Consider the following 57,671-nt stretch of genomic DNA (forward strand, 5'->3'; position numbering starts at 1 on the left):
AACAAGTTAAAAGGCTCAACCAATACCTACACGGAAAAAGGCACTGTGTACGGTTTGTTCCTTCAAGATGATTGGAACGTAACCGAATCACTGCTGCTATCTGCTGGTGCGAGATACGACTGGTATGAACTCGATGACAACCTAGATCAAAACTTTGAATCGAGCGATTTCAGCCCTAACGTTTCTGCAAATTACCGCTTCGACAATGGTCTCAGCCTCTTTGCTGGTTATGCAGAAGCCTTCAGAGGACAGCAAGTCAAAGAAAACTTCGTATTGGGCTCTAACGAAAACTCTCCAACACGTGGCCCAGAGCGAGCAAAAAACATTGAATATGGTGTCAAGTTTGCGAACGATATGTTCAGAGCGGGTGTGACCGTCTTCGACACTACTATCGATGATGTTGTCGCGTTCGATTACAACGTGCGTAAATATGTTAATGCAGGCAAACTCGAAACCTCGGGGGTAACCGCAAACGTCGGACTAACACTAGATAGCTTTTTTGCCACGTTAAGCTACAACCAATCAAAGCCAGAGCTTAATGGAAAACCTTTGAGTGACGATAATATGACTTTGGGTACGTCTGTTGGCGATACTTGGCTGTTAGATCTTAACTACCTTTGGAATGAAAACCTTGAATTTGGCTGGCATGTCACCTTGGTAGAAAAGCTCACCGATGTCGCCGATCCTAAGGTAAACCCAGAGAAGCCGGGGTACGATGTCCACGACCTATACGCTCAATGGCGTCCACTCAGCGACGAGGAACTCATTCTCACCGTATCGGTTAAAAACGTGTTTGATAAATACTACCTCGATCATGGTTCTTACCACGAATACATCGGAAGCCCTGTAGCGAAAGGTTACGCCAATGCAGGTCGTGACTTCCGCTTTAATGTTAGCTACGCATTTTAGGAGCTTGGAATGGATTCGATAAAACAATTACTCGCGATCGTCGGCATCGCTATCTTTAGCCCTTTAGTGGGTGCTGAAACTATCACAGTTGAGCACCCTATGGGCCAAACAACGCTTGAGTCTAACCCTCAAAGGGTTATCGTTTTGGGCATGGATACCTTAGACGTACTTGATAGTTTAAACATAGAGCCCGTTGGCGTGGTAAAAGCGCCAATGCCGCAGTATCTACATAAGTATCAAAGCAATAAGTACCCTGCTGTCGGTTCTTTGTTCGAACCGGACTTTGAGACTATCTATACCCTTAAACCTGACTTAATCATTGCTAGTAACCGCAGCTCAGAGTCTTACTCAGAACTGACAAAAATTGCACCAACCGTGGTGTTTATGGCTGACCCTGCAAACTACTGGGCAACCACACAAGAAGCATGGCGCATGCTGGGTAAAATTTTTGATAAGAGCGAGCAAGTAGAAAAACTTATCGCGGAAAAACAACAGCAGATTGATGCTATTAAATCGAAGACAACCCCGGCACATCAAATCATGTTAGTCATGACCAATGGGGGCAAGTTGACCGTGTTCGGCGCACAATCTCGTTACAGTGCTCTGTATAAACTTTTTGGTTTTTCAGAAGTTAGCGTTAATGAGGGAAATAAAACTCACGGTGATTTGATTAGCTACGAGTTTATTGCAAACGCCAATCCACCCTACTTGCTAATCCTCGATAGAGATCAAGCCATTGGACGTGATTCTGGTGAGGCCTTTAAAAAGCTCAATAACCCTTTGGTAGCGCAAACGGGAGCCGCTAAGAATGGCCACATTCACTATCTTAACCCACATGCTTGGTACATCTCAGCCAGCGGTATTCAAGCGACACAATTTATGATTGATGACGTCAACGCCGTGCTGAATTAAACCATCACTAAAAAGCCAGCCAGTATCCACTGCTGGCTCTTTACTCAGAAAACTCAGAGAAGAACATCACTTGATTTCGCCCTTTTGACTTAGCTTTAAATAGCGCTCGATCCGCTTCGTCAAACAATGCGGTGTGAGGCAAGTTGATTCTTCCATCCCACAAAGCGCCACCAATACTCACAGTAACAAAATCACAATCGGCATGAGCATGAGGTATTTCAAGTTTCTCAACCTCATAACGCAACGCTTCAGCAACCTTCTTAGCCTCTTCAATCGTGGTGTTACGCAGAATAAAAGCAAACTCTTCACCCCCTATTCGCGCGAACACATCTCTTTTACGGCTGGTAATTCGGCTCAATGCCTGACAAATATTTTGTAAGCAGTAGTCACCGAGTTGATGCCCATAGTGGTCGTTATACTGTTTGAAATAATCAATATCCAAAATCAGCAAGGCAAAGTCTTCATCACTCTCGTGACTCTGGCGCATGGTATTTTCCATCGCCTGCTCATAAACTCTGCGGTTAGCAATCCCAGTCAGGGGGTCTAGGCTCGCCATACGCAACAGTTCTTGTTCTTTCTTGCGAAAATGCTTGTTGGTGCTATCCAGCAAATAGTTATAGGTCATAGAGAGATTGGAGTAGCTTGAACCGTGGTCGACTTCGAGATGCTTTTCTTCATCATGACTTTTGACTACGCGATCAAACTGTTCCATCAAGTCAATGAGCTCATCCTTCATACCATGCTCTCCAAAATTAAGCCCGATGGTTTCGGTTTGAGCCGACACGCGGAGAGGATGAAAATGGTTAATGAGTTTGAGTAGTGGATAGCTCACCCCGACCACCCATACAGCGGTTGAGGCGATACCCGTCAACTGTATAAATAACTGATCAATTCGGCTAGCAGCATGGAGCTGATCTATTGGCGCAAATAATGCGACCGCGAGGGTCCCCCACACTCCACCGCCTAAGTGAACAGGGACGGCTGATACCACATCATCTAATCGGAGTTTTTCTAAGAGGCTAACCAGTATCACACTAATGCATCCGCCAACTGCACCAATGGCAACCGCTCCTGCCAAGTTAGCAATATTGGCACTTGCTGAGATAGACACTAAGCCAGCCAAAAGTCCATTCAATATGTAACGCGTACCACGCATGGAGTGGATGTTCCAAGACAACAATAAGGCACTAAAACCGCCGGTACAGGCTGATATCGCCGTATTTGAAAATATCTTTGCTAGGTTTTCATCAGGATGGATTACGCTACCACCATTAAAGCCGAACCAACCAATGAAAAGTAGAAACGTGCCAAGCGCAGAAAGAGGTAAGTTTTGGCTGTACATTTCTCTTGGTTTACCATCTTCGGTATAGCGACCTAGACGCGCACCGACAACAACAATGGCAACCAGAGCGATCCACCCACCGACAGAGTGAACCACTGTAGAGCCTGCAAAATCAATGAAGCCGCGTTCAGCGAGCCAACCCATTCCCGTTGACTTAATATGGGTGCCATTCCAAATCCAATGGCCCACAACTGGGAACAACAAGGTTGCAGTAATCAATGAGCTAATTAAGTAGCCTGAGAACCGCATCCGTTCGGCCACCGCGCCAGATAGAATGGTCGCTGCGGTGCCACAAAACATCATTTGGAATAGAAAGAATGCGAGAATCAACGGCACTGTTTGTTCTGACAAAACAAACAAGTCCGTCCCTATCCACCCGTTCCAGCTTTCCCCATACATAAAGCCAAAACCGATTAACCAATAAAACAGGCCACTGACACAGAAATCGGCGACATTTTTGAGCGAGACATTAATGTTGTTTTTGTTACGAACCAACCCACTTTCAAAGCAAGTAAAGCCCGGCTGCATCAGAAGAACTAATGCAGTACACAACAGAATCCAGGTAATGCTAATCGTGTCGCTTTCGATCATGGCTAGGCCCAAAAGGTCGCTCTATTTTACCTTTGTTATTAACCGAGCATAGTTAAGTGACGGAGTATTCTCCACTTTTCTCTAAGGTATTACCTTCTAGGCCATTCAAAATGAACTTTGGAACAAACTAAGACAAAAAATAAAAATTGATAATGCGAATTTTAAAGAACACGCCTTAACCTTCTATTAGGTACACCTTCTCCCCACTTTGTTTTAAGTGGGCGATAACTCCCTTACGCGTAAGATTGTTTTCATGGAGAAATACGGCAAGTTCTTCGGTTATTCTTCCTATTGTTCGCACTTCAAAACACTGCTCGCCTTTGCGAATCAGATAAGCATCTGTTTTCTTCTCGTTCTGTTCAATTTTATCAAACAGATACTCCTTACTGATGCCTGCATCTTTCAGCAGTTTATAGGCGACTTCGAGCACAGCTTCACTATTTTCCTTAATGAGTTCGTCGCAGGCGGCATTGAACTCATTCCTCACACTTTCGATCGTTTCGTTGTCAGCATGTTCAAGTAGTATTTTTAAATGCTTACTTTTATATGAAACCATATTTGGAAGTTCAGGAATAAGACTACTTCCTTTGACCGTTTCATTCGCTGAAACTTTAGTATCATTATCAACAATCACGATTTATAAACCCATACAACTAAAACTGTTTTACATTAAACATTTTAAAATATTTTCAGTCAACCCAATTGTATTTTGATTTCATTTATCTTTATTTGAATGCACTTCGCTATCTAAGCGATACACAATTAATTGCGACTTTCGACAATCAAGCCCCAGTTATTTTCTTTGTTATTTTTATCAGTTAAGCAAAGTATTGTTTGCCATTATTGAAACCATCTGCTGCAATTAGTCCATCGAATAGTCAGTACAAGTATCCAGATGAATTTACGTACTTTTTTAATGATGGCAGTCGTATTAACTTTCGCCGGTTGTGCCACCTATGCTGGGCTAAATTACGACCAGTTATTTGGCGAGCCTAGCGTGCAAGAGCGCCGAACTGATTTGAATAGCTCGGAGAGTGATTTCTTCCTTGCCGAGGTTAAACCTATTCTCGATAAACGCTGTGTAGTCTGCCACGCTTGTTACGATGCTCCTTGCCAACTAAAAATGTCATCGGTTGAAGGCATTGACCGTGGCGCGAGCAAAGAGCTGATTTATCAAGGCACTCGTCTTACAGCAGCCACACCTCATCGACTATTTGAAGATGCTCAAACCACCCAAGAGTGGCGCGAGCTCGGCTTTAACCCAATACTTAACGAACGCGTACAAAACCCAACAGCTAATTTAGAGGCAGGGCTTGTCGCTCGTATGCTAATGCAAAAAGAGGCCCACCCTCTTCCAGATCAAGCTCAACTCGAAGGCTTTGACTTTTCGGTTGATCGCTCTCAAGTTTGCCCGACAATTGAAGAGTATGACCAATACTTACAAGACTACCCGACTTGGGGTATGCCTTATGGAATGCCAAACCTCGCTTCCAACGAATACTCCACGTTAATAAGTTGGCTTCAAGATGGCGCGACAATGAATCAGCCGCTACCTTTGACTTCAGCTCAAGCACAGTTAGTCAGCGAATATGAAACACTACTCAACAAAAGCCCTCGTAAGGTTCAACTTACTGCTCGCTACATATACGAGCATTTGTTCTTGTCGCATTTATACTTTTCCGACTTAAACGAACAGCATCCACGCTTTTTCACTCTAGTGCGTTCAAGTACACCGCCCGGTCAACCTGTAAAACGTATTGCGACCCGAAGACCATACGATGATCCAGGCATTTCTCGCGTTTACTACCGATTGATACCCGAGCAAGGCACCATTGTTGACAAGACCCATATGCCATTCGCTTTGAACGAAGACCGAATCAACGATTGGAAAGAGTGGTTTATCGACGCCGATTACGATGTCGCGAAGCTTCCAGGTTATACCCCTGATGTTGCTGCAAACCCGATGACAGCATTTATTGACCTACCGGTTAAAGCTCGCTTCAAGTTCATGCTCGACAATTCGCAGAATACGATCAATGCCTTTATTAAAGGACCAGTTTGTCGTGGACAGTTAGCGCTAAATGTCATCAATGACCGCTTCTGGGTGTTCTTTTTAGACCCAGACAAAGCGGATATCCCTGAAGTAAACGAGTTTTATCATACCCAAGCTGACAACTTAAAGCTGCCAGGAGAGCTTGAAAGCAATACCTTACCTATCACCAACTGGGTCTCTTACTCAAGGCAGCAAGCACGTTATTTACAGGCAAAATCTGACTTTATCAACCAGTGGTTTAAAGATGGCAAACATTTAACCACGGATGTCATTTGGACAGGAGAAGGAACGAATCAGAACGCAGCCCTTACAGTATTCAGGCACTTTGATAGTGCATCTGTTGTTCAAGGCTTAGTCGGCACACCGCCCAAAACAGCTTGGGTGTTGGATTATGCTCTCATCGAGCGCATCCACTATTTACTTGTCGCTGGATTCGATGTGTACGGCAACTTCGGACATCAGTTAATGACGAGGATGTTTATGGATTTCTTACGCCTTGAAGGTGAAAGTAATTTCGTTGCCCTACTGCCTAGAGATATGCGCCATAAAGAACACTCAAGCTGGTACAAAGACCAAAGTGCTCAGCTTAGTGACTTCTTACAACGCAACGTTAAGCCGTTTGATCAACCTACACAAGTGCCGTATCAAACAGACGATCCAAAAGCTGAGCTATACGATATTTTACAGACTCAACTTGCTCCTGTGCTGACTAATCGCTTCAAAATCGAACAAACAGGAATGACGCTTGAAAATGAGCAACTGCTGCGCAGTATAGATAAGATCAAAGGCAAAGGGCTTATCTATCTGCCTCAGATAATGATGTTAATGATTGAGTCTGATAACGGTAAAGATCAGCTCTACACCTTGTTGCACAATAATGCTCATACCAACATCTCTAGTCTATTTGATGAGGAAAGTAACCGCGATCCGACCAATGATGATCTTACTTTGGTTCGTGGAGTGATCGGTAGCTACCCAGCTGCGTATCTATCCCTTAAAGAACAGCAAGTGCCAAAACTGGTCGAAATGTTGAAAAATATTTCGAGCGAGGAAGATTACGTTAAGCTGTTGGATACCTTTGCAATTCGTCGTAGTTCAGACCAATTTTGGCCATTTAGCGATAAAATTCACGCATGGTATCAAGAGGATCAACCTATCGAATTTGGCCTGCTTGACTACAATAGATTTGAGAATAGGTAGAACCGTTCAACTGCGCATGACACGCTCAGGGAGGTGACTATGGGTATCAATGACAGCATTAGAGCTTTGGAACAACAAATTTATGTTGCCTGCTCAGAAGGTGATTACGACACCGTACAGATGCTTGAACATCAGCTTGATAGCCTTAGGAACAAGGCTGAACATCCTTTCGATGATGATCCTTATGCTCCTGAAGGGAAAATAATCCCTGATGATGACTGGTACTAACGAAAACGCCCCATCGTAATTTACATGGGGCTTTCTTTTGCCCATCGCCCATTACACACGTATAATTCACTCCTCTATAAACAGCGCTTTACAAAGCAATTTTAATCGCTATCATTTGCACGCAAACGATTGCCTCACTTTTTATGTGCCTATTTTGAGGGTTTTATGCTGTCTGATATTGAGATCTGTCGCGATACTACACTAATGCCAATTTCCCAAGTTGCTGAGCGTGCTGGTCTGCATGCAAATGAATTCCATAGCCAGGGAAAACACAAGGCTAAAGTAACTTTAGAAAGCTTAGCGCGCTTGCAAAACAACGTCACCGGAAAACTCGTATTGGTGACTGCAATAACCCCTACTCCACTTGGCGAAGGAAAAACGGTTACTACAATTGGCTTATCTCAAGGCATCGCCAAACTTAATCGCTCCGTTATGGCCTGTATACGCCAGCCTTCAATGGGCCCTGTTTTTGGTGTCAAAGGAGGTGCGGCTGGCGGTGGTTACTCTCAGGTCGCTCCAATGGAAGAATTAAACCTTCACCTGACGGGTGATATTCATGCCGTTACTGCAGCACATAACTTAGCTGCAGCTGCGATTGATGCACGTATCTATCATGAGCAACGCCAAGGCTTTAAAGACTTTGAACAGCGCAGTGGATTAACTGCCCTCAAAATTGACCCTCAACGCGTTGTCTGGAAACGTGTCATGGACCACAACGACCGAGCACTGCGTATGGTGACGGTCGGCATGAACGAAGCGAACAAGACCATTAATGGCTTCGAACGCCAAGATGGATTTGACATCTCTGCCGCTTCCGAGCTGATGGCAATTCTTGCGCTCGCTTCTGACTTAAAAGACCTTCGTGCTCGTATTGGCCGAATTGTTGTCGCATACGATATCGATGGCAAACCTATCACCACGGAAGATTTGCAGGTCGCAGGTGCCATGGCCGTCAGCATGAAAGAAGCGATTGAGCCAACCTTGATGCAGACGTTAGAAGGCGTTCCAACGCTTATCCATGCGGGCCCGTTTGCAAATATTGCTCACGGTAACTCGTCTATTATCGCAGACAACATCGCGACAAAACTGTGTGAATTCACCGTAACGGAAGGTGGATTTGGTTCTGATATGGGTTTTGAGAAAGCCTGTAACATCAAAGCTCAGATGTCAGATAAATCACCAGATTGTGCCGTCATTGTTGCCACTTTACGCGGTTTAAAAGCTAACTCAGGGCTGTACGATTTAAAGCCCGGCCAAGCAATACCAGAAATGCTGTTTGAGAACGACGAAAAGGCCCTCATCGCCGGATTCGATAACTTAAAATGGCATATCGACAACGTAAACAAATACGGCGTGCCTGCGGTTGTTGCAATAAACCGTTTCCCTCAAGATAGTGACCAAGAGCTTCAAGCTCTAAAAGCCATGATTGAAGCTTTACCAAATGATGTTGAAGTCGCTATCAGCGAAGGGTTCGCTAGAGGTGGCGTAGGGACACTAGAACTAGCAGAGAAAGTCGTTGCTCAATGTGACAAAACAGCCCACTTCAAGCCACTGTATCAATTTAGCCAAACGACTGAAGAGAAGCTAATGGCTGTGGCTGAAGCAGGTTATGGCGCATGTGGTATTACTCTTAGTTACCAAGCAAGAAAACAGCTTGATGAGTTAAAACAGCATGGCTTCGACAACTTAGCGGTTTGCCTTGCAAAAACACCACTGTCTATTTCCACCAATGGCAGCATTAAAGGTGCGCCTTCTGGCTTCGATGTGCCAATCCGTGAGTTACGACTGTGTGCGGGTGCGGGCTTTGTTTATGCGCTTTGTGGCAATGTAATGACGATGCCGGGCTTGCCAGAGAAGCCTGCGTTTATGAATCTCGATCTCGATGATAAAGGAAACATTGTAGGCTTGAGCTAAAGTCAGTGAGACTAGCATGGCCCTTACAAAACACCGGCAAGATCTACTGTAGCATTCCAATATATCTTTCAGGCTTCGTGAATCGCCGACCAATTCAGCACTATATCCTGTTTAGTGCTGAAGTTAACCTCCAAATCACGCAAATTTGTTCTACATAAAGTGAGCAAGATCTATACAAATCTTGAATAATTCACACCAATAGTGACTGCTATTCAACATATTGCCCATGAAAATAGAGTGATAATCTCAACTATGAGAACATACGTAATCTGTTGAATAAGGTGACATTCCTCTGTGTCTGACGTTCCTTGCATCTGCATGATAACAAGCTGAGCGCGTACTAGCCCCGACTGAGTAGCCATATTACAAAGTGCAGCGTGTTCAACAGTGTATGTTTAACTTTTTGAATGAGAGATCTATGAATAGAACAACGTTAATTGCACTCGCTGTGAGCTCTGGTCTTGCTTTCAGTTCAGTTGCGCAAGCTGCCACCCCTAAAACCGCTTTTGTACACCTATTTGAATGGGGATGGGAAGATATTGCTACGGAATGCGAGACATTCCTTGGTCCAAAAGGCTTTGCCGCAGTGCAAATCTCACCACCAAACAAAACCATATCGGGCAACCAATGGTGGACTCGTTATCAACCTGTCAGTTACGCATTTGAGAGCAGAAGTGGTGATAGAGCCCAATTCCAAAGCATGGTTCAGCGCTGTAAAGCAGCAGGTGTCGACATATACCTTGATGCCGTAATCAACCATATGGCGGCATGGAACCGTTCGTTTCCAGAAGTCCCGTACGGAAGCAACGATTTCCATACCTGTACCAGTTCCGACATCGATTACGGCAACCGTTGGCAAGTACAAAACTGTGACCTAGTTGGACTCAATGATCTTAAAACTGAGTCTGAGTATGTTCGCCAGAAAATCGCTGATTACATGAATGATGCGACCAGCATGGGTGTTGCAGGCTTTAGAATTGATGCAGCTAAACACATTCCTGCTGGCGATATTGAAGCGATTAAGAGCAAGCTCACGGGCAACCCATATATATTCCAAGAAGTGATTGGCGCTTATTCAGAGCCCGTCAAACCTTCAGAATACAAACACATCGGCAATGTTACTGAGTTTGACTACGCACGACGTGTCGGCCCGGCGTTTAGAAATAGCGACATTGCTAGCCTGCGTAATATAGGCTATGAACTCGAGCTATCCAGTAGCGATGCCGTGACATTCGTAACTAACCATGATGAAGAGAGACACAATCCAAATGGTCCTATTTGGCACGGCGTCTCTGGCAATGGCTACTATCTTGCAAACATCTTTACCCTCGCCTACCCATATGGTTATCCAAAAATCATGTCGGGTTACTTCTTTGGTGGTGACTTTGATGCAGGCCCACCGAGCAATGGCGTGCACACTGGTGATGCATGTAGTTTTGATGGCGGTAGCTGGGTGTGTGAACACAAATGGCGCGGCATTGCCAACATGGTGGCGTTTAGAAATCATACCGCAGCAGAGTGGAAAATCACGGATTGGTGGCAAAATGGTAACGACCAAATTGCCTTCGGCCGAGGTGGCCTAGGCTATGTGGTGATCAATAAACGCTATGGTAGTGAACTCTCTCAACGTTTGCACACAGGTATGCCAGACAATGTCTACTGCAACATCATTGAAGCAAACTACGATGAGCAAACTGGCGACTGTGTGGTGGCTGCGGGAGCTCAAGGCCCAACAACGATTACCGTCAGCGGTGGTTATGCCGATTTCTCGGTGGCGGGCGACCACGCCGCCGCAATTCATATCGGTGCGGTAGTGGGTGAAGCCTGTACAGATTGCAACCCAGATCCTGAACCAGCAGTCGAGCAAGAGATCTGTTTTGATAACCAGCAGAACTTCAATGCTCCAACGCTTTACTACTGGAATGTAGCAGCCGAGTCGACCATCGATAATGCCACTTGGCCTGGTGTTCAAATGCAGCTCAAGAATGGGGTTTATTGCCACAACTTTGGCACTAAGATCAGCAGCGCTCAAGTTATCTTTAGCGATCATGGTGCCAACCAGACAGACGATCTTAACGCTTCTCAAGGTGCGCTCTGTTACCTATCGGGGGTATGGGCTCCGCTTAGCCAGTGCAGCAATGAAGGTAAAGAAGTATGGTATTTCCGAGGTACGCCGAACCAATGGGGCTTAACTCAGCTAAGCTACGATGCTTCAGCTAAGAAGTACTACACCGTTCAGTCGTTTGCAGGAGAAGAGAACCCAGCGCGCTTTAAGATTGACAATGGCAGCTGGACTGAAGCCTATCCTAGTTCCGACTATGTGGTCAGTGACTATGCGACCTATCGAATTACGTTCGACAGTGAAACCAAAGCAATCTCTGTAACACAACAAAACTAACCAAATAAAGGCTTTCATCTCACACGAGGTGAAAGCCTTATCCTCCGAATTGCCCCAACAATCAACGATGTAACTCCTTGCTGAAGTAGCACCACCAGTGAAGTTAATCCCAAGATCATGTACCATTGAAACATTACTCGAACAGACCGGATGTTTTCATGGAAGCAGAGTTACTGGAAATCAAAAATTTCCTATCCCAACACCCACCTTTTGACGAACTCGAAGACAATGTACTCAACTATGTCACCAAGCACGTTGAGATTTCTTACTACCGTGAAGATACGCCTATCATCCACTTTGGCGATGAAATTCACGATCTCTATATGGTACGAAGCGGTGTTGTTGAAGTTTATCGACGCAAAGGCGAGCTCTATAACCGTCTTGATGAGGGTTCCTTGTTTGGTCAAATGGGTCTACTCACAAACAACAAAGTGCGTTTCCCTGCCAAAGCGATAAAAGATACTCTGCTCTACTGTATTCCTGAGGCAGTCTTCCAAGAACTCTATGACGAGCATGAGACTTTCGCTGACTTCGTTGAAGTGGAAGATACCGCTCGTTTGCGCCAAACCGTCTCTAATAGTAGTGAACAAAACGACCTGACAACGTCCAAAGTAAGAACTCTGCTCACCAGCGAAGCGCCAACGATTCCGAAATCTGAATCCATTCAGAATGCAGCGATTAAGATGGCGGAAGAAAATGTCTCTTCACTGTTGATCATCGACCCAGACGTGGCTCAAGACGATGAAGATGATAACAACCCACTGGTTGGTATCATCACTGACCGTGACCTATGTACCCGGGTCCTCGCCCAAGGCTTAGACCCAAGCGATGATGTATCTACCGTTATGACCACAGAAGTCATTTCGCTCGACCATAACGCTTATGTATACGAAGCCATGCTGACGATGCTGCGTTACAACGTCCATCATCTTCCTGTCCTCAAAGACAAACAGCCGATTGGCATCATCGAGGCTACGGATATTGTCCGTTACGAATCTCAGAACTCTCTACTGCTAGTCAGTACCATTTTCCAGCAACAGTCCGTCGAAGAGCTTTCTACCCTTTCAGAGCAAGTAAAAGACAGTTTTGTACGTTTAGTAAATGAAGACGCCAACTCACATATGGTGGGTAGTGCGATGTCGGTGATAGGTCGAAGCTTCAAACAACGCATCATAGAACTTGCAGAAGAAGAACTTGGTGAGCCTCCCGTACCCTACTGTTTTGTTGCTCTAGGCTCGATGGGGCGAGACGAACAACTGCTGGTCACCGACCAAGACAATGCCATCATTCTTGATAACACCTTTGTAAAAGAACAACACGATAGTTACTTTGCTCAGCTCGCTAAAATTGTCTGTGATGGTTTAGATAAATGCGGTTACACCTACTGTACCGGCGACATTATGGCAACCAATCCGGATTGGCGTATGACTCGTACCGAATGGGAAGAGTGTTTTGCTGATTGGATTGATGACCCAAACCCTAAAGCCCTACTTAACGCCTCGATATTTTTTGACCTCGACGGTGTTTATGGTCGATTAAAATGGGCCGAGCACCTCAATGGGTTTATTGTGCGCCGTGCACGTAAGAACAATCGCTTCCTCGCCTGCTTAGCCCGCAATGCTATGAACCGCACTCCACCTCTCGGCTTCTTCAAAGACTTCGTGATGGAGAAAGATGGTCAGCATAAGAACTCCATCAATCTTAAACGTCGCGGAACTGCGCCACTCGCAGATTTGATTCGTGTGCATGCGCTCGCCGTTGGCTCTCGCTCTAAGAACTCTTTTGAGCGATTAGATGATATTCACGAGGCAGGCATTCTACCTAAAGGTAAAGCTCGAGACTTAAGTGATGCACTCGAATTTATTTCTATGGTTCGAATTCGCCACCAAGCTCTAGACGTTGAAAACAAGATTGATCCTGATAACAACATTGAGCCGGAAAACCTGTCAGATTTTGAGAGACGCAATTTAAAAGACGCATTCCAGATCCTAAGTAACGCGCAAAACTTCTTGAAGTTCCGTTACCAAGCCAGCAACAACTTTAAGTGAGGTGGCTATGCTGAATAAGATTATGTCTCCTCCCTCTATTGACTGGCAAACTAAGTTCAGCCGTAAGTTAGAGGTCGCGCAGAACCAGGCTTTAAAGCAATACTATCAAGCAGGAGTGCCCGCCCCTTCGACCCCACTCGAAGAAGTCACGTTTCTTGCTATGGACTTCGAAACAACGGGGCTTGATTCCGATCAAGATGACATCATTACCATAGGTACGGTGCCTTTTAACCTCAATCGCATTTTTATCAATCAGGCACAGCACTGGACTGTCAAACCTCGCAAGCAGTTAGCCGAAGAGTCGGTGGTCATTCACGGCATTACCCACAGCGATGTGCTGGACGCCCCAGATCTGATTGGCGTTTATGAAGAGATACTCGCTCAGATGGCAGGAAAGGTAATGGTGGTTCATTACCAGCGAATCGAGAGAGAGTTCTTCGACAAGGCGCTCAATGCACGAATTCGAGAGGGAATCGAGTTTCCTGTTGTCGACACGATGCACATTGAAACCCAACTACAGCAAAAAGCCAGCGGTGGGATTTTAAACAAGATAAGAGGTAAAAAGCCTGAATCAGTAAGACTAGGAGCAAGTCGCTCTCGGTATGGGTTACCGCTCTACACGCCACACCATGCATTGACTGATGCGGTGGCGACAGCTGAACTTCTGCAAGCACAAATTGCCCATCACTACGATAGGAATATGCCTATCAGTCAACTATGGATTTAGGACGGCACACACATTAAAAAAGGGACGATATTCGTCCCTTTTTCGTTTTAATATGATAAATGCGCTTATCGCTTCTCGGTACGCATACCCATTAGCAAGCTGATACACATCAATAGCAATACAAAGGTAAATGGCAACGCTGTTGAAATAGCACCTGCTTGAAGCGCTTGAACCGCCTCTGAGCCACCAATCCATAGCAGAGCTACTGCAATCGCACCTTCCATGAATGCCCAGAAAACACGTTGAATCACAGGCGCATCCACCTTACCACCAGCGGTAATACTATCGATTACCAAGGATCCAGAATCCGATGAGGTAATAAAGAACACCAGAACAAGAATCACAGCAATGATAGATAGGATCGAACCAAACGGAAGTACATCGAACATTTGGAACATAGCCAGTGATACATCGGTAAGGCCTTCTGAACCTAGTTCACCAACACCGTTAATCACTTGGTCAATTGCCATACCGCCGAATGTCGACATCCAAAGTAATGTCACTGCTGTTGGTACTAGCAATACTGCCGTGATGAATTCACGGACTGTACGCCCTTTAGAAACACGTGCGATAAACATACCAACAAATGGCGACCAAGAAATCCACCAAGCCCAGTAGAATACAGTCCAGCCTTGGAACCAAGCTTCATCTTCACGGCCGTGAGGGTTACTTAATGGTACTAAGTTTTCCAAGTAAGCCATTAGTGTCGTACCAATATTACCGACAACCATTGCGTAGCCAATCAGTGCAACCAAAATCAGCAGTAGGAAAGCAACAATCATGTTGATGTTACTGATAACCTTTACGCCACCATCAATACCACGAAGTACCGAAACGACAGCAAGCATGGTCACTACTGTGATAACGACAATTTGTAGCCCTAGACCAGACTCAATACCGAACACATGATGAATACCACTTGCCGCCTGTTGAGCGCCTAAACCCAGCGATGTCGCCAAACCAAACAAAGTTGCCAGTACAGCAAGAATATCAACAATATGACCTGCCCAACCCCAAGCGCGATCGCCCAGAATTGGATAAAAGATTGAGCGAATAGAAAGTGGTAACCCTTTGTTGTAAGCAAAGAAAGCGAGCGATAATGCCACTACACCGTAAATTGCCCATGGGTGCAGCCCCCAGTGGTACATTGTCGCACCTAGCGCTAATTTAGCCGCTTCAGGCGTATTTGCTTCGACACCAAGTGGCGTTTCATACCAACCAGTAAAATAGGCTACTGGCTCTGCGACACTCCAGAACATTAGGCCAATGCCCATACCTGCAGCAAACAGCATTGAAAGCCAAGAAAGGTAAGAGTAGTCAGCTGTAGCGTCAGTACCACCTAGGCGAATCTTACCTAGAGGTGAAACTATCAAAGCTAAGCAGAAGATAACGAAGATGTTCCCCGACCAGATAAACAACCAGTCAAAGCTACCTATAATCTGCCACTTAATTCCATCCAGAGTCGCTTTAGCAGACTCTGCATCCATAACCAGAACTGCAATCAAAAATACTGCAATCAAACCTGCACTCCAGCCAAATACTGGATTGTGCACATCGAATCCCCATTTCTGTACATTATCTTGACCGATTGTATAGTCGGTACTGTCGATACTGTACTTATCTATGCCTTTAGTCATCATTCCTCTCTAGCATCTGATCCTTAATGTGTATCAGCAAATCACTCTTAAATCATTAGAGTTAAAATTGATTTTTGTAACAATGCAATCTGATACAGCTCCCAATATTGTACGCTTCTTGTCGTTTTGTGCCAGTAATAAGCTGTTTTTTCGCCACAATTTAGGAAAATGGTGACCTGAACGATTGGATATTAATCAATTTGAGTTACACTCAAAATTCAATACTGTTTGAGTACTAAATAAGTACACTAAACCATAAACAAGAGAGGGCAAAAACAGTGTGAAAAATTGTGATAATTGAGACTTTTTTTCGTCGATTTTTTCAGGTATTTTTCGCCTACTTTTTTCCATCAACTCTCGACCAACCAAGGAAACGCATTGGAAAAGCACGAAGAAGTTCTGATCTCGATCCGCCAAATCATTCGAGCGATCGATTTACACTCAAAAAAACTCAGTAAAGAGTCTGGTCTTACTGGCCCTCAACTTATCCTAATGCGTTCGATTAAAGAGCTAGGTGAAGTAACCATTCGCCAACTTTCGGACCACACCAACATGAGTCAAGCGACGGCGACAACCATTCTCGATCGCTTAGAACGCAATGGGCTTGTACAGCGAGTGCGTAGTGTCAAAGATAAGCGTAAAGTTCATGCGTACTTAACTGAAAAAGGGCAAGCTCTATTGCTAGAAGCCCCAACCCCACTACAGCAAAGCTTTATTACCAAATTCCAGCGTTTAGAAGAATGGGAGCAATCGCTTCTGCTCTCTTCGGTTCAACGTATCTCTTCAATGATGAATGCGGAAGATATTGACGTGGCTCCTGTCCTCGAATTGGGTAGCATTACTAAACCTGAATAACCACCCAGAAATTTGCTTTCATCCTGCTTTGAGCATACGTTTATTGAACAACAATAATAAACTCTAACTAGCAGTCAAAGAGGATGTAATGGGTAAGAGTGATACATTACATAAGCAACATGACGAGGCGATACTCGACTTAACGCAACAAAAACAGTTGCTAAAGGTTATCGCCACTATAACGCTACTCGTGTTCGTACCACTCGGCATTAAGAACATTATGATTGGCGAGTTGATGCTAGGTATTGTACTGCTCGCCTTTGAAATTTCTCTGTTACTCGAAGTCACTGCCATTGTTTACAATAAGCAGACGTTTTTTAGTTATTACCTACCGCTTTCTCTACTCATCATATCCGCGATCTTAACCGTTGCTATTTTCGGTACACTGGGGACGTATTGGCTTTACCCAGTCGTTATCGGTATCATTTTTCTTCTGCCAAAACGTGAAGCCATCATTTCCAACGCAATTATCATTATTGCTTCAGGCTACGCAGCGACACTCCATGTTGACCATGGGATTACCGCTCGTTACGTCATCTCTTTGATTGTCACGGCGATCTTGGTTCACGTGGTTGTTGGAGCCGTACGTAAACTACAGGCTGACATGCATAACTTACTCGTCCGTGACCCTATGACTGGCGCATTTAATCGTCATGAACTAAACAGCTCCCTTCAAGACGCGGTTGAGCACTACTCCACTTCCACCATAGCCATCGTGGACGTCGATCGATTTAAGTACATCAATGACCGCTATGGCCATGACGTAGGAGACCGAGTGCTAATGGTGATTGTTAAAACCTTCAATCGCTATATGGGGCCGTCGGATAAGCTGTTTCGTTTAGGCGGGGATGAATTTCTTCTTATTTTTCATGGAAAAGATCGGCTTCTTACCGAAGAGATCATGAACTATATCGCCAAAGAAATCAGGCATACTGTTCATGCTAACTCTACAGGGATAACCATCAGCGTAGGCGTCGCTGAATCCGAACCTTTTACAGAAATTCGTGAATGGATGAAACGTGCAGACTTAGCGTTATACGAGTCAAAACGTCTAGGGCGCGACAAGGTGTCATACTATACGCCCTCCATGTCGGCGCAATTTGAACAACGTGAAATTGAAATATCTGGGCGCGCTAACCTCCGCTAAAAATTGGCAGCTCACTCCCCCCTTTGACTTGGCGAATGGCCAAATGGGTGTGTATGTCTTTGACGTTTTCTAAACGCTGCAACTTACGAGTGAAAGACTCATATCCTGCTAAATCATGACTTACCACTTCTAAAAGGTAGTCATAAGCTCCAGAAACGACATGGCAGCTAATCACCTCGTCCATTTCTTGAACTGCTTGCTCAAAGTCATCAATACTCGACGCTTGGTGATTGTTTAAGCTGACCTCTACAAACACTGTCATGCCCACACCAATAAGGTCTTTATTCAGGCTTGCACGATAATTAGCGATGATTCCAGACTCTTCAAGACGCTTAATTCTTCGCGCGCAAGGTGAAGCGGACAAACCGACCTTATCTGCGATATCTGCCGTAGACTGACGAGCATCTTGTTGAAGCAAACGTAAAATGTGCTTATCAATTCGATCCATAACTTATGCGCCTTTTTCTAGCATACTAACCACTTATATTGACTGATTCAGCCAATCTAACTTCATATTGTAATGAATATTGCCAGATTTCACCTCAAGATACGTCTCATAATGTTCACAAGTTAAATTTTGGTCACGTATGGATATGCTTTCTGGACATTTGGCAATGATTGCCACGCTATTACTTTGGTCTGGTTTCTTTCTTTCACTGAGAAGTGGAGCGCACTCAGAACTGCTCACAGCAGATATCGCGCTCACGCGCTTTATCATTCCCTGTGTCGTGTTGACCCCCCTCGTTTACAAAGCCAGAGAGGCGATCCTAGCGGTACCTAAACGCTATCTTCTCGGTATGTTTATAGGTAGCGGCTTACCTTACCTCCTGATCGCTGGTACGGGAATGAAATTCGCTCCAGTTTCTGATGGCAGTGCCCTTATCCCCGGCACACTCCCGCTTTTTGTGTCTGGAATAGCAGTATTGCTTTTTAAGCAGCCACTCAGTACTCACCGACTTTTTGGATTAGCGCTTGTGATTGGTGGTATCGTCACCTTTCTGATGCAAAGTGTTGGCAATTCTCATTCAGATTTACTGCAAGGTCAGATGCTGTTTCTTATCGGCAGCGCAATGTGGGCCACCTTCACTATTTGTGCCCGTGTCTCGAACCTAAATCCGTTAGCGGCCTCTGGACTAATCTCTCTGATGTCCATGTTAGCCCTCTGCGGTCTTGTTTTTGCAGGTGTACTCGACAGCTATCTCTATCAGCACAGTCCTATGGCGTGGCCATGGAGAGAGCTAGGTGGGCACATCATGCTGCAAGGCGTTGGGGCAGGTTTAATCGCTGCTTTTACTTACCTTCATGCTATATCAGTCTTAGGGGCTGAGCGCACCGCCGCATTTGGCGCAGCAACCCCAGCGGTTGCAACTCTGCTTGCGATTCCTGTTTTCAATGAGCACCCTTCGCCATTAAGCTGGCTAGCGCTGAGTCTTATTTGTGTAGGGAGTTTAATTGCGAGCAACATACTGATGAAAAAAGACACATCGCTGCAGTATCAACCGCCATCATTTAAGTCGGGTGTTAAGTAATCCAACTAAGTGGTTATTTTTGATGTTGTGGTCTTAACTCGGTATAGTTCTGCACTTACCTAGCTATAGTGGAATCAGACATTGAAAACACCTTGTATCGCTGCCTGTAAAAATAACGAAGGGATCTGTAGTGGATGTCATCGCACGGTGGATGAGATTGTTAACTGGCGCCATCTTTCTGATCAAGAGCGCGATCAAGTGATGGCAAACCTGAGCGGTAAAACTTCCACGCATAACTGCCCCTCATGCCATCAGCCTGCTCAATGTGATATCAGCCAAGGTAAGTCAACTTGCTGGTGTTTTGATATTGAAAAACGCGACACGTCAGATCTGCCAAAAACCGATACTTGCTTATGCCGCAAGTGTTTATCTAAGCTGCCGACTGCATAAAAGGCAGCTTTGATAGCATATGAATTTGGATAAGTTTTTCTAATCCATAATCAAAATTTTTATCTTGCTTAAGATCACACTTTTCAATTGCCAGACTCGCCAAGTCATTCTAATATCTCGCGCCTGAAAGTTCCCTTTGTTTAATTAAATGATTAGCTTTGTTTGCTCAAAGTTAGTGTTTTTTGCGCTTTGAATTTAGGTGTTGTAGAAATGTCTGCGTCTTCTCAAGTGATTAAGTTAACCTTCCTGATCGCAATTTTGACTGCTGTTGGTCAAATGACTCAAACCATGTATGTGCCTTCCATTGGCCATATGGCGAGTGAGTTTTTGGTGACGCCTGCCGCGCTGCAAGCAGTGATGGCGTGCTACTTGATCCCTTACGGATTCTCGCAGTTTATCTATGGGCCTCTCTCAGACAGACTTGGACGTAAGCCGATCATTGTTGTTGGCTTGCTGATTTATATTGTCGGCACCATCGTTGCTTTGTTCGCTCATAGCTATGACTGGTTTCTAGCCGGTAGCTTTATCCAAGGTCTTGGCATTGGGTGTGGTGGTGCTATGTCACGTACATTGACTCGCGATCTATTTGAAGGCGCAGAGCTGCACAAAGTAAACAGCCTAATCAGCATGTGTGTGATTTTCTCACCATTGATTGCACCAGTACTTGGCGGCTACCTAACCGAAGCGTTTGGCTGGCGCTCTAGCTACTTGTTTTTGGCTCTGTTTGGTATTGCCGTTGTCATTACTATGATGACCAGCTTTGTGGAAACATTGCCGCGTGAAAAACGTCGCTACGAAAAAGTCACTAGCAGTTATCGTTATGTTTTGTCAGATCGTCGCTTCCAAGGCTATTTGATCTGCTTGGTAGCAACCTTCTCTGGTATTGCGATTTTTGAAGCAGCTGCGGGTGTTCTACTTGGCGGGGTTTTACAACTCCCGGCAACCACTGTGAGCCTACTATTTGTACTGCCAATTCCTGGGTATTTAGTAGGTGCTGCGCTATCAAGCTATATTGCCAGTAAACGAAACGAGAAAAGCGCTCTTACGGTAGGACTAGTGGCGATCATGTTAGGGTCATTGGTGATCTTGCTGCCTGGTTTGCTTGGACATACTAATGCGCTAAGCTTAATTGGCGGTGCGACCGTTTACTTCTTAGGTGCTGGTATTTTGTTTCCTGCGGCAACGACAGGCGCACTGTCTCCACTGCCTTACCACGCTGGCACAGGTGGCGCGGTATTAGGAGGAATGCAAAACCTAGGCGCAGGTTTAGCGACGCTAGGAGCATCATTAATTCCAGCGCCTGATCAAATGCCACTTGGGGTACTGATGTTAGTGATGTCGGTATTAGCATTAATTGGCTTAATTCGCGTTTATCGAAAAAAAGATCCTTCCAACGAGATGCCATTGGCGATTTAAGCTAAGTACAAAAAAGGAGCTCAACGAGCTCCTTTTTTGTATCTCACATTTACCATTTCTTCATTAGTCGCCCAACTAAGTTGGGATGATATGCCCAGCTATGGTCAAACATGGCCATCAACTCTGGGTTACCATACTTAGACAAGCTAATGGCATGAAAACGGTTCTTACGCGCTTTTAGCTCATCTACTTTGGCGATCATCTCATCTGACTGCTTAGGTGCAATAAAGTCAGAAATCACCACTAAATCGGCATTCTTGTATTTATCACCGCACATCAAGTCAATTGACTTCATAATAACCGGCGCAATGTCCGTACCACCGTGGAAGTTATAGCTTAAGAAGTCACTCGCTTCGCGCAATCCGTCTTGCTTAGTCAGTTCATAAGTAATCTGTTCAGTGGAGAATAGCATCACGTAACAGTCACGGTCTTCGGCCAAAGCAATCTGCATTAGCGCGTAAGCCATCGCCTTGGCACACTGCTCTGGAAACCCCGTCATAGAGCCAGAGGCATCGACACAAATAATGAAAGGTCCCTTTTCAACCTCAGCGTCTTTGTTATCTGGCTGCTGAGCACGAACCTTACGTAAAGTTCTCGACTTACCCTGCATGCGATAGTTCATTAACCGCTTATCGACGAGGTGTTTATAGAACACTACCTCAAGTTCAGGGTATGCCAAAAACATGGTTTCGTTTGGAAGTAGCTTGTTCAGATCATCGCTTTCATGAATACCGACAATATCGTCGGTCGCTTCATCGGCCTTCTCTTCCACCATTTGCGGCTCTTCAACAGGGGCACGATTAAGATCAGGATCGTTCACTTGACTCGCCATGCGACCAAGTTTTTCACTGATCTCTTGTAGCCCTTTGTTTTTCTTTAAGAACTCAGCATGGCGCTTCATAACCGTAAGATCAGATTGACTCAACTTGGCTGATGCCATATCCCAAAGGCGGCCAACACTGCCTTCGTCACCTTCTTCCGTGACTCTATCCATGCTTTTCATCGTTTCCATGCGTTGATAGAGATCTTTAAGAAGCTTTTCTTTGTTAGCTTCAAGCTCTGATACCTGCGCTTGTCGAATCGCATCAGAAAGGCTTTGATACCATTGATCGCAGAAGTAATGTGGGAACATTGGGTTACTCAGCCCTTTGTTCTTTTCAAGCAATCGACGAGCTTGTAAGTAAAAAGCAGAATGCCACTCTAGTTTTTTCAGGACTTCAGGAATTTCTTCAAAAAATCGCGCTTCATCCCAGTGAATCACTTCTTGATAGAGGGCGAGCTCTTGCTGAAAACGTTCCGTTTCACACACCTTGGTGATGCGCTTTTTCACACTGCCCCGCCATTTAAGCAGATGGTTCTTCACCGAGGTTTTCACACCGCGATTTTCTGCCATAGCCATTACTTGCGAGCGAGCCATTAGGTCATTCACCGCTGTGTCAATGATTCCTGATTCAGCAATGGCTAGCGCTAAGTTTAAACCGTCTGCTCCTAACATACTGGCTCCTTAAGAGAAGAACTCGTCTAAGTGCTTAAAGCGGAAAACCGTACGTTCGCATTCAGTTTTCGTCGATTCCAACACATGCTGAAGGTTCTGTAAGCTTGCTTCCATCGCCCTTGGCAGTTCTTGTTCAATGAAGCCGTGCGGCAATGCACCATGGAAATCAGAACGAACCTTGCGCAAGTGATGCTCTGCAAGCTCTAACTGAGCCATAGCCTGCTCTGATTTGGTAAACCACTCTTGGAATAATGATGCATCTAGCCCTTTGTCAGTCACAATCGAAACCAACACACCCCGATTGGCAATATCTTTGATCACTAAGTTGTTGGCAGCATCTACATCGAACCTAAAGCGGCACATGTTTGTGTTTTGGTTTACATAACCATAGACGTCACCATGACCCTCTTTGATTACACGCTCCAGTTCATTCTTAGGAACGTACACCCATCGGCTATCGCCCTTCTCAGATTCAGTGACAGACATATTGCTTTGCAGCAGGACAAGTTTCACAAGGTCAAAGGTGCTGCCTACCTTGTAGCTTTTTGCATCAGAGATGTCGTAACTATTGATCTGCTGCTTTTTCAACAGTCCAGTGGTGGACTCCATCGACAGCATGACGCTCAGTTCAGACTCTAGTTCATCCTGAATGTCACTTAACTCTTCACGGCAGAGAGTGATTTGCTGTTCAACATCTTGCTGGTCAAACGCATGGTTGAGAGCAAACTGCTTAATTACACTACGAACTACGTCGCGTGATTCAGGGCTGTTCCACAAGCAATCTTGCAGTAATAAAAGGTCTAGCGGGTTGATTGCATCACGACCATTAAAATAGGCGCTCGCTTTAAGCAGTTTAACCGCCTTCTTCCAACGACGATCAGAGACATACATATCAGTATCTTCTGCTTCAACACCACTGGCTGCCGTGGCAGCGCTCTCTAGCAGACTCTTCAGCTCATACAACTTTTCAAAGACTGCATCAGACAGTTCAAGCTGTTCGATTTCAGATTGCCACTGATGGTACTCTTCATCTGTAATCGCCAAGCCTTCTGGTATCTTGGCTTCTTGCGCAGTACCCACCGTCAGCATAGATTTGAAGTTCTGCTTGTTCTGAATTCGATTGACAAATACACGTACCAACATGCGGTCGTACAAGGCTTCTAAACCGCTATCTTCATCTGGAAGCTCATTCGATGCAGAGACCAACAGCCTCATTGGTACACGCTCAATATCGCTACCGTTTTTAAACGTTTTTTCGTTAACAACCGTTAACAGCGTATTAAGAATTGCTGGACCTGCTTTCCAGATCTCATCAAGAAAAACCACTTGTGCGGTTGGCAAGTAGCCCTCGGTTAAACGTACGTAGCGACCATTATCTTTGAGTTCTTGAATGCTAAGCGGACCAAATACTTCTTCTGGTGTAGAGAAGCGGGTCATTAAGTATTCAAAGTAAGAGGAGTTATCAAAAGCTTGGATAAGGCGCTTTGCAATAAGACTTTTTGCGATCCCCGGAGGACCTAATAAGAAAACACTTTCACCCGCCAAAGCAGCGAGTAAACAAAGTTTGATGGTCTCTTCACGCTCATAGACACCGTCTGATAAGGCTTGCGCTAGTTTATTGATTCGTTCTGAGAGCAACGCTTTTTGTGAGTAAGACACTCGATTTGGGCTAATCATTTCGCGCTCTCCTAAGGTTAACCTGATTGTGTGTATGTATAATTTTATACATTTGTTATCACTCTGTTACAAGTGTAATTTGTAGTTTGGACAAATCTTTATAACAGATGAAGTTTTTGCGTAACTCGTTGAAAACAATGTTTGCACTTTTGAGAGATCTATCACCTATAGCGTATGGGGTTTCGTGAACTATTCACGAGAATACGCTTTATCTACAAAGCATGAGACTGTAAGGTAACTTCTGTCTGGAGCTAGGACTAAAATAAGAATCAAATGGAAAACACAACTAAGACGATCCACTCGTGGAAACGTATCTCTTTAATAGAAGAAGCGATCCCCCTTCCTAATGGTAAAAAAGTCACCCATACCACTATCTCTCATCCTGGTGCTGCAGTGATTTTGCCCATTGACGACAATGGTCACATCATTGTTATCAATCAATATCGACCTTCTCTTAAAAAATGGTTATTGGAGCTACCTGCTGGCACATTAGAGCCAAACGAACCCATTGAGTCCTGTGCACATCGAGAGCTTGAAGAAGAGACTGGTTACAGCGCTAAAAGCATGGTATCTCTAGGGCAAGTAACGCCTCTGGCGGGATTTTGTGATGAGATTCAATATCTGTTCGTTGCAAAGCAGTTAACCCAAACTAAGCGTTACCAATGCGATGAAGATGAAGTCATCGATGTACTTTCGCTATCAATAGAACAACTCGAACAAAAAATCATTGATGGTGAAATCACCGATGCGAAAACTATCGCGTGTTTGAGTAAAGCAAAGCTGTGTGGATATATTTAGGAGACAAGATTATGGATTTTCGTTCAGATACGGTAACTAAGCCAACAGAAGCTATGCGCAAAGCAATGGCCGAAGCCCTTGTCGGCGATGATGTATATGGTGACGACCCTACCGTAAACGAACTAGAGCAATGGGCAGCTGAGAGACACGGATTTGAAGCGGCACTCTTTACTACCTCTGGCACTCAGGCCAACTTACTCGGTCTTATGGCCCACTGTGAACGCGGCGATGAATATCTATGTGGTCAACAGGCTCACAGCTATAAATACGAGGCAGGAGGCGCTGCAGTATTAGGCTCTATTCAGCCTCAACCAATAGAAAATAACCCAGATGGTACGTTAGATTTTGCTAAACTGAAAGCGGTCATTAAGCCTGACGATTCACACTTTGCCCGCACTAAGCTACTGAGTTTAGAAAACACCATTAATGGCAAGGTGCTGCCACTCTCCTACTTGGCAGAAGCAAGAGAATTCGTCAATCAACATGGCTTGTCACTTCACCTAGATGGTGCTCGCGTATATAACGCTGCCGTCGCGCTCGATGTTGACGTCAAAGAGATCGCTCAACACTTCGATTCCATGACCATTTGTCTATCAAAAGGATTGTGTGCGCCTATCGGCTCTCTCCTTCTTGGTAGCAAAGCCTTTATCGCTAAAGCTCGCAGGCTACGTAAAATGGTAGGTGGCGGTATGCGCCAAGCTGGCATTTTGGCAGCAGCAGGTAAACTGGCATTGACTGAACAAGTCACGCAACTGAATGTTGACCATCAAAATGCGAAGAAGTTAGCACTAGGACTAAGCGAATTAGACGAATTCCATGTCAACCCTGATTTCGTTCAAACTAATATCGTCTTCGCTAAATTGGATGACAGTATCCAAATCGACAAGGTTGTGGAACAGTTAGCTGAGGATGGAATCACTGTGTCACCGGGCAACCCGATTCGTTTCGTGACTCACAAAGACGTTTCAAGCGCTGATATAGACCTATTACTGAGTAAACTTGCGCAATACATCAAATAATCTCACTTGAGCTTCCCCCTAGGGGAAGCTTTATTCTTTCGCGTAGTCATATTGTTCGAGATGTATCTATGAAACGCACCCTTCTGCTGCTATTAGCTCTCCCTTCTGTCGCATTAGCAAACAACGATTTCGGCAATCCTGAACTTGGAAAAGTCAAAGCACCAAGTTGCGTGTTTTGCCATGGTTCTGATGGCATTGCACCAAACCCTGCTTATCCGCATCTAAAAGGCCAAAATGCCCAATATCTGTATCAATCCATGAAAGATTATCAAGATGGTAATCGCAAAGGCGCGTTAGCAGATATGATGAAAGCGCAACTTTCTCGGCTCAACAACCAAGATCTTAAAGATATTGCCGCCTATTTTGCTAGTCAGTAGTACAAGCTATAAAGTCGAATAATGATGAACATCACGATTATTGATACGTTATAACATTACCAAACGATATCATTCGCATTATTGCATGCAAGATAAGATGAATTTCATATAAATCCTATAATCGTAAGCCGAAGATCAACTTTTCTTCTCATGCACTCATTTATAGGGACGAACAATGAAATATAGCCCATTGGCACTAGCCTTCCTGTCAGCAGTGGTTGCTTCAGGGTGTACAACACAAACTTCGAATGAAACGCCATTCGACCTAACGATTTTACATATCAACGATCATCACTCTCATTTAGAACCTTCCACACAGAAACTCAAACTTGCGGGTCAATCGACTTACACTCAAGTGGGTGGATTTCCGGCACTGATCACCGCGCTAAATCAGCGTACAGAAGCAAACGAGAATGTATTAAAGCTTCATGCTGGTGACGCTATCTCTGGCACGCTTTACTACGCGCTATTTAAAGGTGAAGCGGATGCGGCGATGATGAATCACGCTTGCTTTGATGCTTTTGCACTTGGTAACCATGAATTTGATGATGGTGATGCAGGGTTAGCACAGTTCTTAGATTGGATGAATGAAGGTGAGTGCTCAAAAGAGACAGAAGTGCTTGCTGCTAACGTGATTCCTAAGCAAGGCGTCTCTCCTCTCGCAATGAACTCTGCCAACGACTACTTTAAGCCATACACGGTAAAACAATATGGTGAGCATCAAATTGGTATCGTCGGTATTGATATTGCTGACAAGACCATGAACTCATCGAACCCAGACGAAACTACACAGTTCTTGAACGAAGTTGAAACGGCGCAAAAATACATCGATGAGTTGGTTGCTAAGGGGGTGTCGAATATTGTTTTATTGACCCACTACCAATACTCTCGAATGACCTCCAACTTGCAGAGGCTCTTACTGATGTAGACGTCATCATCGGCGGTGACTCACATACCCTACTGGGCGATTTCGCTGCTCTCAGCTTAAAGAGTGAAGGGGCTTACCCAACACTAATGAAGAACAAAGATGGCGATCAAGTATGTGTCGCTCAAGCTTGGCAATATTCGCAAATTCTTGGCGAGCTATCGGTTTCTTTTGATAGTAAAGGCAAGGTAGCAGCTTGTGACGGCACGCCACATCTATTGATAGGTTCCGAGTTCAAACGCAAAGACGAAAATGGTAAAAAGCAGACACTTGAAGGTGCTGAATTGGCCGCAGTGTTGGCTGATGTACAAGCACAACCTAACCTTATTCAAGTTAAACCAGACGCGGCAACACTACAGACCTTATCCGCGTTTACGCAAAAGCTTGATGTGATGAAGGATCAAGAGATTGCACAATCTTCTGAGCTACTATGTTACGAGCGTGTTCCTGGTCAGCAAAAACACAATGGCGCAGACGGTTGTGATACACACACTAACCTTCACGGCTCTCAAGTGGCCGACCTTGTCGCGCAAGCGTTCTTAGCCCAAACCAAACGCGCCGATGTTGCGATTCAAAACGGCGGTGGCGCACGTGCAAACATTCCTCAAGGTAAGTTCACCGTAGCGGGAGCCACCAAAGTGCTGCCATTTAGCAACACCATGGTAAACCTACAAATGACAGGAGCGGAAGTTAAGAAGGTACTTAACCAAGCCGTAGACAAAGCTTACGCAGAGTATGTTGATAACAGCGCTAAAGGCTCAGATGGTGCCTACCCTTACGCAGCGGGTATTCGATATGACGTCGACTTTAACCGACCAGAAGGGCAGCGCGTTCACAATGTAGAGGTCAAAGCTAAAGGTGATGGCAGTTGGTCTAAATTAAGCGACAACAGAGAGCTGATTGTCGTGACCAACGATTACATCGCGAGTGGTAAAGATGGCTACATTACCTTTGGTGAAGTCTCTGCTGATAAGTCGAAATACGAAAATACGCTAAAGCTCTATACAGAGACCTTTATCGATTATGTTCGTGACCTAGCAGCAAACGGTAAGAAAATTGAAGCTGTTGCAGAGCAAGACCGCAGCACCCAAACATTCACTCCAAAAGCAAACTAAACGCGAACAAAATGGCCAAGGTCATTACCTTGGCCATTTTTAAAATCTCTATAAATCAGCACGCACTGACTAGGTACGATAAAGCACTTTTACGACATGCCAACCGAACTTGGTTTTCACTAGATGAGGAACCAATGTTTCGCCAGAGAAGCATACTTTGTCGAACTGTGGAACCATCTGACCTTTACGAAATTCTCCTAAGTCACCACCCTTTTTACCCGATGGGCATGTTGAGTATTTCTTCGCGAGAGTCTGGAATTTTGCGCCTTTCTTAAGCTGCTTGATAATGTCTTCTGCTTGCTCTTTGTGCTTCACTAAAATATGAAGTGCATGCGCCGTATTCGCCATGATGGTGCCTCTAATAATGACTGAGTTTGCGCGGATTGTACCCGATTAAAATGAGATCTTCACCCCAGTGATTTCACCACCTAATTATCAATGCTCACCTTATCGACAATTAAAGGCAAAATTGACGTACATCCATTGATCATCCGAGTAAATCCGTTACCATTTATAAAAATAGTCGCACATACGAGAAACCCATGGCAAAACCAGTAAGTAAAGCAAATCAGTCTCAAGGTATGCTGATGTTTACTTTAACCAACAGTAAACAGTTGTTCGCTATTGGTACTCTAAAAGTTAGAGAAATTGTGCCATTTCAGCCGACAACGCAAATCCCCTACTCACACCATCATGTAATTGGAACAGTCACCATACGTGATAAAACAATTCCTGTTATTAACATGCCTGCCGCAATCGGCTTTCGTCCTATTCAGCCAGAGGAATATGACTCCTGCTATTTGATAGTAACCGACTGCTTGCGTACTGTGGTTGCTTTTATGGTGCGTTCGATTGAAAAGATCATCGAGTGTGACTGGAAATCTATAGAGTCCGCGCCCAAAAGTGCGGGTTCTAATGTGTTCGTTACAGGTATTACGCGATTTCAAGATCAAATCGTTCAGATGTTGGATGTAGAGCTGTTGCTATCAAAAATTTATCCGCAGTATGAATCGACCAATATCCCAATGCTGACAGATATAGAGCGGGAGAGACTGAAAGCGCTTAATATTTTGCTTGTGGACGACTCTTCTATTGCACGCAAACAGCTGTCTGATGCACTAGATAGCATTAACATCTCGTATCAGATATGTAATAACGGCTTGGACGCTCTTGATCTAATGCGCAGTGAAGCTTCTGCCAACAGACCGATTGATCTACTCGTCAGTGATATCGAAATGCCAGGCTTAGATGGCTATGAGCTCGCTTTCGAGACTCAAAACGATCCTGAGCTCAAAAATAGCTATGTGATTCTTCATACTTCTCTTTCAAGTGAGATCTGTGTTGACCGGGCACAACAAGTAGGTGCCCATGAAGCACTAGAAAAATTTAATGCAGGTGATTTGATCCAAGCTATGCTGCGTGGAGCCGGCAAGCTAGAATCAGGAAATGTTCGAGAAGAAATGCCTGAAGGTGTCTGATTAGCATCAACTTTTAGGTTGTCGTACCTGCTTAAAGCTGATTGAATGTTTCACTCACAAATGTCAGCATATACTTATGCTAAAGTTCATATTAATAATGAATAACTCACTCTAAAGTGATACTGAACAAACATCTAGATTAGAAATCCGCTACTCTTAATGTACAGGGTGTCGAGAAAAGAATATTCCTAAGAAATGACAGACGACGACTTCAAGAAATCGACGGCTAACCTTAAAAAAGCTGTCCCGCTAATGATGAAAAACCACGTAGCCGCTACACCGGCTAACTACGCTTTGTGGTACACCTACGTGGATAACGCGATTCCTCAGCTCAACCGTGAGTTAGATAGTGTCGTGGAAAATTATGGTATCTGCCCACCTGCTGCCGGCGAACAACTCTACAACAACTATGTCGCGAGCCGTTCTGAGACCGATATGATGGAGCTGCGTTCCAATATAGAAATATTGGTCAATGAAGTCGCTAGCTCAATGACAGACACTCTGACAGACACATCTCAGTTTTCTAAGCTTATCGACAAGAGCTTTGACAATCTAGAACGTGTCGAGGGTGAGGCTGTTTCGATGGACGAAGTGATGACTGTCGTACGTCAACTTGTCGCTGAATCCCGAGAGATCAGGCATTCAACTCGCTTTCTCAATAATCAGCTAGAAACGGCAACCAAAGAGATCAACCTACTTAAGACTCAACTCGCTGAAGTTCAGCAAGACGCACTATTTGATGCACTCACGAGCTTGTACAATCGCCGAGCATTCGATAATGATATCAGTACATTAACTCGTTCTGAGCAGAAAATGTGTTTGATTCTAGCAGACATCGATCACTTTAAATCATTCAATGATACCTATGGTCACTTGTTCGGAGATACGGTTATCAAAGGCATTGCAAGAAGATTGCAATTAAGCTGCCGCGACGGAATTCAAGCCTACCGATTTGGTGGTGAAGAGTTTGCCTTAATTGTACCGAACAAAACGTTACGAATTGCACGTCAATTTGGAGAGAGCCTGCGTAGAGCGGTAGAAAAACTTTCGATCAAAGATCGTCGAACCTCTGAACAAGTCGGTAACATCACCATTTCTATGGGTGTGGCTGAATTTCAGCCAGGAGAATCTGCAGAATCGCTAATCGAACGAGCCGATAAACTGCTTTATGAAGCAAAAGAGCTTGGACGAAATCGTGTGATGCCTATATAGGCTAAAGAGATGACTAAAAAGGCCCTTAGCACAGCGCTAGGGCCTTTTCGTTTTAACCATCGCTAGTGATTGCACTGATCAGTTCTTGTTGAACCACTTCTGCTTTATCGTTGTCAATCTGACAAGTGCCAGCCGCCTTGTGCCCACCACCACCATACTTGAGCATTAACTCACCTACATTGGTCTTAGAGCTGCGATCAAAAATCGACTTACCGGTAGCAAACACCGTGTTTTGTTTTTGGAAGCCCCACATTTTGTGAATTGAGATGTTACATTGGGGGTATAGCGCATAGATGATAAAACGGTTTCCAGCGTATATGACCTCTTCGTCGGTTAAATCGAGAAAGATGAGGTTGTCATACACCGTCGCACAACGCTGGATCTGCTCCTTGAACAAATTTTCATGCTCTCGATACAAATCAATACGTTCTTTGACATCAGGAAGATCGAGCAACTCATCAATTGAATGATTTTTGCAATACTCAATCAAATCCATCATCAACGCATAATTGGAAATGCGAAACTCTCGAAAGCGGCCAAGGCCAGTTCGCGCATCCATCAGGAAATTCAATAGATTCCAACCCGTCGAGTCTAGAACCTCATCTCGATTAAACTGAGCCGAGTCACCCTTATCTACCGCCTCCATCATATCTTCCCATTCGGCTGGAAAAACTTCTCTCCCCCCATAGTGCTCCCAAACAACCCGAGCCGCAGAAGGCGCATCAGGGTCGATAATATGATTTTCATACCTTTCTGGATTGCGCAATAATTCCGATAGGTGATGATCAAATACAAGATGCGCCTGCTTCACATAAGGCAAGTTAGTTACTATATCATTGGAGGTTATCTCAATGACCCCATCTTGCATGTCTTTTGGGTGAACGAACTTAATGTCGTCGATGAGATCCAATTGCTTTAACAGTACTGCACACACTAGACCATCAAAGTCGCTTCGCGTAACAAGTCGATATTTTTGCTCCGACATCTGGCACTTCCTATGCTTCGTCTTTTTATTAAAGGATACGTAATACGAACGTACTAGGCTGCTACCTATAGCTTTGTTGTATAACTCCTTTTAATTTTAGACATCACTAACCTTTTAACAAACTCTAGACAGAGTTTTTCGCTCCTTGCTCTATACTCGATATGCTACTAATTGATTCAATATAGGTTTAATTATGAAGAAAACGTGTTTTGCTCTAGTTGCTGCCAGTGTTGCCGTTCTAGCGGGTTGCGCCAATGAACCTGATGAGTATGAAGTAAAAGATTACACTTCGATGGCAAACCCAGCTGCCGTGTATTGTGTGCAGCAAGGTGGAGAGCTTGAGACAGTGACCGAGAATGAAGAACGTGTCACATACTGCCTGCTTCCGAATGGCGAACGCGTCGAAGAGTGGGATTATTACCGCCAAAACCATAAAGAGCAGTAATCCTAGTTCGATCGGGAAAGAGAACCACCTTGCTCTCTTTCCCTGAATCAATGGCTCATCAAATTTTCGACAAGCCTTGTCGTTCTGGATCAAATTGCCGATTGAGACTTGTAAGGCACTGATCCAATATTCGTAACTGGTCTATCACTTCCACTCGAGTTGCGGACGAACTTGTCCTCTCGACCGCTATTTCAATCAGTTTTAAGCTTTTCATCTCATTGTGATCTGAGAGCAGTTGTTTGAGCTCTTGAATTGCAGCAATTGCGATATGGTAAGGCTGCTGTCTTACTTGCTCTAATGGTCTGGTAAAAGTTCCGCTCTTCACACCCTCTAAATAGACCCTATAAGTCGTGAGCTCATCCAGCCGCAAGAATATTTGACCCAATGGGGTGGTGTGGGGATAAGGCACACAAACATGTGTTTCTAAAGACATAGGAATATTGAGTTTCAAGCCACTCTCTGCACAGCGAGTTTTCAACTTACGAAGCAGACCCTGTTCATCCATCAAGGTTTGTATTTCGAATATCCTTTTCAGGTGATAATCATGAGAGACAAACTGGACGCTCACTTCCTGCCCACTCTCACATAACTGGCTTGCTATCAGTTTATCTGCTGCATTTTGAATATTCTCGATAGTGTTAGTGGATCTATCTTCGAGAATAATATGAGGAGGTAATTCTCCTTTAGAGAAAAACTTAAAATAGTCAAACATAGCCTGAGCTTCGGTTTGCATTTGCCCGTCCGTCGTCCCACCACAGAATATGATCGCGCTCTGATCGATCGGGAGGTTCTTTGCGGCCGTATGTAATGCTTCGATCCTTGTTCTTCCCTCAAGGGTCAGCTCATTGTTGAATAGCCGCTTACCGAGAACAAGCACCACATTAATAATGTTCATTATTTATCCATGTCTCAATTATTCCTACTGAGTTACACATAAACTGTACAAGCATTCACTTTGTCGTTAGCTTATCAGAGGTTAATATTTTGTTAACATCCCGCATGCAAGACGTTATCTCCACTTGCGTGCCATACTTGTAAATAAAAGAGCCTGAAAGACAGGCCACTACAACAGGAAGTAAAGTTTATGCTGTCGATATTTGATATTTTCAAAGTGGGGGTTGGGCCTTCAAGCTCTCATACCAACGGGCCTATGCTCGCAGGTTATCATTTTACTCGCCTTCTCGCTTCATCCATAACCAAAGTTAACCGTGTACAAGTGGATCTTTATGGTTCTTTATCGCTCACAGGTAAAGGGCACCATACTGACAGAGCCGTGATCTTAGGATTACTAGGCAATAAGCCAGACACGATTAAAATGGCCAGTGCGAAACAAGCGCTTGCAACGACAATACAGGAAGGTTATCTGATCCTTGCGGGTGCTCACACCATCGATTTTAGCTATGAGAGCGACATCTTGTTCCATAGTGATAATCTACCTCTGCATGAAAATGGAATGACGATTACGGCTTATGACTCGCTCGGCAACCAGTTAGCTATAGAAACTTACTATTCTATCGGTGGTGGGTTTATCGCCACAGCAAAAGAGCTCGAAGAGGGCGGTAGCGCGAACAGCGTTGATGTTCCGTTCCCATTCACGAGTGCGGACGAAATGCTAGAAATGGCCGAGACAAATGGCCTTAGCCTTGGCGGTATGATTTTGCAGAATGAGGTCAACTTCTTTAACGAAGAAGAAATCACGCGCAAGGCAGAGCAAATCTGGAAAGTAATGTCTTTGTGTATGCAACGCGGTTTCGAGACCGAGGGAATCTTAGAAGGTGGTCTCAACGTCACAAGACGCGCACCTAACTTACTGAAAAAGTTAGAAGCGAATGCATCAATTGAGAACGATCCTATGGAAATCATGGATTGGATCAACTTGTTTGCTTTCGCTGTCAGCGAAGAGAATGCAGCCGGAGGCCAAGTGGTGACCTCCCCTACCAACGGTGCGGCTGGCGTGATTCCTGCGGTACTCATGTATTACCACCGCTTTATCAAAGAACTTGATACAAAACAGCTCAAAGATTTCCTTGCTGTTGCGGGTGCTATTGGCATCTTGTACAAGACTAATGCTTCAATCTCTGGCGCAGAGGTCGGCTGTCAGGGTGAAGTGGGAGTGTCGTCCTCAATGGCAGCGGCTGGCTTAACAGCGCTTCGTGGTGGTAGCAACGAACAAATCTGTATTGCGGCAGAAATTGCCATGGAGCATTCACTCGGTATGACGTGTGATCCAATCGGTGGGCTAGTTCAAGTTCCCTGTATTGAGCGTAACGCAATGGGTGCGATGAAAGCCATCAATGCTTCACGTATGGCGCTTAAGCGTACCAGTAAGTGTCTTATCTCTCTCGATAAAGTCATCGCGACCATGTATCAAACCGGTAAAGACATGAATAAGAAGTATCGCGAGACCTCTTTAGGCGGCCTAGCCGTTATCCATATGGCTCCGCCTTGTGAGTAAACGGCTTAAGCTACATTAACCTAAGCTAATTAAAACTGTGCCTTAACCAGTCGAAAAACTGAATAGCAATCGAGTTCGATGGGTTATGGCACAGAACATAATGGTTTGTTTCACAAGGAACCGTCCACTCTCCAACCGTCATCAACTCGCCCTGCTTTAGTTGGTCTTCAACCAGTACATCTTTGGCTAATAAAATACCCAACCCGCATACCGCCGCTTCCACCGCGAGAAGTGAGTGGTCAAAATGGAGCTTTGGTTTCACCCAGTCATCGCAATAGCCGACTTGATTGAACCAGTAACTCCAATTTTCTCTATATCCTGAGGTTGAGATCTTTTCTGCGTCAGCAATATGCGCTAGCTCCATCACGCTGTGCTGCTTTAAGTAACTCGGAGAAGCCACTAGCACCCAATGCTCTTCAGTAAGCTGTTCTGTAAGTTGGCTTTCTTTCGGTAACATACCATTGATGATTTCAATATCAGCAGTTTGACTTGTATTAGGATACGGATTGGATGTGGTGGCAATCTTAAATTCTAAATCCGGGTTAAGTCGCTTAAATTCCGTAAGCCTCGGAATAAGCCACTGATGGCAAAAGCTTTGAGCGACATTAAGTGTGAGTAAGTTCCGCCTCTTGCGCTCAAAAAGTTGCTCTGTTCCAACCGACAATGCGTCAAACATTTGTGTTAACAAAGGCAGGTAGTATTGCGCGTCATCCGTGAGTTTCAGCCTAGAGCCACTGCGTTCGAACAAGGTTGCCTCTAAATAGTGTTCCAGCTGTTTGACCTGTTGGCTCACCGCAGCACGCGTTACATTCAATTCTTCAGAGGCTTTGGTCAGGCTTTGTAACCTCGCGGCAGACTCAAACGCCTTCAGCGCATTGAGTGGCGGTAAAAATCGTTGCGAGTGTTGTGTAGGAGCGTTGTGAGACATGGATGGGTGCTTTAATAAAACAAGTCCCCATCTTGCCAACAAAATATGACAATGGCGTTAAGTCACCTTGTCTGCTTTACCTGCTGCACCTGCAAACTTAGCTAGCCATTTATCTAACAACTTAGGTTTCTCTTCCCTGTCTTCGGCGTCTTCTTTCCTGCGCACCGCATTTCTCACCATCATCGCTCCTAGCCAACGAATCGGCTCTGGTGGAAAATGACCTAATGGACCTTGAGCTAAACCACATTGTGACCAAACATCTTTTCGTTCTAACACCAGAGAGGTAAGAATCTTGGCACCAATTCGGGTCTGAGCAACCCCATTACCGGAGTAGCCGAAACCATAGAATATGTTCTTCTGCCCATCTAAATTGCCAAAGAACGGAAAGCCTGTCACAGAGCGATCAGAGCCTCCAGTCCAGCTATAAGCGAACTGAGACTGGTTTAGTTCAGGAAACAGATTAGCAAAAGAGCGCGAGAGCAAATCGACATATTGGCTTTGCTTGTTAAACATAGGGTCAACACGATTAGCAAACGAGAACTGATTGCCCCCTTTACCTAGCATTAAACGTCCGTCTCGGGTATCTCGGTAATAGTGAACAAAGATCCTTGAATCGACGACTGCCGCGCCCTTTTTAAGTCCACTTTGTTCTAGCTGCTTTTCTACGGGGTCAGTAATCACCATGTCTGAAGAGACGACAACAATACTGCGTTTGAACTGCTTAAAATGCTCCACCATCCAAGCGTTTAACCCCAAAACGACCTTATCTGCGTAGATCTTTCCTTGCGGGGTATGCACAACCGCAGGCTCTCCAAAATCGAGCTTCTCCATCGCACTGTTTTCGTATACCTTGATTCCAAGCTGAATCGCTACACGACGTAAGCCTCGCACGAGCAAGGCCGGTTGCACACTGCCAGCAGCAGGAGAGAAATATCCTTCAAGGTGTTGCTTCGAGCCAGATGATGAACGCAGTTCTTGTTCTGAACAGACATTCCAACTGTTGCAAGCGAGTTGCTCCAATTGCTCAACGACAGGCTTCATTTGCCCCTGTTGGGCAGAGTTAGTCGCGGTATAGTAAGTGCCGCTACGATAAAGATGCGCATTAATATTGTGCTCAAGACAGAATTGCTCAATGTCATACACAACCTGCTCTGATTCTTCCACCAACCATTTAGCCTGTTCCTCACCAAAGAGGCGCTTCAGCGTTGGATACTTGGTTGACCAAGTCAACATACAGCCACCATTGGCACCAGAAGCGCCACTGCCACATAACCCTTTATCTATGACTACGATATCAAGCTGAGGTTGTTGCTGTTTGAGAATAATAGCAGTCCAAAGCCCTGTATAACCTCCTCCAACGATCGCCACATCGGCTGAAATGTCCGTAGTGAGAGTTTGAGTATCGAGCGGCTGCTCCATTTCTAGCGCTTGTTTGAACCAATAAGATAGATGAGATGGCATGTTCATTTCCTTCATTTTGTCTCTGAAGAAAATGTATCGCGCCTTGATCCAGACGCACAGCGAGGATTTGTTACGCTGAGCGTAAGCTTTACTAACGCAAAAGGCGCGGAATTCACCGCGCCTTTATCCTAAGGTCTTTTGAGCTAATTTGAGTGAATTAAATCTTATCGACCATAGCAAAGGTTGCCGTCAGCATATCGTGACCAAACTTAACGCTACGCTCTGGTGACCAACCGTAAAGCGGGTCTGGGTAATCGTTATTATCTTTAAATGGCATCTCAACGGTGTAAGACAAACACTTGAACTGCTCACCCACCCAGTTAGATCCAACGGTCAAATTAGCTTTACCCGGTTCATCTTTATCGTAACCATGCTCATCTTGGAATTCTGGCGTCACCGTATGAAGCGCTTGTTTGAATGCCGATTCTAGCTTTGCCAAACGCTCATCATAAGATGGAATACCTTCAGAACCTGCAACAAAGTTGAAAGGAATCGCTTCGTCACCATGGATATCTAAGAACATATCAACACCCGTTTCTAGCATGCGCTCTCGCACCAAATAGACTTCTGGGCTGCGTTCCATTGATGGAGACTGCCATTCACGGTTTAGATTCACGCCAATCGCATTGCAGCGCAGATGTCCGCGAATCGCGCCATCTGGGTTCATGTTTGGCACAACATAAAGCACTGCATTTTCGAGCACTGCACGAGCCGTAGTATCGTCCTCATCCAACAGACGCTGAATAAAACCTTCCATAAACCACTCTGCCATCGTTTCACCTGGGTGCTGGCGAGCGATTAACCAGATCTTCTTCTTACCTTCTTCTGGCTCACCAAACGTTAGTAGGCTCATATCATTACCATCTAACGTGCTACCCAGTGTTTCAAGTTGACAGTGATGAGCACTCTGCGCCATATGAAGCAAATCAAGGTGACGATCATACGTATAAGGAGCAAAGTAAGCGAAATAGATAGAACCACGCTCAGGGATAACGTTGAATGTTAACGTATCACCATCAAACTCTGCTGGAATACGGAACCACTCTTCACGGTCGTAAGATGCGACAACATCATAACCGCTCCACCCTTCTGGATAGGCCGAGTTCTTTAGATCTAGCAATTGAATAGTATGAGACTGCTCTGCTTGCGTCTCTAGGCGAAAGTGAAACCATTGATAAAACTCTGACTGATTGTCATTGGGAATCTTGAGTTGAATCTGATCTTTGCTCTCGATGCTTACGACTTCGATGCTGCCACTATCGAAATTACTAAAAATCTTCATGCTTACATTCCTTATACATTTACGTAGCAATGCAGGAGGCTAGCACAGTTCTTGATAGTTAAAAATCTCTTTAGAACACTTTATCGCACGGGATATGTACCAAAAATATCCCACGCAAACGTTTTGGATCAAACTCATTACAAAAATTTATGCGAAGTTGAGAAAAAATCGTGCATAGAAAAGTAATTCTGCGATAATTGTTTCAATTTATAACATAGCACAAATGATAAAATAATCAGATGTTAACTCTGTGTTATATCAACAAAAAGAGAATATTATGTGGAATAAACTCAATAAATCAATGATGTTCTGCCAAGCGATGTTTGGCTTATCATTCTATGGTGTGATGGTTATCCTGACCCGTTTTTTCTTAGAAGATCTAGGGTATAGCGAAGCAGACACCATGATGGTTGTCGGAGCGTTCTCATCCATCGGCCCACTTTTCGCTATTGCCGGCGGCTTTATTGTCGACAAATTTCTTGGCGCATACCGCTCACTCACCATTGCTTATGGTGCATTCGCTACAGGATACACCTTGCTAGTATTGGGCGCGTCAACAACTAACATCCCAATGAGCTTAGCAGGTATCGCACTCGCAAGTTACGCACGTGGCTTAATGTCTCCTTCTTACCCAAGTCTTTACAAACGCACCTTTGCTTCAGAAGAGGACTTCGAGAATGGCTACCCAGTAAACTACTCAGTCAACAACGTTGGCGCATTGTTAGGTCAATACCTGTTCCCAATGTTCGTACTGGTAATCGGTTTCCACGGTAGCTTCACACTATCAGCAGTCATGGCAGCCTTCGCATTTGCAGTACTTGTTATCTTCAATAAACAACTTGTTGGTGCAGCAGCTGAGATCGATCAAGAGCCCGTCAGCGCTAAAAACTGGGCGGCATTCCTAACAGTTTCAGTTGCAATGGTTGGCTTAGTATTCTTCATGTTCTCTAACATGGATATTGGTCAGAACATCGTTTACGCCATCGGTGTCGCTGCGATCTTGTACTTCATCTCGTTGATGTTTAAATCAGGCAAGACAGACGCGCTGAAGATGGGTACCATCCTAATCATGACAGTGCTAACAACATGTTTCTTCGTTTACTACGGTCAGATGATGACATCAATGACCATGGTAACGATCAATACAATGCGTGGTGATCTATTCAACCTGATCCCAATTGCCCCAGAAGCATCCATGGCGATGAACCCGCTGTGGTGTATTGTTGCTGGCCCTGTTATTGCCATGACCTTCTCCTCTCTTGAGAAGAAAGGCATCAATTTCTCAACCGCAACTAAGATCGGTTTTGCCTTTATCTTTACAGCAATTGCGTTTGGTATCCTGACCATGGCAGTGATGAACATTGGTGAGGATGTGGTTATACGCCCTGAAGTCTTCCTAGCGATTCACTTCTTCCAAGCATTCGCAGAAGTTATTGTCGGTAGCCTTGTGGTTGCGTTTATCCTTTCGGTAGCGCCTAAGCACATAGAAGGTTTCTCTGTATCACTATTCTCTGTTGCAATGGCACTAAGTGGTATCGTAGGTGCAGTATTCTCTACCTCTATCGCTTTAGAGAAAGGCCAAGAGATCACGCAAGAAATTGTTCAAACAGTTTATGGCGACTACTTCCAACTACTAACTGTTCTTGCTGTTGTAATGGTTGCGATTGCTCTGGTTGCTTCTGTGATTATTCGTAAGATGCTAGAAGCGGCTCGCGCTGATGAACAACCTGAAATGGTTGAAGCGGAAAGTTAATCGTCACTACACTAAAATAAAGTAAAAACCCAAGCGTTGAGCTTGGGTTTTTTATTATTTGCTAGCAAAAACTGAAATAAAAGAATTAGTCTCTATCGCGAGCTCTAAATTCGTAACTGACATTAATTACAGGTTGGAAAGCAATTTCACCTTCACTGGTAACAATTTCATTCACTGTTACGTGTGAATTTCTCAACTCGAATGAATTAACATCAACAAGGTCATTGCTTGAGTAAGATACCGCTTTACTTAGCTCATATGGAGATTTGTCGTTAATATCCATAATCATGGTTTTACCTGCTGCTAATGCTGCTTCTTTTGAACTCACTGCATCGCCATTCATGGTTTCACTTTGGATTACGGTGTTGTATGCACCACCTAAACCAGCCAAAGCCACTGAACTAAACAACATGACACTTGCTAAACTCACTACTTTAATCATAACTGACTCCTTAGCTACTTATACTTACCTAATAAATGGTTCTAAAAATCGAGCTTTATTCCGCTGCCCGAGTAACCAAATAGTACGTAATAGAAGACCAGATTGAATTAGAAATAATTGCACTTGTTATTCGAATAATTTGAAATAAGTGTAATTCGCTTTCTTACATTAAAAGTGGGGTTAAATTGGTTCACAATATGCAGCTTAGAAAAAAGATATTTAACTCAACACTTTATTAGTTCGATTCGAAAACAAAGAAAGAAAGCCGAGATAACACTTTAGAGTGATTCGTTATAATACAAGTGGAAAATATCATATAAATTTGGTGAACTTTTTGACATTAATTGGTCCTTTTCTATCAGATAACTGTCAATACCAGTCCCACGAAAATCAAGAAGGTGCCTAAACTTCGGGTTAAAGCGAAGCGCTCACCTAATAAAATCACACCGAAAATCATACCAAACACAATACTTAGCTGCCTTAGCGCCACAACATAACTGACATTCTCGGTCATTGTCATCGCGTATAGCACCAAGCCATAAGTGGTGGCCATCATAATCCCGGCCATTGCGGAAGGCTTCTTGATGCTCCAAGCCTCAGAAAACTCCTTCCATTGACGTGTTGCCGAGACATAAATGGCAATGACTAAGAATATCGTCCAGAACTGGATACCTAAATAGAAAATCGCTGAATGCAGATTAGAGATAATAGAAGAGAGCTCAAGGTCAACAATCCCTAAAGCCTCTTTGTCCAAAATGGAGTAGCCTGTGGTGCCTACAGCAGCAATTACGGCCCATAACACGCCAACATTGAGGTAGTCACTAAAGCGTAACTCTCTTAAAGAACTCAAAGGCACTAACAGACAGCCAAAGGTGATTAACACGAAGCCTACCCACACAAGTGTGGTTAGCTGGTATCCCAGTAAAGCGGTTCCCACACCAACCATAAGTACTGGAAGTGCGCGCGCAATGGGATAAATCACGCCAATATCACCATGCTTATAGGCGTTACCTAAACCAATCAGATAGATAAACTGAGCGACACCACTCACGAGCAACATCCACCAAAACGTTGCTGGAATATTCGCGATGCCGACATCATTGAGATACCAGATTACGTATGGTGCAAGCACAAGCGAAGCGGCAGCGCTACTAGATAAGAAAAATGCCGTACCTGAAGACTTGTTACTTTTACTTAGAAGGTTCCAACCTGCATGCAGAAATGCCGATACGACAACCAAACATATCGCCCACACTGACATAGTCATTCCTTAAACTTGAACAGATAAAAGGCTTCTGGTGACTACGCAGAAGCCCAAATAAAGAAGTGAGATTAACGTTGAAGCTGAGCGACGGACTCAATGCTGATGGCATCATGCCGCCAGTATTCAATGTCGCAGTCAATCAACTCGCCATTTTGATTGTAGTTAACTCGCTCAACGACCATAGCCGGCGTCCCAGACGTTGCTCGCAATGCTTGTGCAGTTTCACCGAGCAATGTGCTGGTGCTAATGCGGTAGCGAATCTTTTCGTAAACAACGCCATAATGTTCACGGTAAATATCAGTCAATGACTTCGACAAATCAAAATCGAGAAGATTTGGAAACAACTCAGGACGAATATAGTTAGTGACATACACCACTGGGCGTTCTTCTAAGTATCGAACCCTATCTACTCGATACACATCGGAAAAAGGCTGTAGCCCAAGTAAACTGGCCGCTTGTTTATTGGCGAGAATACCTTTTGCAGCAATCAACTCTGTCTGCGGTATACGCTGCTGCGCCGTCGCCATATTGGTAAAGTTTAGCGTCTGCGTCGGATCGTACTTAAGCGGCAGCGGCGAGATAAACCAACCACGTCTGTCTTCTCGGTAGATTCGCCCTTCTGCTTCAAGCAAGGATAACGCCTCTCTCAGTGTGACTCTTGTGGTGTCAAACGACTCTGCAAGCTTCCTTTCTGCAGGTAATTTCTGCCTTGGCGATAACATTCCTGATTCAATTTGCTCAACAATTGAATCTTTAATTTTTACGTACTGCACCCTTGTCCTTACCTTTTACGCCATGCTTGCGTTTTGTTTTCTAACCATTTGCCTAACGTCATGTGTGCTAACTTAGCTATAGCAGCAGAGATCATGATCATCACAGCCATCGCTGCAGCTGCACCTGTCTGTCCTGCATCATCCATATTTAACACTGACACAGAAGCAGGGATAGTTTCCGTAGAGTAGATAAATACTACCGCAGAAGTGGTGGTTAATGCATTAATAAACAAATAGGTAGCGATATCTAGAGTCGCAGGAACGCAAACTGGCAGCGTCACCTTAAAAAACAGCTTGTACTGAGGTAACTTTACCGACGCCGCTGTCGCTTCAATCTCGCTCGGAATTTGCTTAAGCGCAGTTACCGCTGTCATATGACCAACAGTGTAATAGTGAACCACGGTGTTGATAACAAGAAACACCATGCCGCCATATAAAACGTTGAGTGGGTTGTTGGCATCATTAAAATAGAAGATATACCCCAACCCCAGTACCATTCCCGGTACTGCCATAGGAACAACACTGAGCATTTGCATGGCTTGTCGAACAGGCGCAAACGCCCGCCCTTTCTCAATACAGTACGCTCCACCAAAAATAATTGCTGTACCAATAATGGCTGTCCATGTTGCGAGTGTGAGCGAGTTAAAGTATGGAGACCAACCATAGGTACTCATTTCAGCAAAATTATAATTGTTTAGAGTCAAAGCCTTATTCCAAGGCCAGAAGGTCACCAATGAGCCATATACTGCCATCCCAAGTACCACAATCACCGCGGCAGAAATCACCAAACAATAGGCGAAACAGATCCCGTCTCTGACTTTATTGGGTTCTGGCTGATAAGGGACAGAACGAGTATCAAATAGGCTTTTTTGCTTCTTCTGTACCCAGCGGTCAGCGATGAATGCGAGCAAAGCAGGCATTAACAGTAATATACTGGTCACCGCACCCATAGAGAAGTTTTGCTGCCCCACAACCTGTTTGAAGATATCTGTCGCCAGAACGTTGTAATTCCCGCCGATCACTTTAGGTACACCAAAATCACACACAACCAGAGTGAACACGACAATCAAGGTACTGATCAAGCCATACTTAGCAGCAGGAAGAGTGACAACAAAGAAAGTCTTGAACGGTGACGTTTTTAACGCTCGCGCCGCTTCATACAATCTTGCGTCCGAGGTTCTCAATGAGGTGGTGAGTATCATCAGGGCATGAGGGAAAGTCCAAAAAATAAGGCCTAGTGAGATGCCCACCAAGCCGTAGACTGAATGACCACCGAGCATCTCTTTAGCGATACCTTGATTACCAAACAAAAAGATAAGACTGATCGCCGGAAGCAGCGAAGGTGCCAAAATAGGAGCCGTTCCTAACATCTGAAACACGCCTTTCATTGGCATGCACGATCTCGTCAGTGCGTAGGCATAACCAAAAGCAAGCACACCTACTACGGCAGTCACCAGAAGTCCTAATGTAAATGTGTTGCCAACAGAGTACCAAAGGCTGTCATTGGCAAAATAGGTAGCAAAGTTCTCCAGCCCAACAAACTCGCCACTATTGTTCTGAACACTTTTTGTCAGCATCGCCCATAGAGGCATCACAATAAAAATCGTGAGCGCTGAAAATAGAAATGCCAATAAGCCAAATAGCACTAGGTTATCTTTACTGACCCTGTGCAAAAGAGATGAAGGACGCAATGAGCGAGAGTTAACCCCAGAGTTGTACATAGTTCTACTTTCCATTAGTGATACCTTAAGCCGCAATTGCTTTAGTGCCATTTGGGCTTAACGTTGGATATGCACGTATTCCCTGTTTTGAGAACTGAACGTATCGAATATCACCAATACGCAGCTTCTGCTCGGTGACCACTTCGCCAGCGACATCGATAAAGATCGGCGCGGCTTGTTTGTCATGCTGAAGTTCACATTCAAAGCGATAAAACGCACCAAGAAACTCTCTGTCTCGGATCTTCACAGGTAGCGCATTATTAAATTGTTCGGCAAAACGAATGCTTTCTGGGCGTATTGCCAGATCAAAGCAATCCCCTCTTACTACTTGCTTGTTTTCAATGACAGGAGCGGGAATAAGCGACTCAGCGATACGTAGTTGAGTATCAGTCGCTGCTGAAGCAGAAATAAAATTCATGCTGCCAACAAACTCAGCAACAAAACGAGTAGCAGGGTGTTGATAGATCTCTTGTGGCGTGCCCACTTGCTCAATAACGCCATGATTCATCACAACGATTCTGTCAGCCATAGACAGCGCTTCATCTTGGTCATGAGTCACCATGATTGTGGTAATACCCAGTTTGCGCTGTAGTTTACAAATCTCATCTCTAAGGTGAACACGAACTTTGGCATCAAGCGCCGAGAGAGGTTCATCAAGAAGCAATAACCCTGGAGACAAGGCTAACGCTCTCGCAAGGGCAACACGCTGCTGCTGTCCACCAGACAATTGGTTAGGGTATTTCTCACCAGAAGTCGGTAAACCAATCATATCAAGCCAATAATCAACCTTTTCTAAAGCTTCTTGATTGGTCATCCCTTGGTTCTTTAATCCGATGGCAATATTCTCTTGCACGGTAAGGTTTGGAAATAGCGCATACGATTGAAAAACAATACCAAAATCTCGTTTTTCCGGAGGAAGGAAGGTCGTATCTTGTCCGTCTTGATAAATGCCACCTGAAGTCGGTAGATCAAGTCCAGCGATAGCTCGTAGTAGGGTCGTTTTGCCGCAGCCAGAAGGGCCAAGAAAGCAGACAAACTCGCCCTTCTCTATTGCCAGTGAAATTTGCTTTAACGCAGTGAACTGGCCAAATTGCTTCACTACATTTTCAATTTGTAAGTAAGGTTGGTTAGTTGACATAACACACTCTCCAAATGGTATATACCAACCTTAAATCTGGTTTGTTTCAGCGGCATGACAAATTTATAGAGCAAAGATGACAATAAAATGAATTCACTCGATTGGCCTATTATCTGTGACCGAACGATTGGCGAAGTCAATCTACGTCCTAAACCTCACAGCTCAAGAGACATTTTAAAGTAAGGGATGTCTTCTTTGTAAAAGCGCTCACCTTGTTTACTCATACCGAATTTGCGATAGATACCCAACGCTGATTCACGTGCATCACACCAAAAAAGTGTCGCTTGAAAATCTCGAATTTCGCTCAGCATGGTTTCCAACATCATTGAGCCTATACCCTGTCCTTGATACTCAGGCAAAACAGCAAATTTGCGTAGTCGAGCTTCATCCTGCTCAACAAAGACCGATGCGACACCGACCAACTGATCTCCGATAAAGCCTCCATAATGAAAGCCAAATTCATCTTCTGCCACACGACAAAACTCCAGACTCTTTGCCGGCCATAACACCGCATGCCTCAACGCGAGTGTTTGATCAGCCGTAATTCTTTCTACCCTCATAATGCTTTCCTTGCCCTCCAGTTATCCAGTTATCCAGTTATCCAGTTATCCAGTTATCCAGTTATCCAGTTATCCAGTTATCCAGTTATCCAGTTATCCAGTTATCCTAATTTGCCCTTAACTTCCCTGAAAAGCAAAAAGGAGAGCAACCCTGCTCTCCTTTGTTATCTCAATGACCAATCAGGCTACGATTTTGGCTCTGATTTAGCGTCAAATTTCGCCGACCAAGCCGCTAGGATATCCGCACGCTTGCTACCCATCTGAGCAAAGTCCATCTTAGCCATGTTCGCTTCTACATTTGGGAAGTTAGACACAGTTGCTTTCACATCTTTATGACCAACTACTGGGTACATCTCTATGTAAAGCTCATTTGCTGCTTTCGAAATGGACCAATCAACAACGCGCTTAGCTGCGTCAGACTCTTTCACTAAGCCGACCGCTTCTGATTCCCAACCGATGCCTTTAGGTGTAATCACCGCTAAAGGAGCGCCTTGTGTTTTTAACTTAGCTCCACGACTTGCCATTGAAATACCAATCGCAACTTCACCCATGCCTGCTTGTACACATGGCTTAGAACCGGAATGCGTGTAGTGTGCGATGTTCTTATCTAGATCGCGCATGTAGTTCCACGCTTTGTCTTCGCCCATATTCTGTAGCCAAGCTGAAACTTGCATATAGCCAGTCCCTGAAGAAGCTGGGTTAGGCATTGCGATATGACCTTTGTATACAGGTTTAGTCAGATCTTGCCAAGACGTTGGCTTTGGCAGATTCAGCTGCTTAGCAACCGCTTCGTTAAAACATACCGCGTTAAAGAATGCGTCGTTACCAAACCAAGCTTGGTTTGATTGCGGGTCATTCAAACTGGCATTCAGCTGATCCAGGCCTTTAGGCGTGTATGGCTGTAGAAGGCCTTCTTCTTTTAGTAACGCCATCGAAGAACCTGCCAGACCCCAAACAACTTCAGCACGCGGGTTGTTTTTTTCTGCAAGTAGCTTAGCAGTCATGATGCCTGTTGAGTCACGAACCCATTTGATTTTGATATCAGGGTTTTCTTTTTCGAAAGCATTTTTGTACTTTGCCAGAATGTCAGTTTCGAAAGCCGTGTAAACCGTCACTTCCTGTGCTGCCATTGCGTTTGTTGCCAGCAGAGAAACAAGTGCAGCTAGCGATCCTTTCATCAAACGGTTTTTCATCATCTTCTCCAATTAAGACTATTACGTTTGTTAAACCTTGCCGAATTAGCATTGGTCTGTACCAGTTGACGTAATACACCCTAAAAGCGCTTTATTACGATTCAATGAACAAAAAATGGCACTTTTTTAAAGAATTGACGAAAAACTGCGCGCAATTTTGCCGACGAAGTTTTCATATGAAAGTTTTATTAAATTCGACTTTCTGACCTTTACTGTTGTTTTTTCCTCTTGCTAAAGTAAATTCAAATTCTGGTGTAGACCAAATATAGTTAAAATGGAAATCGAGATGAAAAACGAATACCTACTGCTGACTCCGGGTCCTTTATCGACATCTGAAACCGTTCGTAAAGCCATGCTTAAAGATTGGTGTACTTGGGATGATGACTACAACAAAGACATCGTAGAAGTTATCCGCACTAAGCTGGTGAAACTCGCAACAGAGCAAGATGGCTACACTAGCGTACTGATGCAAGGTAGTGGTACCGCATCTGTAGAAGCGACAATTGGCAGCGCGATTGGCAAAGATGGCAAATTGTTGGTTGTTGACAACGGCGCATACGGCGCACGTATTGCTCAAATTGCTGAGTATCTAAATATCCCATGCCATGTAGTTTCCCCAGGCGAAACATCACAGCCACACTTGAACGAGGTGGAAACTGCATTGGCATCGGATCCTACCATCACCCATGTAGCGATTGTTCACTGTGAAACCACTACAGGCATGCTTAACCCAATTGAAGCTTTTGCGTCGACGGCAAAAGCGCACGGCAAAGTGGTGATCCTCGATGCAATGTCGAGCTTTGGCGGGATTCCTATCGATATCGCAAAGCTCAACATCGACTTTATGATCAGCTCTGCAAACAAATGTATTCAAGGCGTACCGGGGTTTGGCTTTGTAATCGCAAAACAAACTGAGCTAGAAAAATGCCAAGGTCAGGCACGCTCTTTAAGCCTTGATCTATACGATCAATGGCACTGTATGGAAGCGAACCACGGTAAATGGCGTTTCACGTCTCCAACGCACACGGTTCGCGCTTTCTACCAAGCTTTATTAGAGCTTGAGCAAGAAGGCGGTGTGGAAGCGCGTCACAACCGTTACCTGACTAACCAGAAAACACTGGTTGCGGGTATGCGCTCTCTGGGTTTTGAACCACTACTAAATGATGAGCTTCATTCACCAATTATCACCTCTTTCTACTCTCCTACGCACAGTGACTATCAGTTCAAAGAATTCTACACCCGTTTGAAGGAGCAAGGTTTTGTGATTTATCCGGGTAAGGTGTCGAACGCAGACTGTTTCCGTATCGGCAACATTGGCGAAGTGTACCCTGCGGATATTGAGCGCCTAATCGGTGCGATTGAAGAAGCAATGTATTGGCAAGTTGCTTAAATAGCCTTCAGGAAGAGATAGTGTTATGACTGAGAATATACAACCGACCCATTTCCGTAGTGAAGGGGACGTCAACACCACAGCAGCGCGCCAAGCATGGAACGCGTCTATGGATGACAAGCGCAAACAAGCCTTACTGAAGCGAGATTCTGATGTGTTTCTTCATCAGGCAATGTCGACGCCTTGTCTCGATACATTAGAGGCAGCAGAAGGCATCTACATCCAAGATTCGACAGGCAAAAAGTACATGGACTTCCATGGCAATAATGTTCACCAGTTGGGTTACGGACATCCACATGTAATTGAGCGTGTGCAAGAGCAAATTGCCAAGTTGCCGTTTTCACCACGCCGTTTTACTAACCAAACTGCAATTGAATGTGCTGAGAAGCTAACGCAAATCTGTGGTGGTGAGTTGAATCGTGTGTTATTCGCGCCGGGTGGCACATCCGCCGTTGGTATGGCGCTAAAACTGGCACGCCATATCACAGACAACTACAAGGTTGTCTCTTTATGGGACTCTTTCCATGGTGCGTCACTGGATGCTATCTCTGTCGGTGGAGAAGCCTGCTTTCGTCAAGGTATGGGCCCACTAATGGCCGGCGTAGAACGCATACCACCAGCAGTATCTTACCGAGGCGCCCTTCCATCACCAGACGGCAGTGACGTGCATTACGCCGACTACCTTGAGTACGTGATAGAGAAAGAAGGCGGTGTCGGGGCGTTTATCGCAGAAGCAGTTCGAAACACTGATGTGCAAGTGCCAAGTAAAGCCTACTGGAAACGCATCCGTGAAATCTGTGATAAGCACAATGTCATGCTGATTATCGACGACATTCCCAACGGAATGGGCCGTAGCGGCGAATGGTTTACCTATCAAGCTTACGATATTGAGCCAGACATTCTGTGCATTGGTAAAGGCTTAGGCGGAGGCTTAGTGCCCATCGCTGCCATGGTAACCAAAGATAAATACAACACCGCTGAGCAAATCTCGATGGGCCATTACACCCATGAGAAAAGCCCAATCGGCTGTGCGGCTGCGCTGGCAACCATGGAAGCGATAGAGCAAGACGGCTTGCTAGACAAAGCTAAAGCTGACAGCCAGTTCATGCGCGACAAGCTGCTACAAATGAAAGCCAAATACCCAGTAATTGGCGATGTGCGCGGCATCGGCATGCTATGGGGTATTGAACTGGTCACCGACCATGAGAGCAAGCAACGCGCCTATGACGAAGCCGAAGCTGTACTCTACCAATGCCTTAACCATGGTATGAGCTTTAAGGTGTCACAAGGCAATGTGATCCAGCTTAGCCCACCGTTAATCATCACTCGCGAACAATTGACAGAAGCCTTAGCCATCTTCGAAGAAGCCATCGCCAAAGCGTGCAAAGACTTTAACTACTATTAAACACTCAATTTATCTAAAGTGCCGTAAAAGCAATGACTTGGCACTTTGGTAAACAAAAAGGATTCAACATGAACAACTCACCAATTCAGGCAGTCATCTTTGACTGGGCAGGCACTATCGTCGATTTTGGCTCATTTGCGCCAACCAGCATCTTTGTTGAAGCATTCAAACAAGGCTTTGACTTCGATATCGACCTTGAAGAAGCGCGTGAACCAATGGGCCTTGGTAAGTGGGACCACATCCAGGCAGTGGGCCGCATTCCTGCGGTAGATAAACGCTGGAATGAGAAGTTTGGTCGCTCGATGACTAGCAAAGACATTGACGCTATCTACGCGGCGTTTATGCCTTTGCAAAAAGCAAAAGTCTCAGACCACGCAGAGCCAATCCTGAATGCAATTGAAGTGGTCAACGATCTCAAAGACAAAGGCATTAAGATTGGATCTTGTTCTGGCTACCCTCGTCAGGTGATGGACGTTCTGATTCCTGTTGCGGCGGACTACGGCTACAAGCCCGATTATGTAGTCGCAACAGATGATCTTCCTCAGGGTGGTCGCCCTGCACCTTTTATGGCACTCAAGAACGTCATTGAGCTTAACGTGACCGATGTAAATGCTTGTATCAAGGTCGATGATGCCGCACCAGGCATCGACGAAGGTCATAACGCGGGGATGTGGACCGTTGGCCTGCTACTTTCTGGTAATGAAGCGGGTCTGACGTTTGAAGAGTACCAAGCGGCAGATGAAGCAACGCTGAATGCCGCACGTGAAAAAGCACGTGCGAAGCTTATCAAGAGCTCACCACACTACCTAATCGATACCATTGCTGACTTTCCACAAGTGGTTGCCGATATCGAGCGCAGATTAGCAGCGGGTGAACGACCATAGCGTTGTTGACCCCAAGACAGTAAAAAGGGCTCAACTGAGCCCTTTTTAAATGTTTGAAGCTAAGCGCTACATCACTCTATATTGATACACAAATTCATGTAGCATCACTGCCCCTTCGTCAGTATTCAACCAACAATAGAACAAAATATTTAGCACTAACGTTGTCCAAAACAAAAACTTAAAACCAATATCATTGTACTTGTGATGCATAAATGACTGAGCAAATAAGGCGCCAATCCAACCACCCATTAAGTTGAGTACATGGAAGGTTATTTCCGGAACACGCCATGCCCCTGTTAACTTGGCATGTTTATCGAACGCATACACAGTGTAAGTAACAGTGCTAATAGCAAGGTAAAACATACAAGCGACCAAAGGAAAGTCGAGAAGCACGACGCTGCCAACTAAAGCACTACAAAACCAAATGGCAATCGCCAATGAAAAGTTAAATACGACGGGCCGTTGAATTTCGATCGCTCTCATCATGCCGTTGCTGTCTGCCCCCAACCTAAACACCACTGGTTCACTGACACTTGGGATCTGTGATGCATTCGCTAGATCACTAATATGAAAACGAATCTGGGTATCTTGATTCTCTACCGCAATGTAACCGTATCCTTTGTTCTGATCCCACTGAGCGATCGTTCCTTGAATGGACATAGTTTTCCTCTTCCTAGCAACAACGTTAAATGTATTGATCGTTATAAACTTTCTTTAAATATCTATAGCACACATATTCCACCATGCGCATATTTTCGCTATTTTCTGACATTTTTTTGAAGTGAAACACTCCTGACAGGTTCTGACACACCACTCTCATATTCTTAATTCGAGCCTAAACAACACAAAACAAGGAATTAAACTATGAAAAGTGTCATCGAAATCGTTCGTTTCAAATTACTAGAAAATGCAACTTCAGAGCAGCTCGTTTCGGCTAGTGAACAGAGTCAGAAATTTGTATCGTCGTTAAACGGTTTTGAATATCGTTCGCTAAGCTTTGACCAAGATTCAGGCACTTGGACGGACGTGGTCTACTGGGATTCGATGGATAACGCAAAAGCGGCTGGTGAGCAATTTATGGCTAGTGAGGATTGTAAACCGTTGATGGCTTTAATTGACCCAGAGTCTGTCATCATGCAACATCAGACAATTATGATGAGTGACCTAGCAGCTAAATACCAATAGCAACGAGTCATTAGTTGGGGTGCCTGAGCGGCCCCCAGCTTTCCTTTGTTCTACAATTTCTAATGTTAGGAAGACAAGTGAGTAAATCAGAACGGCTTTTTGAACTTCTAACTCTATTGCGCTCAAAGCGTTATGCTGTCACGGCTTCCCACCTTGCAGAGCAAATGGAAGTGAGCGAAAGAACCATCTACAGAGATATCCAATCATTACTCAACTCCGGCGTTCCGATACAAGGAGAAGCCGGTGTTGGCTATTTACTGCATGCTGATTCTCATCTGCCGCCTTTGATGTTCACTGATCAAGAAATGATAGCACTGGAGCTAGGTATGCGAATGGTGCGAGCTTGGTCTGACGATGAACTCGCCACCGCATCAAAATCGGCCTCAACCAAGATACTATCTGTCCTTCCCGATCGGCTCAAGAAACAGATTGAGAGCTTTCCGATATTCGTGCCGGAAATTCACACTTCCACAAAAGATGCGACGCGTAGCAAAATGCTTCGACATGCTACAGACGCCAAATTAAAGATCGAAATTGATTACAGTGACCAAAAAGGCAATAAAACAGTGCGAAAGCTCCAGCCACTCGGGCAGATCTTTTGGGGGAAAATTTGGACCTTGGTGGCTTGGTGTGAGTTAAGAGATGACTATCGCCACTTTCGAATTGACCGTATAGACAAGCTTAATATCCTTGATGAAGTATTCGAGACTTCAGCTGAGAAATGCCTCGAATACTATATTAGACAACACGCTCCGGATGCTTAGACAACGGGATTATTTCATTAGCGTTGGAGAGATATTCAGAGCTAGCCGACAACCATTGAGGTCCGATTCCACATCAAACTCGACCAACTCATTCACATGAGGCTCGATAGATGAAACTGCTATATCCCTCACGTGGAAAAACACTTTATCATCCTCGTTTTCTTGCTTGATAAATCCGTAACCATGACCTTCGTCTAAATCGACAATTTTTCCCAATACCGACATCTTTGCAACCCCTAATACAAACTTTAGTACTACATACTAGGGATTTACGTTTTCGGATCACTCACTAAGCAATCAATATCTTTTTTAATTGATGCAATGAGCTTACCGTGTAGTGAGGCGAAATCGAATGATCTTGTTCCATACCGCTGCTATTAAGCCAACATGTTTCAATTCCAAAGTTAAGACCCCCCAAAATATCGGAATGCTGGTTATCCCCCACCATCAACACCTTACTTTTACAAGGCATACCCATTTTCTCTAGTGCGTGACTGAAAATCGCCGTATCGGGTTTCGCTACTCCGACTTCTTCTGAAATGATGACATGTTCAAAGTACTGGGTCATCCCAGTTTTTTCGAGTCTGATCGCCTGAAGATCGGTAAAACCATTAGTGATAATGCCCATTTTTGCTTTGCCATGTATCGCTTCCATCAGCTCTTTCGCTCCAGGTAGAACCGTGCAGATATCCGCCATGGCTTCAAGGAATGAAGAGTTTAATTCTGAGGTTGTCGTTTCTAGCTTATCTGCCCATTCTTTGAATCGCGTATGCTTTAATTCGTGCGCGGTAATTGCGCCATTTTGATAATCTACCCACAGCGGTTTATTGACCTTCTGATAGTGTTCAAAATCGCCTTGTGTGAAGTCTATACCTTTACGAGAGAACATTAGCTGCATCCCTTTAAAGGCATCAAAGTGAAACAGGGTTTCGTCAGCATCAAATAAGATCCAATCGTACTTCATTATTATCTCCTCAAATTCTCGCCGCTAGTGTAAATTGTTTTCTTTTAGATGATAATACCCTCACAAAGAAACTTATTGTTTACTGGAGCTCAACCAATGCAAGCTTTTTCTGCGATTCCTATCTTTGTTTCAGTGGTTGAAAGTGGCAGTTTTTCTACCGCAGCCAGCAAACTTAATATCACCAAATCGGCGGTAAGCAAGCGAATTACCCAATTAGAAGATGAGCTAGGTATTCGACTCATTAACCGTACTACACGCAAACTTAGCCTAACCGAAGCGGGCCAGCGCTATTACGATTATGTTGTCCAATCGCTCTCACTGGCGCAACAAGGTATTGATGCGGTCACTGAGCTCCAAGGTAACCCAAGAGGCACGCTTAAAGTAACTGCGCCCATGTCATTTGGTGTACTACACATTGCCCCGCTCATTTCTGACTTTCTAGCCCTCTATCCAGATGTCGAAATTGACCTTAACCTAGAAGATCGCATGGTAGATCTTGTCGCTGAGAGATTTGATGTTGGGATTCGAATCGGCCACTTACCTCTTTCCAACTTGGTTGCAAAACGTCTAGCGCCGTGTAGAAGCGTCCTCTGCGCGGCACCCGGTTATTTATCTCAACACGGCTTACCAAGTAAACCAAGCGATCTCTCCAAGCACAGTTGTTTGCAATACAGCTATTATCGCGGTGGTTCTGAATGGTCCCTTCACTCAGCGGGAAACGAATTCAAAGTCATTCCTAAAGGTCGCTTGGTGGTCAACAATAGTGAAGCGATACGTCGAGCGGTGCTTGGAGGAAGTGGCATTGCAAACCTGCCCACCTTTATTGCAGGGAAAGATATTGCGGCAGGTAACTTACAAGTCGTGTTGTCAGACTACGCTTTACCGAGCCATGCCGTCTATGCAGTGTTCCCAGAGAAGAAACACATGCCTCTCAAGGTTAGAGCCTTTATTGATTTCATCAACCAACGACTGGGAACAGAAACACCCTATTGGGATGAAGGGTTACTACCTTAGAAAGCCAAATGTGACACTAAGCTCATAATTTTACATTGGTCGACATTCTCAGTCAGTTAATGATGTAAGACAAATTTTAACGACTGTCATCCGTTCAGAATAGCGATATACCAGCTGTTCTAGGAGACATTCGAAATGAAACGATTTTTCCCATCTAGTGTCATGCTTATCCCGTTCGTCGTAAAAAACTATTCTGAAGAAGATCATGAAGATAGCCCAGAGTTAGAACGTGAATCTGAGCCAGCTCCTGAACTTGAACTGGAAGAATGAGAGGCTCATCAGGTCACTAACGAGCAATTTTTACTACCCTATTAGCGCACGTTTATAAGGGAACATAAAATGAAAAAGATTGCAGTTATTCTCAGTGGCTCGGGGGTATTCGATGGTGCAGAAATTCACGAATCCGTGCTCGCTTTACACGCAGTAGAAAAGCAAGGTGCTTCATGGCATTGCTTTGCTCCTAATATTGATCAACTCCATGTCATTAATCATAAGACAGGAGAAGAAATGGATGAGCGACGCAATGTTCTTGTCGAAGCGGCGCGTATTGCACGGGGCAATATTGAGGATGTCGCGAAGCTTAATGTTGAGGACTATGATGCTTTACTGGTACCTGGTGGGTTCGGTGCAGCAAAAAACCTGACTGATTTTGCCGTGAGTGGCGCTGAGTGCAGCATCAACACTCACGTTGCCTCAGCGTGTCGCGCCTTCGCTCAAGCTAACAAGCCCGCAGGTTACCTCTGTATTGCTCCGGCGATAATTCCTATGATTTACGATCAAGGAGTTAAAGGTACTATCGGTAACGACGAATCAACCGCTGCCGCGTTTAACGCTTTAGGTGGTGAGCACGTCAAATGCTGCGTGGACGACATTGTCGTAGATGAGCAAAATCTAGTGCTATCAACGCCTGCCTATATGCTGGCCGAGAATATTTCACAAGCGGCAAGTGGTATCGACAAGCTCGTTGAGCGCTTAGTAAAACTCGCATAGTTATCTTAAGTTATGGCCCCTATTCATGTTCTGTGGATAGGGGCTTTTTAGTTTTCATTAAGCAATATGAATCTTATTTAACCCCAATTGCTGTTGAGAAAACGATTGCGCTAACCCACTAATATTTAACAAGTTTATATACGATAAATATGCAACTAGATTGACTTCACATTTTGCAGCCAAATCTACCCCTTTTGGGTGAGTTAATTGTCTAAGATCAAGATTTTTGATGGGATAGTTATGCGAGTCTAAATGCAGTTTTTAAATCTATAAGAATATGGAGCAATCCAATGACAAGTGCATTTTTCATCCCTACAGTAAACCTAATGGGCGCAGGCTGCCTAAAAGATGCTGCTGATAGCATCCAATCTCAAGGCTTCAAAAAAGGTCTTATCGTTACAGACAAAATTCTTAGCCAAATTGGCATGGTTAAGCAAGTACAGGACATGCTGTCTGAGCGTGATGTTGAGACTGTAGTATTTGATGGCACTCAACCAAACCCAACAATCAGCAACGTAAATGATGGTTTATCACTACTTGCCGACAACGAGTGTGACTTTGTCATTTCTCTAGGCGGCGGCTCTCCACACGACTGTGCTAAAGGTATCGCTTTGGTCGCTTCAAATGGCGGAAAAATCGGTGACTACGAAGGCGTTGACCAATCAGCGAAGCCAATGCTACCACTTATCGCAATCAACACTACCGCGGGTACTGCATCTGAAATGACCCGCTTCTGTATCATTACAGACGAAGAGCGCCACATTAAGATGGCTATTGTTGATAAGCACACAACGCCACTGATTTCGGTTAATGATCCTGAACTGATGCTGGCTAAACCCGCTTCACTCACTGCCGCAACAGGTATGGACGCATTGACTCACGCTGTAGAAGCCTATGTGTCAATCGCAGCTACGCCTATCACTGACGCGGTAGCGATTAAAGCAATCGAGCTAATTCAAGCACACCTACGTAAAGCCGTAGAAAATGGTGACGACATCGAAGCTCGCGAGCAGATGGCATATGCCCAGTTCATGGCAGGTATGGCATTTAACAACGCTTCTCTGGGTTATGTTCACGCAATGGCGCACCAGTTAGGCGGATTCTACGACCTACCACATGGTGTATGTAACGCGATTCTTCTTCCACACGTTCAACGCTACAACGCGCAGGTTTGCCCTGAACGTCTACGCGACGTAGCGAAAGCAATGGGCGTTGAAGTAGAAGGATTGAACGCTGAGCAAGGAGCTGAGGCCGCTATCAATGCCATTGTGGCACTTGCAAAA

54 protein-coding genes (2 of these 54 running past the window's edge) are annotated in these 57,671 nt (G+C 44.7%); 32 read left to right on the top strand and 22 right to left on the bottom strand.

Features of this window, described 5'->3' with window-relative positions; genetic code table 11:
• Both AC6R00_RS09860 and AC6R00_RS09865 read left to right on the top strand, forming a co-directional pair.
• Positions 1-909, top strand: the 3' portion of a protein-coding gene (locus AC6R00_RS09860) for a TonB-dependent receptor domain-containing protein (protein ID WP_500640276.1). Its footprint begins 1,002 nt before the window's first position; 909 of the gene's 1,911 nt are visible here — the last part of the coding sequence; its start codon lies off the left edge, out of view; its stop codon occupies positions 907-909.
• 9 nt (positions 910-918) lie between these two features.
• A complete protein-coding gene (locus AC6R00_RS09865) occupies positions 919-1,821 on the top strand; it encodes a siderophore ABC transporter substrate-binding protein (RefSeq protein WP_500640277.1) in 903 nt (300 codons plus the stop codon).
• A gap of 40 nt (positions 1,822-1,861) precedes the next feature.
• Here the strand turns inward: AC6R00_RS09865 and amt are convergent, their stop codons facing one another.
• Positions 1,862-3,754: an ammonium transporter gene (gene amt / locus AC6R00_RS09870; RefSeq protein ID WP_500640278.1), complete on the bottom strand. Its 1,893-nt coding sequence runs from the start codon at positions 3,752-3,754 to the stop codon at positions 1,862-1,864.
• A gap of 175 nt (positions 3,755-3,929) precedes the next feature.
• Positions 3,930-4,388 carry a hypothetical protein gene (locus tag AC6R00_RS09875; RefSeq protein WP_500640279.1) on the bottom strand — a complete coding sequence of 153 codons (459 nt, stop codon included), beginning with the start codon at positions 4,386-4,388 and terminating at the stop codon, positions 3,930-3,932.
• Between the two features lie 261 nt (positions 4,389-4,649).
• Between AC6R00_RS09875 and AC6R00_RS09880 the strand changes: the two genes are divergently transcribed.
• The 6 genes from AC6R00_RS09880 (at position 4,650) to AC6R00_RS09905 (ending at position 14,322) form a co-directional block, all read left to right on the top strand.
• Positions 4,650-7,007 (top strand): fatty acid cis/trans isomerase, encoded by a 2,358-nt coding sequence (locus tag AC6R00_RS09880; RefSeq protein WP_500640280.1) that lies wholly within the window; start codon positions 4,650-4,652, stop codon positions 7,005-7,007.
• Between the two features lie 39 nt (positions 7,008-7,046).
• Positions 7,047-7,235, top strand: coding sequence for a hypothetical protein (locus AC6R00_RS09885; RefSeq protein ID WP_239852971.1), 189 nt, complete (start codon positions 7,047-7,049; stop codon positions 7,233-7,235).
• 165 nt (positions 7,236-7,400) lie between these two features.
• Positions 7,401-9,149 (top strand): formate--tetrahydrofolate ligase, encoded by a 1,749-nt coding sequence (locus tag AC6R00_RS09890; RefSeq protein ID WP_500640281.1) that lies wholly within the window; start codon positions 7,401-7,403, stop codon positions 9,147-9,149.
• Between the two features lie 418 nt (positions 9,150-9,567).
• On the top strand, positions 9,568-11,547 hold the full coding sequence (locus AC6R00_RS09895) for a starch-binding protein (protein WP_500640282.1): 1,980 nt from the start codon (positions 9,568-9,570) through the stop codon (positions 11,545-11,547).
• A gap of 158 nt (positions 11,548-11,705) precedes the next feature.
• Positions 11,706-13,595: a DUF294 nucleotidyltransferase-like domain-containing protein gene (locus tag AC6R00_RS09900; RefSeq protein WP_500640283.1), complete on the top strand. Its 1,890-nt coding sequence runs from the start codon at positions 11,706-11,708 to the stop codon at positions 13,593-13,595.
• A 7-nt stretch (positions 13,596-13,602) separates the two neighbouring features.
• The gene (locus tag AC6R00_RS09905; RefSeq protein ID WP_500640284.1) at positions 13,603-14,322 is read left to right on the top strand and encodes a 3'-5' exonuclease; all 720 of its coding nucleotides are present in this window, start codon (positions 13,603-13,605) and stop codon (positions 14,320-14,322) included.
• 65 nt (positions 14,323-14,387) lie between these two features.
• Here AC6R00_RS09905 and AC6R00_RS09910 read toward each other — a convergent pair whose 3' ends face one another.
• A complete protein-coding gene (locus tag AC6R00_RS09910; RefSeq protein WP_500640285.1) occupies positions 14,388-15,959 on the bottom strand; it encodes a BCCT family transporter in 1,572 nt (523 codons plus the stop codon).
• Positions 15,960-16,337: 378 nt separating this feature from the next.
• On the opposite strand from AC6R00_RS09910, the gene AC6R00_RS09915 reads away from it, so the two are divergent.
• Together AC6R00_RS09915 and AC6R00_RS09920 are read left to right on the top strand one after the other, a co-directional pair.
• Positions 16,338-16,814: a MarR family winged helix-turn-helix transcriptional regulator gene (locus AC6R00_RS09915; RefSeq protein WP_500640286.1), complete on the top strand. Its 477-nt coding sequence runs from the start codon at positions 16,338-16,340 to the stop codon at positions 16,812-16,814.
• Positions 16,815-16,902: 88 nt separating this feature from the next.
• Positions 16,903-17,961, top strand: coding sequence for a GGDEF domain-containing protein (locus AC6R00_RS09920; RefSeq protein WP_500640287.1), 1,059 nt, complete (start codon positions 16,903-16,905; stop codon positions 17,959-17,961).
• Here the strand turns inward: AC6R00_RS09920 and AC6R00_RS09925 are convergent.
• Positions 17,948-18,409: an Lrp/AsnC family transcriptional regulator gene (locus tag AC6R00_RS09925; RefSeq protein WP_069668246.1), complete on the bottom strand. Its 462-nt coding sequence runs from the start codon at positions 18,407-18,409 to the stop codon at positions 17,948-17,950. The two genes, AC6R00_RS09920 and AC6R00_RS09925, sit on opposite strands and share 14 nt — an antisense overlap.
• Before the next feature lie 145 nt (positions 18,410-18,554).
• Between AC6R00_RS09925 and AC6R00_RS09930 the strand changes: the two genes are divergently transcribed.
• The 3 genes from AC6R00_RS09930 (at position 18,555) to emrD (ending at position 21,296) form a co-directional block, all read left to right on the top strand.
• Entirely contained in the window at positions 18,555-19,490 is a 936-nt protein-coding gene (locus AC6R00_RS09930) for a DMT family transporter (protein WP_500640405.1), read from the top strand.
• An 81-nt stretch (positions 19,491-19,571) separates the two neighbouring features.
• A complete protein-coding gene (locus tag AC6R00_RS09935) occupies positions 19,572-19,880 on the top strand; it encodes a cysteine-rich CWC family protein (protein ID WP_500640288.1) in 309 nt (102 codons plus the stop codon).
• A 210-nt stretch (positions 19,881-20,090) separates the two neighbouring features.
• Positions 20,091-21,296, top strand: a complete 1,206-nt coding sequence (gene emrD, locus AC6R00_RS09940) for a multidrug efflux MFS transporter EmrD (RefSeq protein WP_500640289.1) — start codon at positions 20,091-20,093, stop codon at positions 21,294-21,296.
• Positions 21,297-21,345: 49 nt separating this feature from the next.
• Here emrD and viaA read toward each other — a convergent pair whose 3' ends face one another.
• Positions 21,346-22,791, bottom strand: coding sequence for an ATPase RavA stimulator ViaA (viaA, locus tag AC6R00_RS09945; protein ID WP_500640290.1), 1,446 nt, complete (start codon positions 22,789-22,791; stop codon positions 21,346-21,348).
• A 9-nt stretch (positions 22,792-22,800) separates the two neighbouring features.
• Positions 22,801-24,468: an ATPase RavA domain-containing protein gene (locus AC6R00_RS09950; RefSeq protein ID WP_500640291.1), complete on the bottom strand. Its 1,668-nt coding sequence runs from the start codon at positions 24,466-24,468 to the stop codon at positions 22,801-22,803.
• Positions 24,469-24,741: 273 nt separating this feature from the next.
• On the opposite strand from AC6R00_RS09950, the gene AC6R00_RS09955 reads away from it, so the two are divergent.
• The 5 genes from AC6R00_RS09955 (at position 24,742) to AC6R00_RS09975 (ending at position 28,702) form a co-directional block, all read left to right on the top strand.
• Positions 24,742-25,266 carry an NUDIX hydrolase gene (locus AC6R00_RS09955; RefSeq protein WP_500640292.1) on the top strand — a complete coding sequence of 175 codons (525 nt, stop codon included), beginning with the start codon at positions 24,742-24,744 and terminating at the stop codon, positions 25,264-25,266.
• An 11-nt stretch (positions 25,267-25,277) separates the two neighbouring features.
• Positions 25,278-26,285 carry a low-specificity L-threonine aldolase gene (gene ltaE, locus AC6R00_RS09960; RefSeq protein ID WP_500640293.1) on the top strand — a complete coding sequence of 336 codons (1,008 nt, stop codon included), beginning with the start codon at positions 25,278-25,280 and terminating at the stop codon, positions 26,283-26,285.
• Between the two features lie 68 nt (positions 26,286-26,353).
• Positions 26,354-26,662, top strand: a complete 309-nt coding sequence (locus tag AC6R00_RS09965; RefSeq protein ID WP_500640294.1) for a c-type cytochrome — start codon at positions 26,354-26,356, stop codon at positions 26,660-26,662.
• A 175-nt stretch (positions 26,663-26,837) separates the two neighbouring features.
• The gene (locus AC6R00_RS09970; protein WP_500640295.1) at positions 26,838-27,590 is read left to right on the top strand and encodes a metallophosphoesterase; all 753 of its coding nucleotides are present in this window, start codon (positions 26,838-26,840) and stop codon (positions 27,588-27,590) included.
• Between the two features lie 86 nt (positions 27,591-27,676).
• The gene (locus AC6R00_RS09975) at positions 27,677-28,702 is read left to right on the top strand and encodes a 5'-nucleotidase C-terminal domain-containing protein (RefSeq protein ID WP_500640296.1); all 1,026 of its coding nucleotides are present in this window, start codon (positions 27,677-27,679) and stop codon (positions 28,700-28,702) included.
• Positions 28,703-28,771: 69 nt separating this feature from the next.
• Here the strand turns inward: AC6R00_RS09975 and ppiC are convergent, their stop codons facing one another.
• Entirely contained in the window at positions 28,772-29,050 is a 279-nt protein-coding gene (gene ppiC, locus AC6R00_RS09980) for a peptidylprolyl isomerase PpiC (protein WP_038201315.1), read from the bottom strand.
• Positions 29,051-29,244: 194 nt separating this feature from the next.
• Between ppiC and AC6R00_RS09985 the strand changes: the two genes are divergently transcribed.
• Both AC6R00_RS09985 and AC6R00_RS09990 read left to right on the top strand, forming a co-directional pair.
• Entirely contained in the window at positions 29,245-30,180 is a 936-nt protein-coding gene (locus AC6R00_RS09985) for a chemotaxis protein (protein WP_500640297.1), read from the top strand.
• A gap of 195 nt (positions 30,181-30,375) precedes the next feature.
• Positions 30,376-31,392, top strand: coding sequence for a GGDEF domain-containing protein (locus tag AC6R00_RS09990; RefSeq protein WP_500640298.1), 1,017 nt, complete (start codon positions 30,376-30,378; stop codon positions 31,390-31,392).
• Positions 31,393-31,444: 52 nt separating this feature from the next.
• On the opposite strand, the gene AC6R00_RS09995 is transcribed toward AC6R00_RS09990, so the two are convergent.
• Positions 31,445-32,377: an exopolyphosphatase gene (locus AC6R00_RS09995; RefSeq protein ID WP_425666902.1), complete on the bottom strand. Its 933-nt coding sequence runs from the start codon at positions 32,375-32,377 to the stop codon at positions 31,445-31,447.
• A 193-nt stretch (positions 32,378-32,570) separates the two neighbouring features.
• Between AC6R00_RS09995 and AC6R00_RS10000 the strand changes: the two genes are divergently transcribed.
• Positions 32,571-32,822: a putative hemolysin gene (locus AC6R00_RS10000; protein WP_500640299.1), complete on the top strand. Its 252-nt coding sequence runs from the start codon at positions 32,571-32,573 to the stop codon at positions 32,820-32,822.
• A gap of 58 nt (positions 32,823-32,880) precedes the next feature.
• Here AC6R00_RS10000 and AC6R00_RS10005 read toward each other — a convergent pair whose 3' ends face one another.
• Positions 32,881-33,717: a YdcF family protein gene (locus AC6R00_RS10005; protein ID WP_500640300.1), complete on the bottom strand. Its 837-nt coding sequence runs from the start codon at positions 33,715-33,717 to the stop codon at positions 32,881-32,883.
• Between the two features lie 189 nt (positions 33,718-33,906).
• Between AC6R00_RS10005 and AC6R00_RS10010 the strand changes: the two genes are divergently transcribed.
• Entirely contained in the window at positions 33,907-35,277 is a 1,371-nt protein-coding gene (locus AC6R00_RS10010; RefSeq protein WP_500640301.1) for an L-serine ammonia-lyase, read from the top strand.
• 25 nt (positions 35,278-35,302) lie between these two features.
• On the opposite strand, the gene AC6R00_RS10015 is transcribed toward AC6R00_RS10010, so the two are convergent.
• The 3 genes from AC6R00_RS10015 to AC6R00_RS10025 all read right to left on the bottom strand — a co-directional run bounded on the left by AC6R00_RS10015 (position 35,303) and on the right by AC6R00_RS10025 (position 38,948).
• On the bottom strand, positions 35,303-36,205 hold the full coding sequence (locus AC6R00_RS10015) for a LysR substrate-binding domain-containing protein (RefSeq protein ID WP_500640302.1): 903 nt from the start codon (positions 36,203-36,205) through the stop codon (positions 35,303-35,305).
• Between the two features lie 57 nt (positions 36,206-36,262).
• Entirely contained in the window at positions 36,263-37,666 is a 1,404-nt protein-coding gene (locus AC6R00_RS10020; RefSeq protein ID WP_500640303.1) for an FAD-dependent oxidoreductase, read from the bottom strand.
• A gap of 157 nt (positions 37,667-37,823) precedes the next feature.
• A complete protein-coding gene (locus AC6R00_RS10025) occupies positions 37,824-38,948 on the bottom strand; it encodes a M14 family metallopeptidase (RefSeq protein ID WP_500640304.1) in 1,125 nt (374 codons plus the stop codon).
• Between the two features lie 277 nt (positions 38,949-39,225).
• Between AC6R00_RS10025 and AC6R00_RS10030 the strand changes: the two genes are divergently transcribed.
• Positions 39,226-40,701, top strand: a complete 1,476-nt coding sequence (locus AC6R00_RS10030) for a peptide MFS transporter (RefSeq protein ID WP_500640305.1) — start codon at positions 39,226-39,228, stop codon at positions 40,699-40,701.
• Positions 40,702-40,786: 85 nt separating this feature from the next.
• Here the strand turns inward: AC6R00_RS10030 and AC6R00_RS10035 are convergent, their stop codons facing one another.
• The 7 genes from AC6R00_RS10035 to AC6R00_RS10065 all read right to left on the bottom strand — a co-directional run bounded on the left by AC6R00_RS10035 (position 40,787) and on the right by AC6R00_RS10065 (position 47,795).
• Positions 40,787-41,143 carry a DUF3316 domain-containing protein gene (locus tag AC6R00_RS10035; RefSeq protein WP_171319794.1) on the bottom strand — a complete coding sequence of 119 codons (357 nt, stop codon included), beginning with the start codon at positions 41,141-41,143 and terminating at the stop codon, positions 40,787-40,789.
• A gap of 358 nt (positions 41,144-41,501) precedes the next feature.
• The gene (locus AC6R00_RS10040; protein ID WP_500640306.1) at positions 41,502-42,404 is read right to left on the bottom strand and encodes an EamA family transporter; all 903 of its coding nucleotides are present in this window, start codon (positions 42,402-42,404) and stop codon (positions 41,502-41,504) included.
• Between the two features lie 71 nt (positions 42,405-42,475).
• A complete protein-coding gene (gene phnR / locus AC6R00_RS10045; RefSeq protein ID WP_500640307.1) occupies positions 42,476-43,180 on the bottom strand; it encodes a phosphonate utilization transcriptional regulator PhnR in 705 nt (234 codons plus the stop codon).
• An 8-nt stretch (positions 43,181-43,188) separates the two neighbouring features.
• On the bottom strand, positions 43,189-44,901 hold the full coding sequence (locus tag AC6R00_RS10050) for a putative 2-aminoethylphosphonate ABC transporter permease subunit (RefSeq protein ID WP_500640406.1): 1,713 nt from the start codon (positions 44,899-44,901) through the stop codon (positions 43,189-43,191).
• A gap of 25 nt (positions 44,902-44,926) precedes the next feature.
• Positions 44,927-46,039, bottom strand: coding sequence for a putative 2-aminoethylphosphonate ABC transporter ATP-binding protein (locus tag AC6R00_RS10055; protein ID WP_500640308.1), 1,113 nt, complete (start codon positions 46,037-46,039; stop codon positions 44,927-44,929).
• A gap of 155 nt (positions 46,040-46,194) precedes the next feature.
• A complete protein-coding gene (locus tag AC6R00_RS10060) occupies positions 46,195-46,599 on the bottom strand; it encodes a GNAT family N-acetyltransferase (protein WP_500640309.1) in 405 nt (134 codons plus the stop codon).
• Positions 46,600-46,784: 185 nt separating this feature from the next.
• Positions 46,785-47,795, bottom strand: coding sequence for a putative 2-aminoethylphosphonate ABC transporter substrate-binding protein (locus tag AC6R00_RS10065; RefSeq protein ID WP_171319806.1), 1,011 nt, complete (start codon positions 47,793-47,795; stop codon positions 46,785-46,787).
• A 283-nt stretch (positions 47,796-48,078) separates the two neighbouring features.
• Between AC6R00_RS10065 and phnW the strand changes: the two genes are divergently transcribed.
• The 3 genes from phnW to phnX all read left to right on the top strand — a co-directional run bounded on the left by phnW (position 48,079) and on the right by phnX (position 51,471).
• Positions 48,079-49,182 (top strand): 2-aminoethylphosphonate--pyruvate transaminase, encoded by a 1,104-nt coding sequence (phnW, locus tag AC6R00_RS10070; RefSeq protein WP_500640310.1) that lies wholly within the window; start codon positions 48,079-48,081, stop codon positions 49,180-49,182.
• A gap of 25 nt (positions 49,183-49,207) precedes the next feature.
• On the top strand, positions 49,208-50,587 hold the full coding sequence (locus AC6R00_RS10075; RefSeq protein WP_500640311.1) for an aspartate aminotransferase family protein: 1,380 nt from the start codon (positions 49,208-49,210) through the stop codon (positions 50,585-50,587).
• A gap of 68 nt (positions 50,588-50,655) precedes the next feature.
• Positions 50,656-51,471: a phosphonoacetaldehyde hydrolase gene (gene phnX / locus AC6R00_RS10080; protein WP_500640312.1), complete on the top strand. Its 816-nt coding sequence runs from the start codon at positions 50,656-50,658 to the stop codon at positions 51,469-51,471.
• Between the two features lie 66 nt (positions 51,472-51,537).
• Here the strand turns inward: phnX and AC6R00_RS10085 are convergent, their stop codons facing one another.
• Positions 51,538-52,131, bottom strand: a complete 594-nt coding sequence (locus AC6R00_RS10085) for a DUF1294 domain-containing protein (RefSeq protein ID WP_500640313.1) — start codon at positions 52,129-52,131, stop codon at positions 51,538-51,540.
• Between the two features lie 204 nt (positions 52,132-52,335).
• On the opposite strand from AC6R00_RS10085, the gene AC6R00_RS10090 reads away from it, so the two are divergent.
• Positions 52,336-52,656, top strand: coding sequence for a hypothetical protein (locus AC6R00_RS10090; protein WP_004748736.1), 321 nt, complete (start codon positions 52,336-52,338; stop codon positions 52,654-52,656).
• A gap of 77 nt (positions 52,657-52,733) precedes the next feature.
• Positions 52,734-53,420: a helix-turn-helix transcriptional regulator gene (locus AC6R00_RS10095; protein WP_500640314.1), complete on the top strand. Its 687-nt coding sequence runs from the start codon at positions 52,734-52,736 to the stop codon at positions 53,418-53,420.
• A 9-nt stretch (positions 53,421-53,429) separates the two neighbouring features.
• Here the strand turns inward: AC6R00_RS10095 and AC6R00_RS10100 are convergent, their stop codons facing one another.
• Together AC6R00_RS10100 and yjjG are read right to left on the bottom strand one after the other, a co-directional pair.
• Complete coding sequence (locus AC6R00_RS10100; protein ID WP_500640315.1) at positions 53,430-53,645, bottom strand: cold-shock protein; 216 nt, start codon at positions 53,643-53,645, stop codon at positions 53,430-53,432.
• Between the two features lie 64 nt (positions 53,646-53,709).
• Positions 53,710-54,384 (bottom strand): pyrimidine 5'-nucleotidase, encoded by a 675-nt coding sequence (gene yjjG / locus AC6R00_RS10105; RefSeq protein ID WP_500640316.1) that lies wholly within the window; start codon positions 54,382-54,384, stop codon positions 53,710-53,712.
• 96 nt (positions 54,385-54,480) lie between these two features.
• Between yjjG and AC6R00_RS10110 the strand changes: the two genes are divergently transcribed.
• The 4 genes from AC6R00_RS10110 to yiaY all read left to right on the top strand — a co-directional run.
• The gene (locus tag AC6R00_RS10110; protein WP_500640317.1) at positions 54,481-55,398 is read left to right on the top strand and encodes a LysR family transcriptional regulator; all 918 of its coding nucleotides are present in this window, start codon (positions 54,481-54,483) and stop codon (positions 55,396-55,398) included.
• A 135-nt stretch (positions 55,399-55,533) separates the two neighbouring features.
• Entirely contained in the window at positions 55,534-55,668 is a 135-nt protein-coding gene (locus tag AC6R00_RS10115; RefSeq protein ID WP_500640318.1) for a hypothetical protein, read from the top strand.
• A gap of 69 nt (positions 55,669-55,737) precedes the next feature.
• Positions 55,738-56,388 carry an isoprenoid biosynthesis glyoxalase ElbB gene (gene elbB / locus AC6R00_RS10120; RefSeq protein ID WP_500640319.1) on the top strand — a complete coding sequence of 217 codons (651 nt, stop codon included), beginning with the start codon at positions 55,738-55,740 and terminating at the stop codon, positions 56,386-56,388.
• Between the two features lie 290 nt (positions 56,389-56,678).
• Positions 56,679-57,671, top strand: the 5' portion of a protein-coding gene (gene yiaY / locus AC6R00_RS10125; RefSeq protein ID WP_500640320.1) for an L-threonine dehydrogenase. It continues 156 nt past the right edge of the window; 993 of the gene's 1,149 nt are visible here — the first part of the coding sequence; the start codon lies at positions 56,679-56,681; its stop codon lies beyond the right edge, outside the window.

The sequence above is a fragment of the Vibrio sp. R10-SF1-ISO8 genome (assembly GCF_059833805.1).

Coding starts and splice junctions, on each gene's coding strand:
- AC6R00_RS10035 (WP_171319794.1), bottom strand. CDS start 41,143: ATGATTAAAGTAGTGAGTTTAGCAAGTGTCATGTTGTTTAGTTCAGTG.
- AC6R00_RS09905 (WP_500640284.1), top strand. CDS start 13,603: ATGCTGAATAAGATTATGTCTCCTCCCTCTATTGACTGGCAAACTAAG.
- AC6R00_RS09965 (WP_500640294.1), top strand. CDS start 26,354: ATGAAACGCACCCTTCTGCTGCTATTAGCTCTCCCTTCTGTCGCATTA.
- elbB (WP_500640319.1), top strand. CDS start 55,738: ATGAAAAAGATTGCAGTTATTCTCAGTGGCTCGGGGGTATTCGATGGT.
- AC6R00_RS10025 (WP_500640304.1), bottom strand. CDS start 38,948: ATGAAGATTTTTAGTAATTTCGATAGTGGCAGCATCGAAGTCGTAAGC.
- yjjG (WP_500640316.1), bottom strand. CDS start 54,384: ATGAAGTACGATTGGATCTTATTTGATGCTGACGAAACCCTGTTTCAC.
- AC6R00_RS10090 (WP_004748736.1), top strand. CDS start 52,336: ATGAAAAGTGTCATCGAAATCGTTCGTTTCAAATTACTAGAAAATGCA.
- AC6R00_RS09985 (WP_500640297.1), top strand. CDS start 29,245: ATGGCAAAACCAGTAAGTAAAGCAAATCAGTCTCAAGGTATGCTGATG.
- viaA (WP_500640290.1), bottom strand. CDS start 22,791: ATGTTAGGAGCAGACGGTTTAAACTTAGCGCTAGCCATTGCTGAATCA.
- ppiC (WP_038201315.1), bottom strand. CDS start 29,050: ATGGCGAATACGGCGCATGCACTTCATATTTTAGTGAAGCACAAAGAG.
- AC6R00_RS10050 (WP_500640406.1), bottom strand. CDS start 44,901: ATGTACAACTCTGGGGTTAACTCTCGCTCATTGCGTCCTTCATCTCTT.
- AC6R00_RS10055 (WP_500640308.1), bottom strand. CDS start 46,039: ATGTCAACTAACCAACCTTACTTACAAATTGAAAATGTAGTGAAGCAA.
- AC6R00_RS09925 (WP_069668246.1), bottom strand. CDS start 18,409: ATGGATCGAATTGATAAGCACATTTTACGTTTGCTTCAACAAGATGCT.
- emrD (WP_500640289.1), top strand. CDS start 20,091: ATGTCTGCGTCTTCTCAAGTGATTAAGTTAACCTTCCTGATCGCAATT.
- AC6R00_RS09895 (WP_500640282.1), top strand. CDS start 9,568: ATGAATAGAACAACGTTAATTGCACTCGCTGTGAGCTCTGGTCTTGCT.
- amt (WP_500640278.1), bottom strand. CDS start 3,754: ATGATCGAAAGCGACACGATTAGCATTACCTGGATTCTGTTGTGTACT.
- AC6R00_RS09975 (WP_500640296.1), top strand. CDS start 27,677: ATGAAGAACAAAGATGGCGATCAAGTATGTGTCGCTCAAGCTTGGCAA.
- AC6R00_RS10000 (WP_500640299.1), top strand. CDS start 32,571: ATGAAGAAAACGTGTTTTGCTCTAGTTGCTGCCAGTGTTGCCGTTCTA.
- AC6R00_RS10010 (WP_500640301.1), top strand. CDS start 33,907: ATGCTGTCGATATTTGATATTTTCAAAGTGGGGGTTGGGCCTTCAAGC.
- AC6R00_RS09995 (WP_425666902.1), bottom strand. CDS start 32,377: ATGTCGGAGCAAAAATATCGACTTGTTACGCGAAGCGACTTTGATGGT.
- AC6R00_RS09990 (WP_500640298.1), top strand. CDS start 30,376: ATGACAGACGACGACTTCAAGAAATCGACGGCTAACCTTAAAAAAGCT.
- AC6R00_RS09890 (WP_500640281.1), top strand. CDS start 7,401: ATGCTGTCTGATATTGAGATCTGTCGCGATACTACACTAATGCCAATT.
- AC6R00_RS10060 (WP_500640309.1), bottom strand. CDS start 46,599: ATGAGGGTAGAAAGAATTACGGCTGATCAAACACTCGCGTTGAGGCAT.
- AC6R00_RS09920 (WP_500640287.1), top strand. CDS start 16,903: ATGGGTAAGAGTGATACATTACATAAGCAACATGACGAGGCGATACTC.
- AC6R00_RS10110 (WP_500640317.1), top strand. CDS start 54,481: ATGCAAGCTTTTTCTGCGATTCCTATCTTTGTTTCAGTGGTTGAAAGT.
- AC6R00_RS09930 (WP_500640405.1), top strand. CDS start 18,555: ATGCTTTCTGGACATTTGGCAATGATTGCCACGCTATTACTTTGGTCT.
- phnX (WP_500640312.1), top strand. CDS start 50,656: ATGAACAACTCACCAATTCAGGCAGTCATCTTTGACTGGGCAGGCACT.
- AC6R00_RS10015 (WP_500640302.1), bottom strand. CDS start 36,205: ATGTCTCACAACGCTCCTACACAACACTCGCAACGATTTTTACCGCCA.
- AC6R00_RS09900 (WP_500640283.1), top strand. CDS start 11,706: ATGGAAGCAGAGTTACTGGAAATCAAAAATTTCCTATCCCAACACCCA.
- AC6R00_RS09955 (WP_500640292.1), top strand. CDS start 24,742: ATGGAAAACACAACTAAGACGATCCACTCGTGGAAACGTATCTCTTTA.
- AC6R00_RS09865 (WP_500640277.1), top strand. CDS start 919: ATGGATTCGATAAAACAATTACTCGCGATCGTCGGCATCGCTATCTTT.
- AC6R00_RS09910 (WP_500640285.1), bottom strand. CDS start 15,959: ATGACTAAAGGCATAGATAAGTACAGTATCGACAGTACCGACTATACA.
- AC6R00_RS09880 (WP_500640280.1), top strand. CDS start 4,650: ATGAATTTACGTACTTTTTTAATGATGGCAGTCGTATTAACTTTCGCC.
- AC6R00_RS09970 (WP_500640295.1), top strand. CDS start 26,838: ATGAAATATAGCCCATTGGCACTAGCCTTCCTGTCAGCAGTGGTTGCT.
- AC6R00_RS10020 (WP_500640303.1), bottom strand. CDS start 37,666: ATGCCATCTCATCTATCTTATTGGTTCAAACAAGCGCTAGAAATGGAG.
- AC6R00_RS09885 (WP_239852971.1), top strand. CDS start 7,047: ATGGGTATCAATGACAGCATTAGAGCTTTGGAACAACAAATTTATGTT.
- AC6R00_RS09950 (WP_500640291.1), bottom strand. CDS start 24,468: ATGATTAGCCCAAATCGAGTGTCTTACTCACAAAAAGCGTTGCTCTCA.
- AC6R00_RS10075 (WP_500640311.1), top strand. CDS start 49,208: ATGACTGAGAATATACAACCGACCCATTTCCGTAGTGAAGGGGACGTC.
- ltaE (WP_500640293.1), top strand. CDS start 25,278: ATGGATTTTCGTTCAGATACGGTAACTAAGCCAACAGAAGCTATGCGC.
- AC6R00_RS10040 (WP_500640306.1), bottom strand. CDS start 42,404: ATGTCAGTGTGGGCGATATGTTTGGTTGTCGTATCGGCATTTCTGCAT.
- AC6R00_RS10085 (WP_500640313.1), bottom strand. CDS start 52,131: ATGTCCATTCAAGGAACGATCGCTCAGTGGGATCAGAACAAAGGATAC.
- AC6R00_RS10115 (WP_500640318.1), top strand. CDS start 55,534: ATGAAACGATTTTTCCCATCTAGTGTCATGCTTATCCCGTTCGTCGTA.
- AC6R00_RS10100 (WP_500640315.1), bottom strand. CDS start 53,645: ATGTCGGTATTGGGAAAAATTGTCGATTTAGACGAAGGTCATGGTTAC.
- AC6R00_RS10005 (WP_500640300.1), bottom strand. CDS start 33,717: ATGAACATTATTAATGTGGTGCTTGTTCTCGGTAAGCGGCTATTCAAC.
- AC6R00_RS10030 (WP_500640305.1), top strand. CDS start 39,226: ATGTGGAATAAACTCAATAAATCAATGATGTTCTGCCAAGCGATGTTT.
- phnW (WP_500640310.1), top strand. CDS start 48,079: ATGAAAAACGAATACCTACTGCTGACTCCGGGTCCTTTATCGACATCT.
- AC6R00_RS10065 (WP_171319806.1), bottom strand. CDS start 47,795: ATGATGAAAAACCGTTTGATGAAAGGATCGCTAGCTGCACTTGTTTCT.